General features: G+C 64.4%; 48 protein-coding genes and 4 tRNA genes. 20 read left to right on the top strand and 32 right to left on the bottom strand.

All coding sequences use genetic code 11. From position 1 onward, the window contains the following. From FAZ79_RS07620 to FAZ79_RS07590, 7 genes are all read right to left on the bottom strand, one after another. Positions 1-153 (bottom strand): GTP-binding protein (locus tag FAZ79_RS07620; protein ID WP_247709524.1); only part of this gene is annotated, 153 nt, incomplete at its 3' end. Positions 154-190: 37 nt separating this feature from the next. Then, positions 191-266 (bottom strand) — tRNA-Thr (locus FAZ79_RS07615). Positions 267-379: 113 nt separating this feature from the next. Then, positions 380-453, bottom strand: a tRNA-Gly gene (locus tag FAZ79_RS07610). A gap of 43 nt (positions 454-496) precedes the next feature. Beyond that, positions 497-581 (bottom strand) — tRNA-Tyr (locus FAZ79_RS07605). 134 nt (positions 582-715) lie between these two features. After that, a tRNA-Thr gene (locus FAZ79_RS07600) sits at positions 716-791 on the bottom strand. 74 nt (positions 792-865) lie between these two features. Beyond that, positions 866-1,708 carry a type III pantothenate kinase gene (locus tag FAZ79_RS07595; RefSeq protein WP_136867376.1) on the bottom strand — a complete coding sequence of 281 codons (843 nt, stop codon included), beginning with the start codon at positions 1,706-1,708 and terminating at the stop codon, positions 866-868. A gap of 41 nt (positions 1,709-1,749) precedes the next feature. Further along, entirely contained in the window at positions 1,750-2,559 is an 810-nt protein-coding gene (locus FAZ79_RS07590) for a biotin--[acetyl-CoA-carboxylase] ligase (RefSeq protein WP_169303643.1), read from the bottom strand. Between the two features lie 218 nt (positions 2,560-2,777). Between FAZ79_RS07590 and FAZ79_RS07585 the strand changes: the two genes are divergently transcribed. Continuing rightward, the gene (locus tag FAZ79_RS07585) at positions 2,778-3,533 is read left to right on the top strand and encodes a MotA/TolQ/ExbB proton channel family protein (protein ID WP_136867374.1); all 756 of its coding nucleotides are present in this window, start codon (positions 2,778-2,780) and stop codon (positions 3,531-3,533) included. 3 nt (positions 3,534-3,536) lie between these two features. Further along, positions 3,537-4,376, top strand: coding sequence for a flagellar motor protein MotB (locus tag FAZ79_RS07580; RefSeq protein WP_136867373.1), 840 nt, complete (start codon positions 3,537-3,539; stop codon positions 4,374-4,376). Positions 4,377-4,384: 8 nt separating this feature from the next. On the opposite strand, the gene FAZ79_RS07575 is transcribed toward FAZ79_RS07580, so the two are convergent. The 11 genes from FAZ79_RS07575 to msrP all read right to left on the bottom strand — a co-directional run bounded on the left by FAZ79_RS07575 (position 4,385) and on the right by msrP (position 14,587). Further along, a complete protein-coding gene (locus tag FAZ79_RS07575; protein WP_136867372.1) occupies positions 4,385-6,202 on the bottom strand; it encodes a PDZ domain-containing protein in 1,818 nt (605 codons plus the stop codon). Then, a complete protein-coding gene (locus FAZ79_RS07570; protein ID WP_136867371.1) occupies positions 6,202-6,762 on the bottom strand; it encodes a peptidylprolyl isomerase in 561 nt (186 codons plus the stop codon). Before FAZ79_RS07570 ends, FAZ79_RS07575 begins: the two co-directional genes overlap by 1 nt. Before the next feature lie 285 nt (positions 6,763-7,047). Beyond that, entirely contained in the window at positions 7,048-7,962 is a 915-nt protein-coding gene (locus tag FAZ79_RS07565; protein WP_136867370.1) for an AEC family transporter, read from the bottom strand. Positions 7,963-8,017: 55 nt separating this feature from the next. Then, the gene (trxA, locus tag FAZ79_RS07560; protein WP_136867369.1) at positions 8,018-8,395 is read right to left on the bottom strand and encodes a thioredoxin; all 378 of its coding nucleotides are present in this window, start codon (positions 8,393-8,395) and stop codon (positions 8,018-8,020) included. Positions 8,396-8,498: 103 nt separating this feature from the next. Then, complete coding sequence (locus FAZ79_RS07555) at positions 8,499-9,116, bottom strand: LON peptidase substrate-binding domain-containing protein (protein WP_169303642.1); 618 nt, start codon at positions 9,114-9,116, stop codon at positions 8,499-8,501. Beyond that, positions 9,106-9,735, bottom strand: a complete 630-nt coding sequence (locus tag FAZ79_RS07550; RefSeq protein WP_136867367.1) for a flavin prenyltransferase UbiX — start codon at positions 9,733-9,735, stop codon at positions 9,106-9,108. Before FAZ79_RS07550 ends, FAZ79_RS07555 begins: the two co-directional genes overlap by 11 nt. After that, positions 9,732-11,096, bottom strand: coding sequence for a UDP-N-acetylmuramate:L-alanyl-gamma-D-glutamyl-meso-diaminopimelate ligase (gene mpl, locus FAZ79_RS07545; RefSeq protein ID WP_282097232.1), 1,365 nt, complete (start codon positions 11,094-11,096; stop codon positions 9,732-9,734). The genes FAZ79_RS07550 and mpl overlap by 4 nt, the downstream gene beginning before the upstream one ends. Before the next feature lie 7 nt (positions 11,097-11,103). After that, complete coding sequence (locus FAZ79_RS07540) at positions 11,104-11,676, bottom strand: hypothetical protein (RefSeq protein WP_136867366.1); 573 nt, start codon at positions 11,674-11,676, stop codon at positions 11,104-11,106. Positions 11,677-11,822: 146 nt separating this feature from the next. Then, positions 11,823-12,950 (bottom strand): FAD-dependent oxidoreductase, encoded by a 1,128-nt coding sequence (locus tag FAZ79_RS07535; RefSeq protein WP_136867365.1) that lies wholly within the window; start codon positions 12,948-12,950, stop codon positions 11,823-11,825. Positions 12,951-13,028: 78 nt separating this feature from the next. Continuing rightward, entirely contained in the window at positions 13,029-13,646 is a 618-nt protein-coding gene (locus tag FAZ79_RS07530; RefSeq protein ID WP_136867364.1) for a protein-methionine-sulfoxide reductase heme-binding subunit MsrQ, read from the bottom strand. Then, the gene (gene msrP, locus FAZ79_RS07525; RefSeq protein WP_136867363.1) at positions 13,646-14,587 is read right to left on the bottom strand and encodes a protein-methionine-sulfoxide reductase catalytic subunit MsrP; all 942 of its coding nucleotides are present in this window, start codon (positions 14,585-14,587) and stop codon (positions 13,646-13,648) included. The genes FAZ79_RS07530 and msrP overlap by 1 nt, the downstream gene beginning before the upstream one ends. A 164-nt stretch (positions 14,588-14,751) precedes the next feature. On the opposite strand from msrP, the gene FAZ79_RS07520 reads away from it, so the two are divergent. Further along, positions 14,752-15,753 carry a phosphotransferase gene (locus FAZ79_RS07520; RefSeq protein ID WP_169303641.1) on the top strand — a complete coding sequence of 334 codons (1,002 nt, stop codon included), beginning with the start codon at positions 14,752-14,754 and terminating at the stop codon, positions 15,751-15,753. Between the two features lie 22 nt (positions 15,754-15,775). Continuing rightward, on the top strand, positions 15,776-16,462 hold the full coding sequence (gene murU / locus FAZ79_RS07515) for an N-acetylmuramate alpha-1-phosphate uridylyltransferase MurU (RefSeq protein WP_136867382.1): 687 nt from the start codon (positions 15,776-15,778) through the stop codon (positions 16,460-16,462). Between the two features lie 275 nt (positions 16,463-16,737). On the opposite strand, the gene FAZ79_RS07510 is transcribed toward murU, so the two are convergent. Both FAZ79_RS07510 and FAZ79_RS07505 read right to left on the bottom strand, forming a co-directional pair. Further along, positions 16,738-18,021: a TRAP transporter large permease gene (locus tag FAZ79_RS07510; RefSeq protein ID WP_136867361.1), complete on the bottom strand. Its 1,284-nt coding sequence runs from the start codon at positions 18,019-18,021 to the stop codon at positions 16,738-16,740. After that, positions 18,021-18,653, bottom strand: coding sequence for a TRAP transporter small permease (locus FAZ79_RS07505; protein WP_136867360.1), 633 nt, complete (start codon positions 18,651-18,653; stop codon positions 18,021-18,023). Before FAZ79_RS07505 ends, FAZ79_RS07510 begins: the two co-directional genes overlap by 1 nt. Before the next feature lie 230 nt (positions 18,654-18,883). Here FAZ79_RS07505 and dctP point away from each other — a divergent pair, with 230 nt between their 5' ends. From dctP to FAZ79_RS07490, 3 genes are all read left to right on the top strand, one after another. Beyond that, entirely contained in the window at positions 18,884-19,951 is a 1,068-nt protein-coding gene (gene dctP, locus FAZ79_RS07500) for a TRAP transporter substrate-binding protein DctP (protein WP_136867359.1), read from the top strand. A gap of 182 nt (positions 19,952-20,133) precedes the next feature. Then, positions 20,134-21,282, top strand: a complete 1,149-nt coding sequence (locus FAZ79_RS07495; RefSeq protein WP_169303640.1) for an acetate/propionate family kinase — start codon at positions 20,134-20,136, stop codon at positions 21,280-21,282. An 82-nt stretch (positions 21,283-21,364) separates the two neighbouring features. Then, a complete protein-coding gene (locus FAZ79_RS07490; protein WP_136867357.1) occupies positions 21,365-23,743 on the top strand; it encodes a phosphoketolase family protein in 2,379 nt (792 codons plus the stop codon). Positions 23,744-23,809: 66 nt separating this feature from the next. Here FAZ79_RS07490 and FAZ79_RS07485 read toward each other — a convergent pair whose 3' ends face one another. The 3 genes from FAZ79_RS07485 to ppx form a co-directional block, all read right to left on the bottom strand. Beyond that, on the bottom strand, positions 23,810-24,340 hold the full coding sequence (locus FAZ79_RS07485; RefSeq protein ID WP_211238819.1) for a DsrE family protein: 531 nt from the start codon (positions 24,338-24,340) through the stop codon (positions 23,810-23,812). Between the two features lie 91 nt (positions 24,341-24,431). Further along, positions 24,432-24,839: a hypothetical protein gene (locus FAZ79_RS07480; protein WP_136867356.1), complete on the bottom strand. Its 408-nt coding sequence runs from the start codon at positions 24,837-24,839 to the stop codon at positions 24,432-24,434. Positions 24,840-24,851: 12 nt separating this feature from the next. Then, entirely contained in the window at positions 24,852-26,363 is a 1,512-nt protein-coding gene (gene ppx, locus FAZ79_RS07475; protein WP_136867355.1) for an exopolyphosphatase, read from the bottom strand. Between the two features lie 247 nt (positions 26,364-26,610). Here ppx and FAZ79_RS07470 point away from each other — a divergent pair, with 247 nt between their 5' ends. The 12 genes from FAZ79_RS07470 to mtgA all read left to right on the top strand — a co-directional run bounded on the left by FAZ79_RS07470 (position 26,611) and on the right by mtgA (position 43,216). Continuing rightward, a complete protein-coding gene (locus FAZ79_RS07470; protein WP_169303639.1) occupies positions 26,611-28,284 on the top strand; it encodes a ShlB/FhaC/HecB family hemolysin secretion/activation protein in 1,674 nt (557 codons plus the stop codon). Positions 28,285-28,316: 32 nt separating this feature from the next. Next, positions 28,317-34,499, top strand: coding sequence for a hemagglutinin repeat-containing protein (locus tag FAZ79_RS07465; RefSeq protein WP_169303638.1), 6,183 nt, complete (start codon positions 28,317-28,319; stop codon positions 34,497-34,499). A gap of 922 nt (positions 34,500-35,421) precedes the next feature. After that, complete coding sequence (locus FAZ79_RS07460) at positions 35,422-35,739, top strand: hypothetical protein (protein WP_136867352.1); 318 nt, start codon at positions 35,422-35,424, stop codon at positions 35,737-35,739. A 41-nt stretch (positions 35,740-35,780) separates the two neighbouring features. Then, entirely contained in the window at positions 35,781-36,050 is a 270-nt protein-coding gene (locus FAZ79_RS07455) for a hypothetical protein (protein WP_136867351.1), read from the top strand. Positions 36,051-36,087: 37 nt separating this feature from the next. After that, a complete protein-coding gene (locus tag FAZ79_RS07450) occupies positions 36,088-36,534 on the top strand; it encodes a hypothetical protein (RefSeq protein ID WP_136867350.1) in 447 nt (148 codons plus the stop codon). Between the two features lie 136 nt (positions 36,535-36,670). Further along, positions 36,671-37,375 (top strand): outer membrane beta-barrel protein, encoded by a 705-nt coding sequence (locus FAZ79_RS07445; RefSeq protein WP_136867349.1) that lies wholly within the window; start codon positions 36,671-36,673, stop codon positions 37,373-37,375. 137 nt (positions 37,376-37,512) lie between these two features. Then, a complete protein-coding gene (locus FAZ79_RS07440) occupies positions 37,513-38,349 on the top strand; it encodes a hypothetical protein (protein ID WP_136867348.1) in 837 nt (278 codons plus the stop codon). Positions 38,350-38,410: 61 nt separating this feature from the next. Beyond that, positions 38,411-38,980: a hypothetical protein gene (locus FAZ79_RS07435; RefSeq protein WP_247709522.1), complete on the top strand. Its 570-nt coding sequence runs from the start codon at positions 38,411-38,413 to the stop codon at positions 38,978-38,980. Beyond that, a complete protein-coding gene (locus FAZ79_RS07430) occupies positions 38,977-40,212 on the top strand; it encodes an MFS transporter (protein WP_211238818.1) in 1,236 nt (411 codons plus the stop codon). Before FAZ79_RS07435 ends, FAZ79_RS07430 begins: the two co-directional genes overlap by 4 nt. An 88-nt stretch (positions 40,213-40,300) precedes the next feature. Beyond that, a complete protein-coding gene (locus FAZ79_RS07425) occupies positions 40,301-40,783 on the top strand; it encodes a hypothetical protein (RefSeq protein WP_136867347.1) in 483 nt (160 codons plus the stop codon). A 225-nt stretch (positions 40,784-41,008) separates the two neighbouring features. Then, entirely contained in the window at positions 41,009-41,908 is a 900-nt protein-coding gene (locus tag FAZ79_RS07420) for a ProQ/FinO family protein (RefSeq protein WP_136867346.1), read from the top strand. 594 nt (positions 41,909-42,502) lie between these two features. Further along, positions 42,503-43,216 (top strand): monofunctional biosynthetic peptidoglycan transglycosylase, encoded by a 714-nt coding sequence (gene mtgA / locus FAZ79_RS07415; RefSeq protein ID WP_136867345.1) that lies wholly within the window; start codon positions 42,503-42,505, stop codon positions 43,214-43,216. 28 nt (positions 43,217-43,244) lie between these two features. Here mtgA and FAZ79_RS07410 read toward each other — a convergent pair whose 3' ends face one another. Together FAZ79_RS07410 and FAZ79_RS07405 are read right to left on the bottom strand one after the other, a co-directional pair. Then, positions 43,245-44,579, bottom strand: coding sequence for a flippase (locus tag FAZ79_RS07410; protein ID WP_136867344.1), 1,335 nt, complete (start codon positions 44,577-44,579; stop codon positions 43,245-43,247). Positions 44,580-44,638: 59 nt separating this feature from the next. Further along, positions 44,639-45,796 carry a hypothetical protein gene (locus tag FAZ79_RS07405; RefSeq protein ID WP_169303637.1) on the bottom strand — a complete coding sequence of 386 codons (1,158 nt, stop codon included), beginning with the start codon at positions 45,794-45,796 and terminating at the stop codon, positions 44,639-44,641. Positions 45,797-46,160: 364 nt separating this feature from the next. On the opposite strand from FAZ79_RS07405, the gene FAZ79_RS07400 reads away from it, so the two are divergent. Beyond that, positions 46,161-46,550 carry an adenylyltransferase/cytidyltransferase family protein gene (locus tag FAZ79_RS07400; RefSeq protein ID WP_136867342.1) on the top strand — a complete coding sequence of 130 codons (390 nt, stop codon included), beginning with the start codon at positions 46,161-46,163 and terminating at the stop codon, positions 46,548-46,550. On the opposite strand, the gene FAZ79_RS07395 is transcribed toward FAZ79_RS07400, so the two are convergent. The 7 genes from FAZ79_RS07395 to FAZ79_RS07365 form a co-directional block, all read right to left on the bottom strand. Beyond that, complete coding sequence (locus FAZ79_RS07395) at positions 46,547-47,770, bottom strand: CDP-glycerol glycerophosphotransferase family protein (protein ID WP_247709521.1); 1,224 nt, start codon at positions 47,768-47,770, stop codon at positions 46,547-46,549. The genes FAZ79_RS07400 and FAZ79_RS07395 overlap by 4 nt on opposite strands. Beyond that, positions 47,694-48,518 (bottom strand): UDP-N-acetylglucosamine 2-epimerase, encoded by an 825-nt coding sequence (locus tag FAZ79_RS07390; protein WP_247709520.1) that lies wholly within the window; start codon positions 48,516-48,518, stop codon positions 47,694-47,696. Before FAZ79_RS07390 ends, FAZ79_RS07395 begins: the two co-directional genes overlap by 77 nt. A gap of 413 nt (positions 48,519-48,931) precedes the next feature. Beyond that, positions 48,932-49,810, bottom strand: coding sequence for a glycosyltransferase family 2 protein (locus tag FAZ79_RS07385; RefSeq protein WP_136867341.1), 879 nt, complete (start codon positions 49,808-49,810; stop codon positions 48,932-48,934). A gap of 173 nt (positions 49,811-49,983) precedes the next feature. Then, positions 49,984-51,993 carry a hypothetical protein gene (locus FAZ79_RS07380; RefSeq protein ID WP_136867340.1) on the bottom strand — a complete coding sequence of 670 codons (2,010 nt, stop codon included), beginning with the start codon at positions 51,991-51,993 and terminating at the stop codon, positions 49,984-49,986. Next, on the bottom strand, positions 51,993-53,909 hold the full coding sequence (locus tag FAZ79_RS07375) for a tetratricopeptide repeat protein (RefSeq protein WP_136867339.1): 1,917 nt from the start codon (positions 53,907-53,909) through the stop codon (positions 51,993-51,995). Before FAZ79_RS07375 ends, FAZ79_RS07380 begins: the two co-directional genes overlap by 1 nt. A gap of 65 nt (positions 53,910-53,974) precedes the next feature. After that, positions 53,975-54,418, bottom strand: a complete 444-nt coding sequence (locus FAZ79_RS07370; RefSeq protein ID WP_136867377.1) for a pilin — start codon at positions 54,416-54,418, stop codon at positions 53,975-53,977. A 227-nt stretch (positions 54,419-54,645) separates the two neighbouring features. Further along, positions 54,646-55,095: a pilin gene (locus FAZ79_RS07365; protein ID WP_136867338.1), complete on the bottom strand. Its 450-nt coding sequence runs from the start codon at positions 55,093-55,095 to the stop codon at positions 54,646-54,648. Positions 55,096-55,510 lie beyond the last annotated feature (415 nt).

Raw genomic sequence — 55,510 nt, 5'->3', positions numbered from 1 at the left:
GTCGATCTGGTCGAACGCCATGCCCTGGCCACCGTAGGTGGAGGACATCACGTGCGTGATCGCCGCGGTCAGCGTGGTCTTGCCGTGGTCTACGTGACCGATCGTGCCGACGTTTACGTGCGGCTTGCTACGTTCGAACTTTTCCTTAGACATCGCATCCTCCGCCAACCGGGACAAGCAAATGGGAATGTGGAGCTCATGACCGGATTTGAACCGGTGACCTCGTCCTTACCAAGGACGTGCTCTACCAACTGAGCTACATGAGCAAAGCATGAGTCGACGGCGTGCCGCCGACGCAATCTCTAACAACAGATGCGACCCGCGAACGGGTCGCGTCGGTCCGTTCCGGACCCCGGTCTGACGACCCGGGTCACAGGACTGGAGCGGGTGATGGGAATCGAACCCACGTCATCAGCTTGGAAGGCTGAGGTTCTACCATTGAACTACACCCGCAGACCGTTTGAATCCCGCAAGCGGTTGCGAGATTCGTCTTGTCTGGTGGTGGGGGCAGGATTCGAACCTGCGAAGGCTGAGCCGGCAGATTTACAGTCTGCTCCCGTTGACCGCTTGGGTACCCCACCCGGGAAGCGCGCCATTCTTCACAAAAAGGACCGGGCTGTCAACACCCGGCCCAGGACTTGGGCATCACGACTTGGGCGCGCATCGTGATGCCTGCCAACGCCCGCGAAACGGGGTTTCACGGGCGTCCTTCCTCTGGTGCCGGCTGTGGGACTCGAACTCACGACCTACCGCTTACAAGGCGGTTGCTCTACCAACTGAGCTAAGCCGGCAATGGGCGCGCATTTTACGCACAGCGGTGGTGCTTTGCCAAGCCGTGCATCGCACGCCCCGTCGCTTCGTCGCCTTAGCGACGCGCCCGCGCCAACCGCACCACGCCCGACAGCACCAGGTCGTCCTCGACCCGTCGCTCGATCGCCGGATCGATGAGATCGACCAGGCGTCCGGCATCGCCCCCCGACAGCACGGCCAACAGTTCGCCCTCGTCGGCAAGCCGTTCTTGCCACACCGCGAGCATCTGGTTGACCCCGGAGGCCAGCAGCCAGTGACGCCCCAGTTCGATGGCGGTGGCGGTATCGGCACCCAGACCGAGGCGCCGCGTTGCCTCGGGGATCTCTGCGGATACGGCACCCCCCTCGCCCGTCTCGAGCGACTCGACCGCCGCCCCCAGGGCGGGCGTGGTCACGCGCAGGGCCTCGAGCTGGGCGCGCCACCCCGGCAGGATCAGGCCGCCGAGGTGCTGGCCGTCGGCGCCGAGCACGTCCAGCGTGATGGCCGTGCCCGCGTTGATGACCGCCAGCGGCCGGTCGCCATGGCGGGCGTGGGCCTCGATCATTGCGCAGAAGCGATCGATGCCAAGCCCCTCGGGCGATTCGTAGGCCACGCGCACGTGGCAGCACTTGCGCGGCACGGTCAGCCAACGGCATTGCGCCTGGGGACAGATCTCGGCAATCGCGGTCTCCAGCCATTCCCGCCGTCGGTCCTCGACCACGGAGGCGAGCACGATCTGCTTCGGCGAGCGCCCCTTCTCGTCGACCAGCAAAGGCTCGAGCCGGGTGGCCAACGCGCCGACGGCGTCTGGCTCGGTCGCCGGTGGCCAGTCGATCATCGCCGGCTCGACGTCCTTCTGGCTCCGACGCGCGAGATGGGCCTTGATCCGGCTGTTGCCCGCATCGATATAACAGTTCACAGGGTCAAGCCTTCCTTACAGTCAATCGTGAATCTCTGCTCTCAGGCGCGCCCGGCAAGCAATCGCACCCGGTCGTGTGCGCCGGCGCGGATCACGCTGCCGTCGGCCCGCGTGACCGCCAGGTTGCCGTTCGAGCCGATGGCGCCGGCGGTACCGATCTCGCGCCCGCCGTCGGCTCGCTCCACCACCACCGTCTGGCCGAAGGCGTGGTGCGCTCGCGACAGGCGCGCCAGTTCGGCCGGCCAGTCGACAGGGCGCCGCATGAGGCCCACGGCCGCCTCGACCAGGGCGCTTGCCAGCGCGATCGAATCCCCACCCCAGCGATCGCCCAGGTCCGCAAGGGCCGCAGGGGGGTACGCCGCCTCGATCGCCCCGGGCGGTTGGCGCCAGTTGATTCCCACGCCCGCCAGCCAATAGAGCTCGCCGCCGAAGCGGCCGCGTTCGATCATCAGCCCACCGAGCTTGCCCTCGCCGAGATACAGGTCGTTGGGCCACTTGACCGTCGCCGGCACCTCGTGGCGAACCAGCACCCCCGCGAGACATCCGGCCAACGCGAGCCCCGGCGGGGCCGCGGATAACCTGGTCTCGGCCGGCACCGCCAGCGAGAACCACAGCCCGTCGCCCGGGGTGCTCAGCCAGCGCGCCCCGCGCCGGCCGACCCCGGCAGTCTGCTCGGCCGCGATGGCAACGACCGGCCGGCTCGCGCCGTCGTCCGACTCGAGCAGCGCGCGGACGCGCTGGTTGGTGGAATCGACCCGCGCCTCGGCCGCCAGGAGCCAGCCACGCCGCGCGGCCAAACGCTGGAGGCGCGGGACGAGCGAACCGAAATCGAGCACGACGTCGCAATGCATGACGGGCCCCGGGAAGGCGGGCGGAGGATGGATCGTGTCTGGACCGACGCACCCGGGCTGGACCCCGGGAACGCTCAAGTTTTGCGAATCGGGCCCGATTATACTGGCTCGGGCCGGGAGAACGAGGCCACCGCGCCAATCCGAAACACCCCGGAGCAACGGCCCGCCGGCGCGCATCCTATCCCGTTGATCTTCGGAACGAATCCCTGAGGAGCCCCTTGGACAAAGCAACCATCATCGGCATCGTCTCGGCACTGGGCGTCGTGATCATCGCGATCGCCCTGGGCCAGTACCCGCTGGGTTTCATCAGCATTCCCGGCGCGCTGATCGTGATCGGCGGGACCCTGTCGATCACGCTGGCGATGATCACCTTCCGCCAGTTCATCCATTCGTTCGGCGTGATCAAGCAGGCCTTCCTCGACCGGCAGCATAGCCTGACCGGGCTGATCGACGAGATCGAGGAGCTGTCCCAGATCGCGCGACATGACGGCGCCCTGGCACTCGAAGACCAGGAGATCAGCCATCCCTTCATGGAAAAGGGCGTGCGCATGATCGTCGACGGCCAGCCGATGGAGGTGATCGAGCGCACCCTCGACCGCGACATCGAGCTTTCCGAGGAACGCCACGACGGCGGGGTGCAGATGTTCAAGAGCATCTACGACGTCGCCCCGGCGATGGGGATGATCGGCACCCTGGTGGGCCTGGTGCAGATGCTGAGCTCGCTCGATGACCCGTCGACCATCGGCCCGGCCATGGCCACTGCCCTGCTGACCACCTTCTACGGCGCGGTGATTGCCCAGGCAATCGCCCTGCCGATCATGACCAAACTGCAGATGCGCGCCACGCAGGAGTCCCGCGAGCAGCGCCTGATCCTGGAAGGCATCCGCGGCATCCAGGACGGCGTCAACCCGCGCATCCTGCGCGGCCTGCTGGAGACCTTCCTGCCCAGCCGCGAACGCCAGGAGGACGACTGAGCCATGGCACGCGCCCGTCGACGCAAGGTGGGGAGTTCCGGCGGCTGGCTGACCACCTACGCCGACATGGTCACGCTGCTGCTGACCTTCTTCGTGCTGATGCTGTCGATCTCGGTGGTCGACGTCGAGCGTTACAAGGCGGTCGCCGAGACACTGCGCAACTCGTTTGGCAGCTTGCCCACCGAGCGCACCGCCGCCCCTGGCGAATCGGCGGTGGAACTCGCCCCCGGGGCCGCCGACCCCGACAGCACGATCGAGGGGCCGCCCCCCACCCAGCTGATCGAGCTCGACGCCCCGCCCACCGCGGATACCCACCAACAAAGCGCACGAGCACTCGAGGACCTGCGCCGCCAGCAGCTCGACGAGCGCGCCGCCGAGCTGCGCTCGACCATGAGCGATGCGATCGCCGCCGGCGACATCGAGATCGAGACCACCGACGACACGGTCATCATCCGCATCAAGGAAAATGCCTCGTTCCCATCAGGCAGCGCGGACATGCAACGGGCCTTCGAGCCGGTGGTCGACCGGATCGCCGACGACCTGGTCGACAGCGACGACCGCATCGTGGTCACCGGCTACACCGACGACGTGCCGATCCGCTCGGGTCGGTTCCGTTCCAACTGGGACCTGTCGGCCGCCCGGGCCGTGAGCGTGCTGATGTCGCTACGCGACCAGGGCATCGATGCCGATCGCCTCTCGGCGCGCGGCATGGGGGAGAACAACCCCATCGCGCCCAATGACAGCGACGCCAACCGCGCGCTCAACCGACGCGTCGAAATTGCCCTGATCCCGGCCTGGGCGGACGTGGACAAGCCGCAGCTCGACGGCCAGCCGATCGACTAGGGCCGATTTCAGGCCGTCGTGGCACGGGGCGCCAGCCAGTCGGCGAAACGCGCCTCGGTCTTTATGTCCCCCGCGGCGCGCTCGAGCCGGTGCTGATTGAGGCATTCCGGCGCCAGGGTCAGCGTCATCGTCAGCAGCCGCCCCTGGCGGAAGACGTGCAGGGCCAGTCGATCGCCGGCGCGATGACGCGCGATGCGCTCGGCCCAGTTGGCGCCGTTCACCGCAAAGCCGTCGATGGCGATGATGCGATCGTCGACCGCCAGACCCGCCGCCGCGCCCGGGCGATCCTCGAACACCAGCGCGACGCGCGCGGCCTGCGGGTCGCGCTGGTCGACCCGGACACCCGCGTCCGGCCCGGCCTGCTCGGCGCGCGGGACCATGGCCACGCCGACGCGCGCCAGCAGCCCGGCGACATCGAGCGTTTCCGTCGAGCGCAACGCCCGGTCGAAGAACGCAGCCATCGGCTCGCCCATGGCCTCCTCGATCAGCGCCTCGACCCGCTCGCCTTCGGCCAGCGGCTCCTCGCCGTGGTGCTCCCACAGGCGCCGCATCACGTCCATCAGGCTCGCGCCGCGCTCGCGCAGCATCAGATCCAGCATCAGCGCCACGATCGCCCCGCGCGTGTAATAGCTGACGATCGCGTTCACCGCGTTGGCGTCCTGCTGGTAGAAGCGCGTCCAGGCGTAGAAACTCGACTCCTCCAGCGTCTGACGCGACCAGCCCTTGCCGCGCATGGCGCGGTTGATCGTCTCCTCGAGCGCGGCGAGGTATTGGGTCTCGTCGATCAACCCGACGTGGCGCACCAGCCAGTCGTCGAAGTAGCTGGTGAAGCCCTCGAACACCCACAGCAGGCGCGTGTGTGCCGGACGATCAAGCGGCAGGCCGGCAAAGGCCGCCGGTCGAATCCGCTTGACGTTCCAGTTGTGGAAGTACTCGTGCGCGCAGAGGCTCAGGAAACGCTGATATTCCTTGCTCACCCCGCCGGCGGTCACCGACGGCAGGTGGCCGCGAGGGAAAATCAGGGCAGTCGAGTCGCGGTGCTCGAGCCCGCCAAACCCCGACTCGTCGAGCGCGACCAAGAACAGGTACTCGTCGAACGGCGCGCCGTCGAACAGCTCGATCTCGGTCTCGCAGATGCGCGCGACATCGCTGGCGATCCGGTCGAAGTCGGTTTCGGGTAAGGCGTTGGTGAACACCATCCGATGCAGCACGCCGCCGGCCGTGAACTGGCGCTCGACGAAGTCGGCGATCTCGACCGGGTGATCGATCAGGGCCTCGTAGCCGGCCGCGGCGAAATCGCCGAAGCCACGCTCGTCGACGGCGATCGCCGGCAGGGTGGTCGCCACGCACCAGTCCCCGGGCAGATCGCGGCCGTCGATCACCACCTCGTGGCGCGCCTGTTCGGCGCCGTGCACCCGCAGGAAGACGCTGGTGCCGTTGAAGAACACGTGACTCGAATCCACGTGCGCGCTGCGCACCGAGAAATCCGCGCAGTAGACCCGGTAGTGGACCGCGACCGCCGCGTCACTGGGCGCAAGATCCCAGGTCTGCTGGTCGACCGGGGTGATCGCCACGCGCCGACCGCGGGCGTCCTCGGCGTGCTTGCCGACCAGGTGGCGAGCGAAGTCACGCACCAGGTAGCTACCCGGGATCCATGCCGGCAGGCTCAGGCGATAGCCCTGGTCGCTGGCCGGCAGGCGCAGGGTCACATCGAGGTAGCGGCTTTGATAGCCGGAAAACTCGATCCGGTAGAACGGCTCGACCCCGGAGACGTTCCGGGGGGCGGCCTGGACGGTGGCTTGGGCGACGGCTGCGGACTGGCTCATCAGGACTCCTGGTTCGACTCGTGGCCCGGCAGATCGGGCACCGAGGAATCACTGGTCATCAGGTGGTGACCACCGGGATGGACCCGGCCGTGCTTGATCTCGTCCGCGTGCGCATCCCGGATGGCACCGACCCGGGCGGTGAAGTGCAGGCGAAAACCGGCCAGCGGGTGGTTGAGGTCGACCTTAACGGTCTGGTCGCCCACCTCGAGGATCAGCATCTCGATGCGCCCCTCGGGGCCATGGGCCTGGACCATGTTGCCCGGCGCGAGCTCGGCCTGCGCCTCGATGCGCTCGCGCGGCACCTCGACCACGCCCTCGGGGTCATGCAACCCGTAGGCCTGCTCCGGCTCGACGGTCACCTCGATCTCGTCGCCCTCGACGTGCCCCTCAAGCGCCGCCTCCAGCCCCGGGATCAGGTTGCCGTGACCGTGGATGTACTCGAAGCCGTCGACGCGGCTGTCGGCGAGGATGGCGCCATCGTCATCGCGCATGACGTGGTACACGCGCACCACCCGGTCCTTTTCCACCGCGGGGGTGGCCGCTTGCTGTTCGTCACTCATCTCGTCAGTCCTCCGTTAGGGAAACTCTGCACGAATGCCATGCCACTCTGGCTTGGCGAGTCGTTCGTGATCAAGGCGCGATGTCGCCGGCGTGCCGGTGGCCACGTCAAGGCATCGCAACGCGGAGCACGGGCGACTCGCCAAGCCCCGCCGGGCGCGCCTTGAGCCGGGCATATGCTGCGTTGTCGTCCTTGGAAAAGGAATCACCCTTCCGCGGCGGACGAGCGCCTTGCACCTGCCCGGCTCAAGGCGCGCAGAGCGGTATGGCATTCGTGCAGAGTTTCCTTAGATCGCCACGCCATGCCAGAAGGGAATGGTCAGCAGCGCCAGCAGGGTCGAGGCGCTTGCCGTGGTGGCGTAGAGGCCGGTATCCAGACCGAAGCGGTCACAGAGCACCAGCCCGAGCACCATCACCGGCATCGCGCCCTCCAGCACCACGGCGGTGAGCGTCTGCCCGCTGGTGCCGACCGCCAGCGCGAATCCCAGCGCGACCAGCGGCATCCACAGCAGCTGGATGGCCACCGCCGGGCTGACGGTCAGCAGTTGTCGGCCGGTCAGTGTCTCCAGCCGCAGGCTCATGCCGAGCGCGACCAGCATGATCGGCACCACGGCCGCACCGAGACGGTCGAGCCACTCGGCCGCCCAGTCGGGCTGCGGCACGCCGGCCAAGTTGAGCCCGGCACCGGCGACCGCCGCCCACAGCGGCGGCACCTTGAGCAGGGTCTTGACCGGGTGGACCTCCTCGTCGCTGTCGCCGAAGCGCGCGGCGAGCAGGATGCCCACCGACAGCAGCAGCGGCGTGCAGGCGAACAGGTCGTACTGGATCGCGACCGCCTGGCCGGCATCGCCGAACAGGCTGTCGAGCAACGGCAGCCCCATGTAGGTCGCGTTGGGAAAGCTCGCTGCCAGCAGCAGCGCGCCGAACTGCGGCCGGGTCAGCGGCATCACCCGCCCGACGGCATACATCAGCATCAGCGAGCCGATCACCGCCACGGCGGCCGTGCCGGCGATGCGCAGGGTGTCCACGCCCAGCGGCGCGCGCCACAGCACCGCGAACACCAGCGCCGGCAGGAACAGGTAGTAGACCGAGGAGGTCAGGGCCCCGCGGGCGCGGTCGGCGCTCCACCCGCCCAACGGCAGGTAGCGCCAGATGTGGCCCAGGGCGATGGTCCCGGCCATCTGCAGGATGACCGAGATCATCGCCGCCCGACCTCGCCGGGCCGGTCAGCGGACCGACGGATCGGCCGCGCGGGGATCACTCGCCCTTGGCCTCGGCTTCGGCCTTCTCCACCTCGGCGCGCACCTCGTTCATATCGAGGTCCTTGACCTTGGTGATCAGCTCGTCGAGCGCGTTGCGCGGCAAGGCACCGGCCTGGTTGAACAGCAGGACCTGCTCGCGAAACACCATCAGCGTCGGAATCGAGCGGATCTGGAAGTGACCGGCGATCGCCTGCTCTTCCTCGGTGTTCACCTTGGCAAAGCCGACCTCCGGGTTGGCCTCGGCCGCTTGCTCGAAGATCGGGCCGAACGACTGGCACGGACCGCACCAGGGCGCCCAGAAATCCAGCAGCAGGATGTCGTTGTCCTTGAGAAGGCCTTCGAGGTTGTCCGCGGTCGCGGTATGAACGGTCATAAAGACACCTTTGGATCATGCCAGCCCAAGGGCCGGCCGCATGTCGACCCGGTCGCACCGGGTCACGAAATCGTGTTGTTCGGGTTACCCGCCGGGCGACCCGTCAGCGCTCTTTGCCAAGCCAGGCCTCGACGCGCTCGAGCATCGCCCGGGGATTGTCGCATTCAAGCAGCGACTGGCGGGCGGCAAGGCCCACTGGCAGGCGTTCGGCCAGCCGATGACACAGCCAGGCGACACCCGGCACGCCTCGCTCACCCTCGAGCAACTCGGGGTCGAGACGCGCCAGGGCGTCGACCAGGACGTCAACCCGGACCTCGCGACGGTCGCCGAGGCTGGATTCACCCGGCATCGAGTCGCCCGAGTTGGGGGCGTCCTCAAGGAATTCAACCCGGGCGCGGACCACGCCGCGCGCATCCACCGCGTGCTCGAGGACGCGAAAGCGCCGCTCGCCCAGCACCCGCACCCCCAACAGGCCGCCGGGCAGCGCCGTGGTGTCCACGACCCGCGCGGTGGTGCCGACGGTGGCGATCGACGGCGGCCCGTCTTCCAGCCCCACCTCGCTGCCGGCGGTGATGCGCACCACGCCGAAGGGGCGATCCTCGCGCAGACACTCGCGCAGGAGATCGAGGTAGCGCGCCTCGAACAGGCGCAGCGGCAGGTGGCCGGCGGGGAACAGCACCGTCCGCAACGGGAACAGCGCGAGGCGTTGTTCAGCCGCCATCCCGCTCGCCCCAACGGGCATGCAGCTCGTGCGGCACGTCGATCTGGTCGAGGATGCGCGCGACGGTGAAATCGATCAGGTCCTGGATCGTCTGCGGGCGATGATAGAAGGCCGGCGACGGCGGCAGGATCACGGCGCCCAGCTCGGCCAGTCGCGTCATCTGCGCGAGCGCGATCGCCGTCAGCGGCGCCTCGCGCGGCACGATCACCAGATCGCGGCGCTCCTTCAGGCAGACGTCGGCGGTGCGCTCGATCAGCGAGTCCGACAGGCCGTTGGCGATCGCCCCGAGCGTGCCGGTGGTGCAGGGACAGACCACCATCGCGTCCGGCGGGTTGGAGCCCGAGGCGAACGGCGCGGTCCAGTCCTGGCGGGCGAAGCCGGTCACCTGCCCCTCGGCGGCGCCAAAGCGCCCGCCCAGCTCGGCGGCCAGCGCGTCATGTCGGGCCGGGAACGGCTCGTCGAGCTCGAGTGCCGCCACGGCGTGGGCGGCCTTCGAGGCGATCAGGCTCACCCGGCAATTCGCCGCGATCAGGCACTCGAGCAGGCGCAGCGCATAGGGCAGCCCCGAGGCCCCGGTCATCGCCAGCACCACGTGCTCGGTCTCCCCGCGACGCCTCATGCCGCCACCTCGCGCAGCGCGTCGACCAGCCGAGCCGGGAAGCCGCCGAAGCCACCGTTGCTCATCGAGATCACCCAGTCGCCGGGGCGGGCCTCGGTCATCACGGTCTCGAGCAGCGCCTCGACCGATTCGGCCACGGCCAGCCGGTCGCCCAGGTCGGCGAGGGCCTCGGCGGGGTCGAAGGCGAGATCATTCGGCGCGTGCACGTAGATCCGATCGGCCGCGGCCAGGGCGCCGGCCAGGCGTCCGGCGTGCACCCCGGCACGCATCGTGTTCGAGCGTGGGTCGAGCACCGCGATCAATCGGGCGCCGGCCGGCATCTGTTCGCGCACGGCGGCAAGCGTCGCCTCGATCGCGGTCGGGTGGTGGGCGAAATCGTCGATCACACGCACCCCGCCGGCCTCGCCCTTGAGCTCGAGGCGTCGGGCGACCCCGCCGAAGTCCGCCAGCGCCGCCAGCCCTTCGGCGGCCGGCACCCCGGCGAAACGCGCCAACGCCACGGCGGCCATGGCATTACGGCGGTTGTGCGCGCCCTGGATGGAATCGGGCAGCCGCCCGAGCGACGTGCCTTCGCAGAACAGCTCGCCGCCCTCCTGCCACCAGTCGGCGCCGGGAGCGGGCTGCTCGGCGAGCCGCTCGACCGGCGACCAGACACCCTGCCGGATTACCCGGTCGATGGCCGGCTCGCCCAGCGGGGCGATCACCTTGCCCTGCCCCGGCACCAGCCGCAGCAGGTGGGCAAACTGGCGCTCGATTGCGGCAAGATCATCGAAGATGTCGGCGTGATCGAACTCGAGGTTGTTGATCACCAGACCGCGCGGGCGGTAGTGGAGGAACTTCGAGCGCTTGTCGAAGAAGGCCGTGTCGTACTCGTCGGCCTCGATGACGAAGAACGGCGTCTCGCCCAGCCGGGCACTGACGCCGAACCCGCCCGGTACCCCGCCGATCAGGAACCCCGGCGCCATGCCGACCGCATCGAGGATGTGCGCGACCATCGAGCTGGTGGTGGTCTTGCCGTGGGTGCCGGAGACGGCCAGCACGAACCGCTGCGACAACACCTCCTCGCCGAGCCACTGCGGCCCGGAGCGAAAGCGGTAAAAGCCGTTCAGGAGCTGATCGATCACCGGCATGTCGCGGCGCATCACGTTGCCGACGATGATCTCGGCATCCTCGGGCAGCGGCGCCTCCATGTCGGTTTCCACCGCGATGGCCGCGCGGGCGAGCTGGTCGCTCATCGGCGGGTAGATGGCGTGGTCGCGCCCGGACACCTGGTAACCCATCTCGCGCGCCAGCAGGGCCAGCGACCCCATGAAGGTGCCGGCGATGCCGAGGATGTGCAGTCGTTTTTCAGTTAAGTCCACAAGCACCTCATGACGGCAACCCCGCCTCGCCGGGCAGCAACTGCACCGCGAGGGTCATGTAAACCAGCGAGCTGAGGATGAAATAGCCCAGCGCGGTGAGCACGCCGATCGCCGCGCCGAACTCCAGCGTGCGTCGGTAGATCTGCCCGAGCACCACCAGGTTCCAGGCGAACAGGGCGATCATCAGCACCGACCACAGACCCAGTTGCGTGTCGATGTCCGCGGCCTCGGCCCCGGTCGGCTGCATCACCACCAGCGGCCAGGCCACCAGGCCGAGCATGGCCGTGGCGCCGAACAGGGCGGTGAGCATCTGCGGGATGCGGGCGCGATGGTCGCGCAGCATCGCCAGCCCCGCCGAGTAGGCGACCAGCACCGCCGCGTCGGCGGCAAGCAGCAACAGGCCGCCGCCCAAGCCACCGCCCAGGCCGCTCTGCCCCTCGCCCGTGACCGCGATGTCGAGCAGCACACCCACGACGAGGTAGAACCCCACCGCGATCAGCAGGGGCTGATGGCCCGCGGGCATGTCCTCGGGGCCGGCACGCAGGAACAACAACTGGAAGAACAGGCGGATCAGTGACAAGGCGGCGCCCCCGTTGGAATCACTCCGACCGCCGCCGGGCGGTCGGGAAACGGCTGCAAGCCTAGCGCAAAACGGGCGGTCGCGTCTGCGCCCGCCCGCCACGCGCTCGCCAAGCCGGAGTGGCATCGGATTCGTGCAGACCTTCCTTAGCGACGCAGGTCGCGCAGGTACCACCACTCGAAGAATCGCTTCGCCCAGTGCAGCAAGCGGCACGGCGGGGTGACGAACTGACGCTTCTCGTTGCGGAACACCAGGGTCGCCCGATCGAGCATGTCCATCACGCAGACCAGTTCCCACTTGAAGGTGCGTTCGGCCGGCTGGCCGTCGAGCTCGGCCACCAGGTTCTCGGCGGCGGCCACCGCCTGGAGATCGGCCATGTGCGCCTGTTTGGGCGCCCAGTCGGGCGCCGGGTAGCTGCCGGAATCGCCGGCCACATAGACCTTGTCCGCGCCCTTGACCCGCGCGTGCTCGTCGGCCTCGATCATGCCGCCCGGCGAGGTCGGGAACGGCGCGTTCTCGAGCCACGCCGGCCCGGTCATGCCCGGCATGAACAGGATCAGGTCGGCGGCGAACTCGCCCTTCTCGGTGACCACGCGATCGGCCTCGAAGCGCTGCGGCTTGGCGCCGATGTGGGTCTCGATGTCGAATTTCTTCATCCGGTCGAGCAGGCGGTCGACCGCCGACTCGCCCAGGCGGTTGCCCGGCCGCGGCGACGGGTTGAAGAACACCAGCTTGAACTGGTCGCGACGCCCCTGCTGGCGCAGCAGGCGGTCGATGCCGAACAGCAGCTCGAACATGGGTCCGCCGCGCACGGCCGCCGGCTCCTTGGGGTTGCCACCAAAGCCGATGGCGATGGTGCCGCCGTCCATCTCGCCGAGCCGGTCGTGAATCGCCTCGGCGGCATCGATGCCCTCGCACAGCGTGATGGCGTGCTCGATGCCGGGCAGCTTCTTGATGAAACGACCGCCGCTGGCGACGATCAGGCCGTCGTTCTCGACCTCGCCCGCGTCGGTGATCACCCGTCGGCCATCATCGCTGACCCCGGTGACCCGCCCGGCGTGGAACCGCACGTCGAGGCGCTCGAGTAGCGGGCGGATGTCGAACAGGATGTCCTCGCGCCGACGAATCCCCGCGGGCACCCAGATCAGGCTGGGGTAGTACTGGAAGGTGGGCTCGGGGGCGACCAGGGTGATTTCCGCCTGCGGGCGCAGGCGCCGCAGGCGACGTACCGCCGTCAACGCCCCGAAGCCCGCACCGATGACCGTCAATTTCATGCCTTGTCCTCCCACGATTGCTCGATTCCTGGCGCACCAGTCACTGGGGCTTATCTTGGCATAAGGAGTTTCTAATACTCAATCCGGCCACCGACGCATCACCACCAGCCATCGGGTGACGGGACGGGCCAGGAACAGCAACAGCAACACGCCGGCCAGCACGAGCGGCGTGCGGGTGTCGAACTTCACCGAGAGGAAGTAATGCAGCACCACGAGCGCCGCGGCCGGATAGACCAGCCGATGCAGTTGCTTCCAGCGCCGGCCCAGACGCCGCATCCAGCCGCGCGTCGAGGTAATCGCCAATGGCACCAGCAGCAGGAAGGCGATCACCCCGAAGGTGATGTGCTCACGTTCGACCACGTCTTCCCAGATCGCGGCGAGATCGAGTTGCCGATCGACGACCAGCCAGAGCAGGACGTGCAGACTCGCGTAGACAAAGGCATACAACCCGACCATCCGTCGGTAGTCGATCAGGCCGAGGCGCGGCCACAGGCGCTGAATCGGCGTGACCGCCAGCCCGATCAACAGCAGGTAGAGCGCGGTGTCGCCCAGAAAGCGCAGGCTGTCGACCACCGGCTCGTAGCCGAGTTGATGCGTCGGGATCGCCCAGGCGAGATACCCCAACGGCGCCAGCTGGGCGAGAAAGAGCAGCCACCACGCCGGACGATTCGCCAGCCAGGGACGACGCGCGGCCATCAGTAGTGTTTCTTGAGGTCCATGCCCTGGTAGAGGTGGGCCACCTCCTCGGCATAGCCGTTGAACATCAACGTGTCGCGCCGTCCCCAGTCCCCGATGCGCCGCTCGGTCGCCTGGGACCAGCGCGGGTGGTCGACGTTCGGATTCACGTTGGCGTAGAAGCCGTACTCGCGCGGGGCCGCCGCCGTCCAGCTCGAGGTGGGCTGCTCGTGCACGAGGCTGATGCGCACCAGCGACTTGCCGCCCTTGAAACCGTACTTCCAGGGCACGACCAGTCGCACCGGCGCGCCGTTCTGCGGCGTCAGTGGTTCGCCGTAGATGCCGGTCGCGAGCAAGGTCAACGGGTGCATCGCCTCGTCGAGGCGCAGGCCCTCGACGTAGGGCCAGTCGAGCACCGCGCGCGTCTGACCGGGCAGCGGGCTTTCCGGGCGATAGACCGTCTCGAAGCGGACGAAACGGGCATCGGCCATCGGCTCCACCCGATCGAGCAGCGCCTTCAAGGGGACACCCTCCCAGGGAATCACCATCGACCAGCCCTCGACGCAGCGCATGCGGTAGATGCGCTCCTCCGGGGCCTGCAGGCCGACCAGGTCGTCCATGCTGAATCGCCCGGGGCGGGCGACCAGCCCGTCGACCTCGAACTCCCAGGGCGAAAGCCGGTCGATCAGGGCGGCCAGCGCGTCGGCGTTGCGTCTCGGGTCGGTCTTGCCGGTGCCCAGCTCGTAGTAGTTGTTGTAGCCGGTGATGGCCTCCTTCTCGGTCAGCTGCTCGGCCAATGGCTTGCCCTCGTCGGCACGACCGCAGCCGGGCAGGGCCAGTGCCGCGCCGGCACCGACCATCGAACGCAGGAACGTCCGCCGCGCTCGGCGGTCCATGGCCAGGCGCGGGTCGGTGACCTCCCATTCACGGGGTTGGTGCGGGGATCGAATACGGTGTCGCATAACGGACCTCTCGGGTGGCAGATGCGGATGGACGACCCGGGCAGGTAGAATCTCGGGCGTTGTCAGCATGGGTAGGGTCACAGTATTGACGCAACGAGGGCGTCTTGCAGGGACGATCCGACCACGTGCCCGACCATTCACGAATGACACAGGAAACGCCACCGATGCCCGACATCGCCGCCGACCCCAGACGCGATCTCGCCCGCCGCTTTCTCGACCGGTCGGTGACGGGCTTCGGCGATCTGCACGCCGCATCCAGCGATGCCAGCAATCGTCGTTACTGGCGCGCGAGCGGGCCCGACGGCCAGAGTCTGATCGTGATGGACTCGCCGCCGGACAAGGAGCCGCTGGATGCGTTTCTCGACGTGCAGGCACGCCTGGAAGAAGCGGGCCTGCCGGTGCCGCGCATTCACGCCCGCGATCTCGAGGGCGGTTTCCTGCTGCTCGACGACCTCGGCCACCAAACGCTGTTCTCCTGGCAAGCCGACGCCCGCAGCGTCGATCGCGCGCAGGCCCTGACCAACTGCCGGGCCCAGCTGATCCCGCTGGCGAGCGTCGCACGCGACGGCCTGCCCGCCTTCGACACCGGGCGGCTGACCACCGAGATGCAATTGTTCGACGAGTGGTACCGCGCCGGGCACCTGGCCGCCGACTGGTCGCCCGCCCAGCACGCCCAGTGGCAGGGGCTGCGCGACACGATCGCCGAGCGGCTTGCCGCCATGCCGCCGGTGTTCGTCCACCGGGATTACCACAGCCGCAACCTGATGTGTCGCGACGGGGCGTGGGCGATCATCGATTTCCAGGACGCGGTCGCCGGCCCCCTGGCCTACGACCTGGTCTCGCTGCTGCGCGATTCGTACATCGACTGGCCGGGCGACTGGGTGGAGACCGAGATCGACGCCTTCTGGGCGCAGGCGCGCCAGGCCGGCCTGACGGACATCGACCGGGCGGCGTTTGTCGAGGATTTCGCCTGGGTGGCCGTGCAGCGCCACCTCAAGGTATTGGGCATCTTCGCCCGCCTGAGCCGCCGCGACGGCAAGCATGGCTACCTCGACGACCTGCCGCTCACCTGGCGCCACCTGCAGTGGGCGCTCGATCGGGCCCCGGGGCTCGAGCCGCTGCGCGAGCTGATCGCCGGACTGGAGCCGGAGAATATCCGTGAGTAATCCCACGACCACCGCGACGGCCATGATCCTCGCCGCCGGGCGCGGCGAGCGGCTGCGTCCGCTGACCGACCACACGCCCAAGCCGTTGATCGAGGTGGGCGGCAAGCCGCTGATCGAGCATCACCTCGAGCGCCTGGCCGCCGCCGGCATCGACCGGGTGGTGATCAACCTCGCTCATCTCGGCCACCGCATCCGCGAGCACCTGGGCTCGGGCGAGCGCTGGGGGTTGAGCATCGAGTACTCGGTGGAAGGCGAACGGGCCGATCAGGCGCTGGAGACCGCCGGCGGCATCCGCGCCGCACTCGACCGGCTGGGTGAACGCTTCGTGCTGATCAACGGCGACGTGCTCTCGGATATCGACTATGCCGCGCTCGCCGCACTCGCGCTGCCGGACGATTGCCGTTTTCACCTGGTGCTGGTCGACAACCCGGAGCACAACCCGGCAGGCGACTTCGGCATCGACCCGACCGGTCGGCTGGTGGAGGCCTCGGGCCAGGCGCTGACCTATGCCGGCGTTGGCCTGTTCGACAGCGCGCTGTTCACCCACCTGGCACCTGGGCGACGGGCACTGGGCCCGCTGCTGCGCGAGGCGATCGCGCAGGGACAGGGCTGTGCGCAGCATCATCGCGGCGACTGGCTCGACGTGGGCACCCCCGAGCGGCTGGCCGAGGCCGACCGGCGGTTAGGGAATCTCTGCACGAATCGATAGTGTCTCTGCGGGACCGCCAAGGGTCTAGATGCAAGGCGCGGTGCGCCGTGAATGGCCGTCGCCATTCGCAAGCGCCGCAACGCCGCAGATGGGCCCTTGGCGGCCCGCCCGTGCGGGGCTCGCGGGTTTGCCCGCACTCGTCGTTGCCGGCCCTCGACGGGCAATGAGCCCGCCTTCGGCCCGGCGCCTCGATTGCGAACAAACCCGCGAGCCAGAGGCACTATCGATTCGTGCAGAGATTCCTTAGGCCGCCAGCCGCGGCACCTTTCCGGCGATCAGTAGAAGGCGAGATCGCGCAGGAACAGCGCGATCTGCGGGAAGGAGATCAGGAGCACCGTCATCGTGATCAGCATGATGATGAACGGCGGGGTGCCCCGGACGATGTCCATGTACGGTCGTCGGAACACCGCCATGGCGGTAAAGATGTCGTAGCCGAACGGCGGGGTGGCCGAGCCGATCGCCGACTGCAACACCACCAGCGTGCCCACCAGCACCGGGTCAACGCCCGAGGCCTGGATCGCCGGCATGAAGATCGGCGTGAGCACGAAGATCGCCACGATCGGGTCGACGAACATGCAGGCGACGAAGTAGGACACCGCGATCAGGATCAGGAGGTAGGTCGGGTTGGCAGCGACCTGGTCGAGGATCGGGCCGAGGATTTCCGAGGGAATCTGCGCCAGCGAGATGACCCAGGAGAATGCCTGGCCCGCGCCGACCAGGATGAACACCACCGCGGTGATCAGACCGGTCGAGAGCGCAATGCCCGGCAGGTCGGAGAGTTTGATCGAGCGGTAGATGATCATCTCCAGGATCACCGCGTAGAGCACCGACATCGCCGCGGCCTCGGTGGGACTGAACAGCCCCGAGTAGATGCCGCCGAGCACGACCACCGGAAAGCCCATCGGCAGGATCGCCCCGCGCATCGCCTTGAACCGCCCGGCCCAGCCGACCCGCTCCTCCGGCGGGATACCCCACCGCCGCGCGACGTACCAGCTGTAGAGCGAGAACATCAGCATGATCGCCACGCCGGGGCCGATGCCGGCGATGAACAGCTCGCCCACCGACACGTTCGCCGCCACCCCGTAGATGATCGCCGCGATCGACGGCGGGATCAGCAGGGCGATGTCCGAGGAATTGACCAGCAACGCCAGCGTGAAACTGTCCTTGTACCCCGCCTTGAGCATCTTCGGGCGCAGTGCGCTACCGATCGCCACCACGGTGGCCTGCGTGGAGCCGGAGACTGCCCCGAACAGCGTGCAGGTCACGGCGGTGGTGATCGGCAGGCCGCCGCGACGGTGGCCGATGAACGCCCGGACCAGGTCGAGCAGGCGATTGGCCGTGTGTCCCTTGGTCATGATGTCGGCGGCGAGGATGAACATCGGCACGGCCACCAGCACCGACGGGCGCACCCCGCCGATCATCTGCTGGACGATCTGGTTCGGCCCCACGTCCGGGAACGAGACCAGCAGCAGCGCCAGGGCGCCCACGACCAGCGGCACCATCATGGGAAACCCCATCAGGAGCAGCAGGAACATCAGGATGAACATGAGGGTGAGCATCAGCGGGCCTCCTTGCTCGGATCGATGCTCGAGTCATCGCGATGCTCGGCGCCCTCGGCGGCATTGAGATCGGCCTCCTCGTAGACCTCGCGCTCCATGAACGAGCGGTACAGCTCCTTCGAGGTCAGGTTGCGCACCGTGGTCAGCAGGTACTGCAGGCCGGCGAGAAACAGCCCGATCGGCACCAGCAGGTAGAGAATCCAGATGGGGATGCCCAGCGACGGGGTGGCCTGCCCGATCGATCGCACCTGCGCCTCGTAGATCACCGCGTAGTAGGCGAGATAGAACATCACCGCCGCCGAGCCGGTGGTGATGATCAGGTTGGCGCCCTTGCGCCAGCGTCCGCGGAGCTGGTCGTAGATCGCCGACATGCGGATGTTGCGCCCGTGGCGCGCGGCCTTTGCCACCCCGACGAAGGTGATGATCACCAGCAGGGCCTGGTTGATCTCGCCGGCGAACGGCAGACCCTGTTTCAGCAGGTTGTCGCCCAGGACGTTGGCGATGTTGATGCTGGCCATCAGCAGGATGGCGCCGGAAAGGATGATGTTCTCGATCCAGCCGATCAGCCAGTCGAGGCGGATCAGCGCCCGCCCCGGCCACGACCGGGACAGCTTTCCCTGCACTTCGGGCATTGGTGTTCCCCTGGTCAAGCGAGACGCGCGCGCCCCGGGATGTCGTCGATTGACGCGGTCCGGACGACCGCTCGATGCCGCCCGGCCTCAGCGTTTCAGTGTAGTCGCGCCCGTCTTTGCCTGTCCAACGGGCAGGCCGGCGGACGTGCTAAGGTCTTGGGGACTGATTTGCCGGCGCCCGGTCGGCTGTACCGTGAACGACAAGCAAAACCCCAGGGAGAGAGAACGGTATGCAAAGCACACGATTCCTTCACAAGGGCACGCTCTGGATGGGTGCACTGGCGATTGCCGCCGGCATGGCACTGTCCGGCTGCGGCCAGTCCGAGGACGGCGCGGAGAGCGCCGAGGGCGAGCAGGTCTGGCGCTTCGCGCTGGAAGAGACCAAGGGCGGCGTGCAGTGGCAATACGCCGAGAAGTTCAAGGAGGAGATCGAGGCCGCGCACGACAACGTCGAGGTCAAGATCTACCCCTACGGCACGCTGGGCAGCTCGCAGGACATCACCCAGCAGATCCAGAACAACACCATGCAGTTCGCGTTCGCCTCGGCGGGGCACGTCGGCTCAACCATCCCCGAGGCGCAGGCATTCACCCTGCACTTCCTGTTCTCGCAGGACGACGCGGTCAACGAGGAGATCTTCGCCTCCAACCCGGTCGTCTACGAGGAGCTGGGCGCGGCCTACAACGAGAAGGGCCTCGAGCTGTTGTCGATCGTCCCCGAGGGCTGGATGGTCTGGAGTGCCAACAAGGCCATCACCAAGCCCGAGGACTTCGAGGGCGTGAAGATCCGCGTCAAGCCCTCCGACCTGCTGCTGGCCACCTACGAGGACGGCTACGGTGCCAACCCGAAGCCGATGGCCTACTCGGAAATCTACGGCGGCCTGCAGCGCGGCCAGATCGATGCGCAGACTCAGCCGATGTTCGCCATCCGCGACATGAGCTTCTACGAGGTCCAGGACTACCTGATCCAGGCGCGTAACGCCCAGTTCGTCTCCACCGTGATCACGAGCCCGGGCTTCCTCGAGAGCCTGCCGGAAGAGATGCAGGCCAGCGTCAAGGAAACCGTCAAGGAACTCGACCCGTTCATCTGGGACGTGCAGAAGACGCTCAACCGCGAGGCGGCCGAGGAGATCAAGTCCAAGAGCGACATCGAGTTCATCGAGCTGACCCCCGAGCAGGTCGAGGCCTTCCGCGAGAACGTCGAGCCGGTCTTCGACCAGTACGTCGAGATGGCCGGTCCGCGCGGCGAGAAGATCCTCAAGGCGATCCAGGACGCGGTGGCCGAAGGCAACGCGGAGTAACCGCAGCCTCACCATTCCGCTTGGAATCGACACGCAAGGCGCGCCACACGGCGCGCCTTTTTCGTGCCCGGCCAGCAGGATTGACACAAGTGGCTGACAAGCCGGGACTTTTCCGACTAGGATAAGTACCGGCACTTGCCGACAGCGGCGAATGCCGCATGCTCACGGAGAGGGCTGGATCGATGACGACAGACGGGCCGGACAACGCGCGCTGGCTGGCAATCAATGCCGGCTCGTCCTCGCTCAAGCTGGCGATCTTCGATGCGAGCGGCAACCGGACCCACGCGGTCACGGCCGAAGACCTCGGTGATGGCGGTGGACCGCTCGGCGTGGCGCATTCACGCGCACTCGACGAGTTGCTCACCGCCCTGCCTCCCGGCGAGACCGGGCCGTTTCGCGGCATCGCCCACCGCGTGGTGCACGGCGGCGACCGCTTCGTTGCCCCGACGCGGATCGACCCGTCGGTGATCGACGCGCTCCACGAGATCGAACCGCTCGCCCCGCTGCACAACCCCATCGCCGCCGCCTGCATCGAGCACACCGGGCAACGCTTCCCGGACACGCCCCAGTACGCCCTGTTCGACACCGCCTTTCATCGCGACATGCCGCCCGAGGCACGCGACTACGCCCTGCCCGCCTGGTGCCGGGACGAACTCGGCATCCGCCGCTACGGGTTTCACGGCCTGTCCGTTGCGCACGCCCTGCGCCGCCTGGCCGAGGCGACCGGTCACCCGCCGGCGCGACTCAACCTGATCGTGCTGCACCTGGGCAACGGCGCAAGCGTCACCGCCATCCGCGGCGGGCGGAGCGTCGCAACCTCGATGGGCATGACCCCGCTGGAAGGGCTGGTGATGGGCACGCGGGCCGGCGACATCGACCCGGCCATCCCCGGCGTGCTCGAACGCCGGGGCGGCCTGTCGAGCGACGAGGTCGACCACCTGCTCAACCACGAATCCGGCCTGCTCGGGATGTGTGGCTCGCGCGACATGCGCGAGATCCACGAGGCCATCGACCGAGGCAGCGACGAGGCCAGCATCGCGCTGGCCATGTACATCCATCGCATCCGTCACTACCTCGGCGGCTACCTGGTCAACCTCGGTCGACTCGATGCCCTGGTATTCACCGGCGGGGTCGGCGAGCACGACGTCGTGGTACGCGAATCGGTCTGCGAGGGCCTGGGGGTGATGGGGCTGGCGCTGGACGTGAACGCCAACCGTCGCGACGACACCGGGGTACGTGCCCTGCACCAACCGCACAGCCCGGCCGGCATCTGGGTGGTCCCCGCCGACGAAGAGCGCGAGATGATCCGGCAGATACAAGAGATCGACTGACACACGCTGGATATATCCGGCTGCTCTGATGTCGAGCCGGGGAGGCCCTTCCCTCGAACCCGATTCCCGGAGAGGCACGGTCATGCAGCAAAACGACATCAAGGCGATCGACGGTTTCTGGCGCGCGGCCAACTACCTGTCCGTGGGCCAGATCTATCTGCTCGACAATCCACTCCTGCGCGAGCCCCTGGCGCCCGCGCACATCAAGCCGCGCCTGCTGGGCCACTGGGGCACCACTCCAGGGCTCAACTTCATCTACGCGCACATGAACCACCAGATCGCGGCACGGGATCTCGACGCGATCTTTCTCACCGGCCCCGGCCACGGCGGGCCGGGCCTGGTGGCCAGCGCCTGGCTCGACGGCACCTACTCCGAGGTCTACCCCCACGTCAGCCGCGACGAGCCGGGCATGCAGCGCCTGTTCCGGCAGTTTTCCTTCCCCGGTGGCATTCCCTCCCACGTCGCGCCGGAGACGCCCGGCTCGATCCACGAGGGCGGCGAGCTGGGCTACGTGCTCTCGCATGCCTTCGGTGCGGCGTTCGACAACCCGGACCTGGTCGTCTGCGCGGTGGTGGGCGACGGCGAGGCCGAGACCGGCCCGCTGGCCACCTCCTGGCACTCGAACAAGTTTCTCGACCCGGTGCATGACGGCGCCGTGTTGCCGATCCTGCACCTCAACGGCTACAAGATCGCCAACCCGACGGTGCTCGCCCGCATCCCGGAAGAGGAGCTCGAGGCGCTGCTGCGCGGCTACGGCTACCAGCCGTATTTCGTCAGCGGCGAGGACCCCGGGCACATGCACCCGGCGATGATCGAAACGCTCGATCGGGCCCTGGACCAGATCCACGCCATCCAGCGACGCGCCCGCGAGGAGGGCGACACCACCCGCCCACGCTGGCCGATGATCGTGCTGCGCACGCCCAAGGGCTGGACCGGCCCCGAGGCGGTCGACGGCAAGCCGGTGGAGAATACCTGGCGCTCCCACCAGGTCCCGATGAAGGATGTTCGCGAACACGCGTCCTACCGCGAGCTCCTCGAATCCTGGATGAAGAGCTACCGCCCGGAGGAACTGTTCGACGAAAACGGCCAGCCGTTCGACTGGCTGACCGCCCGCACCCCGACCGGGGCCCGGCGCCTGTCGGCCAACCCGCACGCCAACGGCGGGCTCCTGTGCCGGCCGCTCGACCTGCCCGACTTCCGCGACTACGCGATCGCCGTCGAGTCACCGGGCCAGACCCAGGCCGAATCGACCCGCGCCATGGGCCGCTTCCTGCGCGACGTGATCGAACGCAGCCAGGATTCGCGCAACTTCCGCCTGTTCGGCCCGGACGAAACGTCATCCAACCGGCTCGACGACGTTTTCTCCGTCACCGACCGGGCCTGGAACGCCGAGACCCTGCCCACCGACGAGCATCTCGACCGCGGCGGGCGCGTCATGGAGATCCTCTCGGAACACACCTGCCAGGGGTGGCTGGAGGGCTACCTGCTGACCGGCCGCCATGGCCTGTTCGCCTGCTACGAGGCCTTCATCCACATCGTCGACTCGATGTTCAACCAGCACGCCAAGTGGCTGGATACCAGCCGCGACATCCCGTGGCGAGCGCCGGTGCCGTCACTCAACTACCTCCTGACCAGCCACGTCTGGCGCCAGGACCACAACGGCTTCTCGCACCAGGACCCAGGCTTCATCGATCTGGTGGTCAACAAGAAGGCGAGCGTGGTCCGCGTCTACTTCCCACCCGATGCGAACTGCCTGCTGTCGGTAACCGACCATTGCCTGAAAAGCCGCGATTACGTCAACGTGATCGTCGCCGGCAAACAGCCCCAACCCCAGTATCTCGACATGGACGCGGCGATCAAGCACTGCACGGCCGGGGTGTCCATCTGGGAATGGGCCAGCAGCGACGACGGCCTGGAGCCCGACGTCGTGATGGCCTGCGCCGGCGACGTGCCCACCGAGGAAATCCTCGCCGCCACCGACCTGCTGCGTCGCCACCTGCCCGAACTGCGCGTGCGGGTGGTCAACGTGGTCGACCTGATGAAACTCCAGCCCGAGAGCGAGCACCCGCACGGTCTGTCGGACAGCGCCTTCGATTCGCTCTTCACCCTCGATCGGCCGGTGGTCTTCGCCTATCACGGCTACCCGTGGCTGATTCACCGCCTGACCTACCGGCGCACCAACCACCACAACCTGCACGTGCGCGGCTACAAGGAAGAAGGCACGACCACCACGCCGTTCGACATGGCGGTGAAGAACGAGATCGATCGCTTTCATCTCGTCATCGACGCGATCGAGCGCGTGCCCGGCCTCAAGGTCCGCGGCGCCCACCTGCGCCAGCAGATGGAACAGCGCCTGATCGAGCACGAGCAATACATCCGCGAACACGGCGAGGACATGCCCGAGATCCGCGATTGGCGCTGGCCGTCTCTACCGGGAAACCGCACCAACAACGGCGCCTGATCCGAAAACAAAGAAGCCCCGGCCATGCCGGGGCTTCTGACGTCAGCAGGGCACAGCCTGTCCGCCTTACTGGATCTTCAGGTAGGCGTATCCCTCTCGCTGCAGGTCGGCGATCTTGGCTACCCCCGAGCCCACCAGCTCGATGCCCTCGTAGAGCTTGTCCTCGGACAGACCGATCTCGTTGCGGGTCACGTCGCAGAGGTGCACGTTGACCTCGCGCACGTCGATCAGCGTCTGCAGACGCCCCTTGAGCTCGGCGCGGCGTTCGTTGAGGTCCTCGTCGGCGGCGTACGGGGTGCCCTCGAGCGGGTCATCGGTGGCAAACCGGATGCCGTACCCGACCAGCACCAGGTGGACGTCCCAGGGCAGCAGTTTCTGCTCGGCGTCGTTGATCAGGTTGTTGATCGAGGTGAGCGTCGCCGAGTAGCGGGTCGGGTCGGCGAAGTCGACGTGGTAGACGACGCGCTGGGTATCGTCCTGCGCGACGGCCGGCATCGACACGGCGAGCGCCAGGGCGACGATCGGCATGGCGATCAGGCGGGTGGCCCGGCGGGCCATGATGGCGGCATGTTGCAGAAAAGAGGCGATTGCGGTCATTCCCTTGCTCCCTGTTGCGAGGTGGAGAGGGAGCATAGTCGATCAGCGCGGCTCGGCCTGAATTGACCGCGCGTGGGCCTGACTTGGGGAATCAGCGCGGCACGCTGTGCCGGTCCGGGTATTGCCGCTGCGTGTGCACCGCCAGCGCGTTGGCGAGATTGACCCCCGGGTGCTCGGCGCAGAATTCGAGCACCGCCGTCCGGGCGGACGAGGCCGACTCACCGGCCTGGATGTCGTAGGTGTTTTTCAGGATCACATTACTCGCGGTGAGATAGCCGGCGATGAAGCCGTCGAGCTTCCCCTGGCTACCCGGGTGGTTGCCCTCGGCGACCGCCACGGCATCCGCGCAGGACCAGTTGCCCGGGCCGAAGGCGACGAAGCGCCCCTCGACACTCTTGGCGGTCGCCGGCGATGGCATCAGCGCCACCGCCACCGCGGCCACCCAGGCCGTGATCAGCAGGAAGTGAACCCCGGCTTGCGTTCGATCCGTCTGCGCCATGTCTCGCCCCGCCTACCCGAATTGCAGCTGAAAGCCGCAGTTGGCGATATAGGCCTGCTCGCGCTCGAGGTCGGCCGCCGTCAGCGGGTGATCGTCGAGCCAGCCGGCGGCGAACGTCAGCGCGAGTTGATCGCCGTCGGCCCTGGCGCTCACCTGGGCGGGGGCAATGCCCTCGCCCCGGTCGCGGTGGAACAGCACGGCCAGGCGCAGGATGACCGCCAGGCGCATCCCCAGTGGGCGCATATCCTCGTCGAGCGACTCGAAGCGCGACGGCTTGAACTTGCGTCGGTGGGCATGCACCAGGGCCGCGACCGCCGCCTGGGCCGTGCGGGTCAGGCCGGGCATGTCGGCATGCTGGAGCACGTAGGCACCATGGTGGTGGTAGCCGGAATGGGAAATCGCCAGGCCGACCTCGTGGACACGCGCGGCGACGTCCAACCAGGTCGACAGCGGCAAGGCCTCGCTGGTCTCGTCGCTGGTCGCGCCCCAGTTTCCCTCGACCTGGCGCCACAAGGCCGCGGTGGTCGACGCCACGCGCTCCGCATGAGCCGCGTCGACGTTGAACATGCGTTGCAACCGCCCGACGGTCAGGTCGCGCACGTCGTCGAAGTCCTCGCGCTCGACCCAGTCGTAGATCAGCCCCTCGCGCAGCGCGCCATCGGAGATCGCCATGCGCTCGATGCCAAGTGCCTCGAACACCGCGCGCATCGCCACCAAGCCGCCGACGAACACCGGCTTGCGATCGTCGGAGAGACCATTCAATGAAAGCTTGTCGAGACTACCGGCCTTGAGCACGGCCTTGCGGATCTCGTCCAGCCCCGCGAGCGTGAGACTGCCATCGCCCCAACCGTTCGCCTCGGCCACCGTGGCCAGCGAGCGCGCCGTGCCGCTGCTGCCCACGGCCCGTGCCCAGCCCATCTCGCGATAGGCACGCTGGTAGCTCATCAGCTCCAGCTCGGCCCGGCGTTCGGCCTTGAGCATGCGGGTCTTGTCGTACTTGCTGTCGCTGAAGTGATCGTTGGTCAGCCGCACGCAACCCAGCGGCACGCTCTCCATGCGCACCGGCTCGAATCCCTCGCCAATGATCAGTTCGGTCGAGCCGCCGCCGATGTCGATCACCAGCCGTCGGCCGTCGGCCGGCACGTCGCTGTGGGCCACGCCGAGGTAGACCAGCCGCGCCTCCTCGCGCCCGCCGATGATCTCGATCGGGTGGCCGATGGCGTGCTGGGCGCGGCGAATGAAGGTCGAGCCATTCTTCGCCGCGCGCAGGGTGTTCGTGCCGACGATGCGCACCCGCCCGCGGCGCATGCCCGCCAGCCGCTGGCCGAATCGCCGCAGGCAGTCCAGGCCGCGCTCGATCGCCGCCTGCGACAGATACCCGTGCTCGTCGAGCCCGCCGGCCAGCCGCACCATCTCCTTCATCCGGTCGATGACCTGCAACTGTCCCGCCTCGACCCGGGCGACCAGCATGTGAAAACTGTTGGACCCCAGGTCCACCGAGGCGATGACTTCTCCGTCCTGCATAGGATTTCTGCTTCCGGTTGCCGAATTGGCGGGCATGAGTGGGCTGGCACGACAACGTCGCTATCAACGGCTCATCGCATTATGTCCATTTTGCCGGTGGCCAGAAACCCCGCTCGATGGACCGACGGCCTTGCGGGGATCCCGCCGATCCTTTAGCGTAAAAAACACAACCCGATACCCACCCATCATCTCAAGGACGAGAGACGTGGTACTCACCCGATGCCGTCGCGGCGGCCTCGGTCGGCGCATGGCATGGATCGCCGTGTCGCTGGCCGGGATCGTTGCGACGCCTGCCGCCGCGCAGGCAACCAACCCAAGCGACGAGTCGCTCCGCCAGCTCGAGCGCCAGCAAGAACTGCGCGAGCGACTCGAATCGTCACCCGACGTGCGCCTGCCGCGCCCGTCGCGTCCCGCGCCGGCCATCCCCGCCAACGAAACACCCTGCGTCAACATCGACCGCATCCGCCTGGTCGGTGAGCCCCGTCCGCGGTTCGAGCGCGCCCTTCGGCGGGCGCTCGGGGCACTTGGTTGGCAGGCCGGACGGTGCCTCGGCAAGGACGGCATTCGCGCCATCCTGCGCGAGACCCAGCAGCAACTCATCGAGCTCGGCCTGATCACCACCCGCGTGAGCGCCCCGCCCCAGGATCTCGACACCCGCGAGCTACAACTCTCGATCCTGACGGGACGGGTCGGCGTGCTGCGAGCGAGCGATGCCTCTGGCAGCCGTGCCCGCCTCGACACCGCCTTTCCGGCCGATTCCGGCGACCTGCTCGATCTGCGCGACCTAGAGCAGGGGCTGGAAAACCTCGAACGCCTGCCCAGCGTCACCGCCGAGATCGACATCCAGCCCGGCACGACACCCGGCGAAAGCGACGTGGTGGTCGACTGGCAGCAGGGCTTCCCGTTGCGGGTATCGCTCTCCATCGACGACTCGGGCAGCCGCGAGACGGGGCGTTTTCTCGGCACGGCCACCGTATTCGGCGATCACCTTGTCGGCCTCAACGGCCTGTTGTACGCCAGCCTCACCCGCAATCTCGGACTGGATGAAAGCACGCACCCCGGGCGCACTCGGTCGTACACGCTGCACTACTCCGCGCCGTTCGGTTACTGGCGATTCGGCGCCACGGCAAGCCGTTTCGAGTACGACCAGACGATCGCAGGCCTCAACCGCGACTACCGCTACAGCGGCAAGGGCGAGCGACGCGAAGCCGAAATATCCCGGGTGGTCCACCGCTCCGATGTCGGCCGCACCCGGCTCAAGGCGACCGCGTGGCTGCAGACCTATTCCAACGCCATCGACGAAACACGCATTGCCGTGCAGGACCGTCGCATGGCCGGGTACACAGCGGGCATCGAGCACCGGCATTTCCTCGGTCGGGCGACACTCGACCTCGCGCTCAGCCACCGCTGGGGCACCGGCATGCTGGGCGCAACGACGGCCCCCGAGGAGGCATTCGGCGAAGGCACCGCCCGACCGCACATCACCTCGTTCCACGCCCGGCTCGACGCACCGTTCGTCCTCGCCGAGCAGCCCCTGCGCTATCGCGGCCAGATCCGCGGCCAGTTCAACCACACCCGTCTGATCCCGCAGGACCGCTTCGCGATCGGCAGCCGTCATTCCGTACGTGGCTTTGGTGGCAACCTCCTGCTCAGCGGGGAACGTGGCGTCTACTGGCGCAACGAAGTGCACCTGGAACTCCCCGGCCCGCTGCACCCCTACCTCGCCCTGGACACCGGGCGCGTCGACGGCCCGTCGACCGACGACCTGCCGGGGCGCCACCTGGTCGGTGCGGCCGTCGGCCTGCAATGGCGCTGGAAAAACACCTGGATCGACGCCTGGGCGGCACGGGCCATGGACCGGCCCGCCGCCTATCCCGACCCCGGGCTGCAGGCCGGCTTTCAGGCCGGCATCCATTTCTGAATTCGACGACACGCGCAGGACAGGGACACGTCATGACGCACTCACGATCCATCCCCACCCGTCGATCACTGGCGGTATGGGTTACCGCCGCACTCGCCACCCCGTCGGTTGGCGCGAGCGAGATCCACTCGCACCCGGATGCGCGCGGCGAACACCGCCCCAGCATCCACGAATCCGGCAATGGCACGCCGGTGGTCGACATCACCACGCCCGGCGCCGACGGCGTCTCGCATAATGTCTACCGGCAGCTCGACGTCGACAAAAAGGGCGTGGTATTCAACAACGGTCGGACGACCAGTGCGACCGCACTGGCCGGGCAGATCGGTGCCAATCCGGCGCTCGCCAGCGGCACGGCCGATCTGATTCTCAACGAGGTGCGCAGCGCCACGCCCAGTCAGCTCGCCGGCTACCTGGAGATCGGCGGCGACCCGGCCGACCTGGTGGTTGCCAACCCCGCCGGCATCACCTGCGACGGCTGCGGGTTTATCAATGCCGAACGGGCCATGCTGACCACCGGCCGCCCGTTGTTCGACGGTGACCGCTGGACCGGACTGGACGTGCGCGGTGGGCGCATCCGCATCGAGGGCGAGGGCATGGATGCCAGCCGCACCGCCGAGGCCGACCTGTTGGCCCGCGCGGTCGAGATCAACGCCGGGCTATGGGCCGACCGGCTCGAGATCACGACCGGCACCGGTCGTTTCGACCGCAGCGGCACGCTCACCGAATCGCTCGCTGCCAACACGCCATCTCCCGAATGGGGCATCGATACTGCTCGCCTGGGCGGCATGTACGCCAACAAGATCCGCCTGGTCGCCAACGAGCACGGCGTGGGCGTTCGAAATGCCGGCACCATCGCCGCCGGCGAGGCGGGTCTTGCCGTCACGGTCGACGGCAAGCTGGTCAATCACGGCACCGCGACCACGGCGGGCAACGCCCGTCTGCAGGCCGACAGGATCACGAACACCGGGGAAATCCACGCGCAGGCCGATCTCGAACTGGATGTCGCGGGCACCTTGGACAACCGGGCCGGACGCATCACTGGCCAGGCGGACGTCACGGCCAACGCCGCCGCGCTCGATAACCGAGACGGGGCGATCCTGACCGGAGAGGCACTGACCCTGACGCTCGCCACGGGCCTCGAGAACGAGGCGGGGCTTGTCTTCGGCCAAGACGAGCTGCAACTCGCCACATCGACAATGAGCGGTGATGGCCAATGGCTGTCGGATGGCGATATCGGCATCACGATCGGCAGTGACCACGAACAGCAGGGCGAGGTGGTCGCAGGCAGGGACCTCTCCCTGCAGGTCGACGGCGAGCTGACGAATCACGGCCGGTTGGCGGCAACGGGGGCGGCGGACGTGGGGGCCGAAGCAATCGCCAACCTGGACAATGCCGAGATGGTGGCCGGCGCGTTAACGATCACCGCCGACGACCACCTGCACAACCGCGGGCTGATCGACGGTGGCGAGGTCGATCTCGCGGCCACCACCATCGACAACACCCCCGGCGCGCGGATTTACGGCGACCTTCTCTCGGTCACCGCTCACGCGTTGCGCAATCTGGGAGACGACGCATCAGCGGCCACGCTGGGCGCACGCGATCGGCTCGAGCTGGGTGTCGACCACACCGAAAACCGAAACGGCGCCCTGATCCTGAGTGCGGGCGACATGCAGCTCGCAGGGCGCGACGAGGCAACGGCCGACCATCTCCTCAACGAGAACGCGAGCATCGAGGCATTCGGCGACCTCTCGATCACCGCCGATCGGATCGACAACCTCAATGCCGGGGTAGTCACGACTCAGGTCGACGAGCCACCGGTCCAGGAGTCCTGGATCCAGTTGCGCGGCAGCCAGCGCACCTTCGATGCCGCCGACTGCTCGAACCTCTACCACGAGAACGTCTGGTGCCAGGGCTATCCGCACGAGATTTCCGATTTCACCTGGTTCCAGGCTACCGCCGTCACGTCGCACACCGAGGTCGTCGAAAGCCGGCCGGCGACCTTGCAGGCAGGCGGGAACATGAGTCTCGAGGGCGGCACGTTACGCAACGTCGACAGCCAGATCATCGCCGGCGACAGGCTGCAGGCCGATCTCGACCATCTCGACAACCACGCCACCCAGGGGCAGGACATCACCCGCCGCGAGGGCACGGCACGCTTTACCACGGTGGAGTCCTGCGGCTTCGCGGGCTCGGACCACTGCCGCGAATGGCACGGCACCAGTCCCTATCGCCCGGCGCCGGAATACGGCACGCCCTACGACCTGCCAACCGTCACCTTTACCGGACAGGCCGATCCCGCCCCCTCTGCGCCAACCATCCCGGGCATCGCCGAGGCTGACCCATCGACATCCCCGGCCCTCCCCTCGGCCAGCCTGTTCCGCCTGACGGCAGACAACCCCAACGCCTCGCTGATCGAGACCGACCCACGTTTCACCGCCTACCGACAGTGGTACGGCTCCGAGGCCATGCTCGAGGCCCTGGCCCGCGACCCCGCCCACACCCAGAAACGACTCGGTGACGGTTTTTACGAACAAGCGCTCGTCCGCCAGCAGGTGATCGAGCAGACCGGGCAACGCCGCCTCGACGGGTTTGCCGATGACGACGCGCAATTCCGGGCCCTGATCGATGCCGGTATCGCGTTCGGTCGTGATCTCGATCTGGCGCCCGGCGTGCGCCTGACCGCCGAGCAACTCGCGCGATTGACCACCGATATCGTCTGGCTCGAGAGCGAGACCGTGACAACCGGTGGAGAACCAACTCGGGTGCTCGTGCCACGCCTGCATCTGACCGACGGCGCGACCCGACAAGCGGGAACATCCGGGCGAATCGCGGCCACGGACCTCGACCTCTCGGTTGCCGGCACCGCCGTCAACCGCGGCACGCTGGCGGCAAGCGAGCAACTCACGCTGTCCGCCAATCGCATTGAAAACCTCGGCGGATCGTTCGACGCGGCACGCGCCCACCTGAGTGCCGATACCGACATCCACCAACGCGGTGGCCAGCTGCACGCCGACCACGCGCTGTCGCTAACCGCCGACCGGGACATCCTGATCGAGGCTGAACCCCAACACGGCGAAATACAGGCCGGCTCCAGTCATTTCTCAAGGGATCAGATCGTCGACCGCGGCCGACTCTCGGTAGCAGGCGCCGGCAAACTCGATGTCATTGCCGGACGCGACCTCAAACTACAAGCGGCCGACGTCACACACGACGGCAGTGGAGCCACCACCCTGTTCGCCAGGCATGACCTAGAAATGACCACCGCGACCGAAGGCGAGAGCGAACGACTGGTCTGGGACGCCGGCAACCGCCTCGTCCAGGGAAAAACGCACGAACGCGGCACTCGCATCGACACCCGCGGCAACCTCGAATTGATTGCGGGGCGCGATCTCGCTGCGCGCGCCGCTATCATCGATAGTTTGGCCGGCAAGATCGAGCTATCAGCCGGGGATGACCTCCAGCTGGATGCCGGCCGTTCTTCACGCCATTGGGAAGAGGCTCACAAGATCACCGACAGCGGCTTCATGTCGGGCTCGGTCACATCCACCCTCGATGCGTCCCAATCCGATCGGGCCAACGGCACGCAAGTAGGCGGCCAACAAGTGACGCTCACGGCCGGCCAAGACATCTCCATTCATGGTAGCCAGGCAATCTCCGACCATGGCACGAGGGCACAGGCTGGTAGGAACCTCACACTCTCGGCAGTGCGCGAGGAAAACTCCCGACAGCATTTCCAGGAGACAACCCGCTCCGGGCTGTTCTCCAACGGCGGGCTGTCGATCACCTACGGCAGCCATCGTCTTGCCAGCAGCAATGACGTGGTCCGTCAGACCCGCGTCCCCGCGCAACTGGCCAGCATCGAGGGTGACGTGAGTATCGACGCCGGGGATATTTATCATCAGAAGGGCAGCGCCCTTCTCGCTCCCATGGGGGACGTCGACATCCAAGCCGGGCGGGTAGAAATCGTCGAATCCCGACAGACCGGCAGTACCAGTCAGATGCACGAAATGGAGCAAAGCGGACTGACGCTCGCATTGACCAGCCCAGTCATCGACGCGGCGAAGAGCATTCAGCGCCTCGCTCAGGCAGCCGACGACACGGACAGCGACCGCATGAAACGTCTCGCAGCCGCCAGCGCCGGTCTGGCCGCCGTGGACGCCTATAGCCACATCAAGACCGGCGGCGCCACGGAGGATGCCAACCTGGCGGACAAGGCCGGCGGCGTCAGCATCAACATCAGCGTGGGCGCCAGTGAGAGCCACTATCAGGCCAAAAGCCACTCGGACGCGGCCCGCGGCTCGTACATCACTGCGGGTGGTGACGTTCGTGTCAAAGCAGCGGGTCAAGATGAACGAAGCGACATCCTGGTTCGCGGTAGCGACGTCCGCGCCGAGGGAAATGCCAGTCTCTCTGCCGATGACGAGATCGCCCTGTTCGCCGCCGAATCCCGTCGCGAAGAGCGAAGCGAGAACGACAGCCAATCCGCCAGCGTGGGTATCGGCATCGACCTGGGCGGCAACGGCGTGGGCTTTTCCATCACCGCATCGGCCGCCCGCGGTGAAGGCGAGTCGGAAGCCAGTGAGCTCACCCACCGGCTCAGCCATGTCTCGGCCGGCGAGACCGCCAGCCTGCAGTCGGGGGGTGACACGGCACTGGTGGGGGCCGTCGTGACTGGACAGCGGGTCCAAGCCGACGTGGGCGGCGACCTGCGTATCGAAAGCGTTCAGGATCGAACCGAATACCGTGCCGAACAGCACAACGAGAGTGTTGGGGTGAGCATCCCGCTAGGCGGGTTCAGTGTTGCCGCTTCTTATTCCAAAGAAGACAGCGAAGCCCAGGGAAGCTACCGGTCGGTCACCGAACAAAGCGCCATCCGCGCCGGTGAAGGCGGATTCGACCTCACCGTGGCCGGCAATACCGATCTGGTTGGCGGCGCCATTTCAAGCGACGCTGATCCCACAGACAATCGGCTGGTCACGGGCACCCTTACCTCACGTGACCTGACGAACTCCGCGTCCGCCAGCGCCGAGGCCAGCGGCCTTTCTCTTTCCAGCGACATGGTGACGCAAGGAAGATACGGCGCAGCTAAAGGCCTTATCGCCAATACATCACTGGACGCCGATCGTTCCGGTGAGTCACAAGGCCGTACACGGTCCGCCATTGGCGAAGGACTTTTGATCATCACCGATCAGCAGCGCCACGAGTCTCGCACCGACATGACCGTCGGCGACGCCATCGCCTCCCTCTCGCGACAAACAAATGAGACTCATACGGCGGCGACATTCCAAGATGCGAAAGCGATGCATACGTCAGTGGAGGCGGATAGCAAACTCAAGACGCTTGCCTACGAGCAAACCAGGAGTGCCATCGGCGATTGGGTATACGCATCGGACGACGCCGAAAAAAAGGCCGCTCTCCAGCAAGCATGCGATGACGGCGCCAGCAGTTGTGAACCAGAAATTGTCACGGACTTCAGTGATCACGACTTCGCTCATGACGAAGATGGCACCGTCTACCTTTTCAATCACGGCATATTCAACAGTGAAGAAGAAGCACTAAACAATGCGGTTGAGCAGCACGGCTCAAAGGCTCTGGAGACTGGGATATACACGGTCATAAACCCAGAAACCCCGAATGTTCTTTCCGAGTCCGTCTACGCATCACTCGACAAGATCCGAGAGTTCACTGGCTTGACCTGGCTATTCGGTGCGAGCAATTCGTCACATGCGAACGTCGACATTCGGGAAGCCATCCAGAAACACAACGAAAGGGCGGCTCAAAACGGAGGACAATTGCTCTACATCGAAGAAATCGATCACAGTCGCGGCAGCATGACGGCCAGTAACGCGACTCGATTGCAAGAAGTCAAAGGTGAGACAAGCACACCGGTCCGCAGCGTTTTGTTCAACGGAGCCGCCGCGAACGCACAGCGCATGGCAGATAGGATCGATACCGTCACTCGTGGCCTGGGAGAGGTCCACCAAAACACCCATCAAAGTGACCTCATAGGAATCATCTTTGGCGCCAACGCATCATCAGGCGGAAAGCCCGCCACGCTAGGCGATGCACATGGGTCCTACTTCAAGGACCTCCCTCCCAAATTTTTGACCGATGGCAGCGAAAACCCCATGAGAAGACAAGCAGACAGAGTATGGGGGCCTGGTAAAACCGGACAACCAATCCTCGTCAACCCAAGCTCGAACCGAGACCATTAGCATGCCAAACCTCATAATGTTTATTATTACCGCAAGCATTACGGCCGGGCTTTCCGGTTGCGTAATCACCTACATGGACAAACCGCTCCCATCAAGAACCGAGCTTTGGGAAAAACCGGGTTCAACGGATGCAAAGACAAGGTCAGACATCATCCTCTGCTCCAAAAAAGGGCAATCTCTCTACCCTGACGCAGACTTCTCTATGTACTTTAGCTACACAGACTACTGCATGCTCAGAAAAGGATATGAGTTCAATAACAACCCATCCGGCCGACCCTGGTGCATAAATGGCGGGGCATTCTGGGGAACCATTGCCTGCCACTACCATCGCGGCGATATAACCCGACAGAAGAGTGGAGAGCTGATCTGGAGGAACAACCAAACGGTCGCTCCAGAAGAATTCATGCAAATTAGGTCAGCCCCCTCTCCTTAGGAACGCAGGATTTATCTTAAACGCCATAAAAAGCCAAAGAAGATAAATAAAATATTGAACATACTCACTGAAGCGACGAACAAATTAGTAATCTTTGTCTTGACATCCGCCGGTACGGGGTGCAGCTGGCATCACATTGACGACCCAGCACCCGCGGGACATGAGCGGTGGCTCAGACCAGAGGCAACGATTTACTCAACCCAAAATGACCTGCGCGAATGCACGCCAGGGGAAATCACCTCATTCGAACATTTGCGCATAGTAGATGAGTGCATGCTTGGCAAAGGGCACCAATTCATCGCCCCCATCCGAGGACGGCGCAAATGTGACACACCGAGAATGATCAAACTCCCGTCATGCCAATCACTAAATGAATGACACCGGAGGGCGGGACAGCTTGCCCTAACAACCTTTGTCTCACCCTCCTCTTCCGCGTTTCCTTACCCATCTAGGATTGCGGTCACAGCCCCGTTCAAGGAGCGAACCAGCATGCAGTCAGCCGGAACAACACTCACATGCACAGTTGCATTGGCAATTAGCGCCGGGTGCGGCCTGCAAAATATCGACAAACCATCACCGAGCGAGTACGAGCGTTGGAGCAAATCAGGCACGCCCACCCCACAGACAAAACAGGACCTGAAGGTGTGCGGCTACAGAGATGCCACGTGGACCATCGAGCAGCAGATATCCGTAGACAAATGCATGCTGGGAAAAGGATATTCATTTATCGACCCGGTTCGAGGCATGAGCCAGTGCGATTACAAGCCTTATCAGATACTCCCGTCTTGCCAATCATTGGACAAGTGAAGTCCCGCCTGGCAACAACATTGTTCAAGGAGCGAACGACCATGCCAAAACGATTACTGACCTTTGCCCTCCTGATGAGCGGCGGGGCACTGCTTTCCGGCTGCCTGACCATGTCGGGCAACTACGAAATCCAGGCCTATGACCAGAGGGGCAAACGACTGGATCCGAACATCGTCTGGTACGCGGAAGGCCGTCACGTCTACACCGTCCGCAACGCCCTGTGCATGTCACATCCGGACGCCACGCTGATCACCATCGATCTCGAGACGGGGGAACAGCATCCCTCGGAAAGCCCGCACCGCTGTCGTTGACTGACAGCACAATCCATCGTTCAAAGGAGTGAACCTGATGAAGAAGCCACTTGCTTACTTCGCACTCGTCGCGCTCGCCAGCGGGTGCTCCACGGCCGGCACCACCCAACCTGGCCATTCGATGACAGACGACCTGTCGGCCTGCCTGGACCAGGTAAATAGCAAGAAAGACCTATTGCTGGTCGAGGCTCCGGTGGCAAACAATCCGCTATCCAACGCGATCGTCAACAGCCTCGCCGGCCAGTCCCCAGCGGCGGAAAAACTGACCGCGGCGTTAAGCAATCGGCAGGGCCGCCCTGTGCTGGTCTTCGGCAGGAATGAAGCCAACAACGCGGCCCTGTTGCGAGCGGCACTAAGGCCCCTTCCCGAAACGACGGCTGGGCGCGAGGTCTGCCTCGCCGCGAGTGGCGCGAAGGCGGACGAGCTTCGCACCCTGGCCGCATCGCGCGGATTCGAGCTTTTCCCCACGCGCCCTGGCAGCTGACATCGCCCCGTACCGCGTCCGACAGGCGACGCGCCTCCCTTTCCCCACGGACACGAACCCGGCGCCAAGACATGCCTTCGGCAACTAGGCGGCAGGCGCGCGTGTTCTCCTTAAGCAGTCGATCAAGGAGTGATTGATGAACAAGCAACTGCCACTGGCCGTACTGACGACAATCGGAATCGCGGCCACCAATCCCGCCTTCGCCGCGAGCGACATCTACCTCAAAGGCGGCATCGGCTGGGCACACAGCGAGGAGGAATCGGCCACCATCGGCGACCTCGCCGATCCACCCGACCGAGTGGAAGCCGAATCGGACGACTCGCTCGCCTACCAGCTCGGTGTCGGTTATCGACTGACCAAGTGGCTGGATGCAGAGCTTTCCCTGAGCCATATCGATGGATACGAATTGAGCGGTCCCTATGAGAATGACGGCAGTCCCACCGGCGAGGTTGGGCGCACCGAGGTGGACACGACCTCGATCATGGTTCTCGGACTCGTGGACCTGGCCGCCGTGCTGGATGCTTCCTGGCCACTCAAGCCGTACGTTGGCGTCGGTGCGGGGTATGCGAGGCACGACATGGGAAGATTCACCATCACCAATTTCAGCTCGAGAATCGACAGCCACACCAGCAGCGGATTTGCCTGGAAGGCGGTTTTGGGAGCCACCTACCCAGTGGGAGAAAACGTCTCTTTGGATGCCTCTTATGCCTACGCCGACTATGGCGAAGCGGAATCCAGCCTTGATGCATACGAGGGCGGCGGCAATCTCCAGTTGAACTCGCCTCTGACGCTCGACATTCACTCTCACGAACTCTCGCTTTCGCTGCGATACCGGCTCTAGCCCGGACATTTCATGAATCCGCGTGATGATCGCGCAGAATGTTGATTGCACACGGTTTTTTCTGATGGAGCGCCGTATCGGGGAATACGGTCAAGAGAAGAAAAAGCCGTGTGCGGTCAACAGGCCAGCGAGGGCGCGTGGATTTCATGAAATATCCGGGCACCCCCCGACGCCACGGAACGACACACAGCAAGGGGTCTCGCTCGCGTATCGACCGGGTGGCTCCTTGCCGATGGCAACACAACTTCCTCAACCTGGACGAGGACAGCATGAACACACGGAAAGTCTTACCCATCCCCCTGGCCGCGGTGTGCCTGACTGCCTGCTCAACGATCCCGGAGCAACAACAAGCCACCACCGACGAGGTCCGATCGGCCTTGCTTGCTCACCCCGTTGCCGTACGACCTGTTGGGCAGCCGGCCGTACTCGCCGAACGCACCAAAGGACGAGCGGTGGCCAACACGGTCATCGCCAGCATGGCGGCGACCGCTGCCGCCAACATGGGCGGCGCCGGCACGACGCGGGGCATGCAGGCCAATCACACCATCGCATCCGAATTCGGTACGCAGATGGCACGCACCCTGCCCGAGGCCGAGCTGATTCAGGCGGGCACCGGCCTCGATCGGGCCCTGGCCCACCGGCTGGCGCGGCACTTCCAACGGGATGAGTCCTCGCCCGAGGGCAATGGCATCCTGATCGAGGTAAACGCCGCGAAATGGGAGCTGGGCTACGAGTCGTTCCTCACCAGCAGCGACTATCGTCTGGACTACGACATCGACATTCACGTGACCGAATCGGCAAAAGCGGACCAGCAAGACCACCTCCTGAAGAGGATCGATTGCTCCGGCACGTTCGACCGCAAGATGCCGATCGACCGGTGGCGCGCGGACGATTACGAACAGGTCGACCAGGCCGCTCATGACATCGTCGATCGCTGCTACGAGCTGGCACTGACAGAGGTGGGGCTAAGTTGACGACGGGACGAGGCCCATAACGCCAAAGTCCACGGCGGCACTCATGGCACAATGCCCGCCCATGTCCGCCAGCCAACCCATCAAGCCCGGTTTCACACCGCCGCCCGACGATGTCGTCATCGACGAGGCGGCGGTGTTGCGTCTGTCGCAGTTGCCGCGCGGGGCGCTGGATGGCCTGGTCGTGCGCTACGGGCTCTCGCTGGAATGGGTCTCACCGGGCGAGGCCATCCCGGGCAGCTTCTGGGGCGACGACGAGGCCGGCATCATCGGCTCGACGTTGTATGTGCGCCCGGACACGGCGGTGCATTCGGCACTGCACGAGTTCGCGCACATCGTCTGCATGGACGAGACGCGGCGGGCGGCGGCGCACACGGATGCCGGCAGCGATGACGTCGAGGAAGAGGCGGTCTGCTACCTGCAGATCCTGCTGGCCGAGCACGTGGAAGGCTTCGGTCGCGAGCGGGCGCTCGCGGACATGCAGGCCTGGGGCTACACCTTCCGGGTGGGCTCGCCGGCGGATTGGTTCGCGGGCGACGCCGACCGGGCGATCGATTGGCTGTTGAACCTTGGGCTCATCGAACGGACCAACGGGGCCATTGAACCCACCTTCCGCCCACGAGGCACCGCATGACCCGTCTCGAGCGCATGCGCGCGGTCGCCACCTCGCCCAAGCAGATGGCCGTCCTGTTCCTGGGCTTTGCCTCCGGCCTGCCCCTGCTGCTCACCTCGGGCACGCTGCAGGCCTGGCTGACGATGGAGGACATCGACCTCAAGACCATCGGTCTGTTCGCGCTGGTCGGCCTGCCCTACACGCTCAAGTTCCTCTGGGCACCCATTCTCGACCGCTTCGCCGTGGGCCAGTTCGCCCGCCGCCGCGGCTGGATGCTGTTGACCCAGTCGCTAATCGCGCTCGGGCTGCTGGGCCTGGCGCTCAGCGATGCCCAGACACAGATCTGGCAAATCGCGATCTTCGCCCTGATGGTGGCCTTCCTCTCGGCCACGCAGGACATCGCCATCGATGCCTGGCGCACCGATACGCTCGACGCCCCCGAGCGGGGCCTGGGGGCGGCGGTGTTCGTCATGGCCTACCGCATCGGCATGCTGGTCGCCGGCTCGGCCGCGCTGGTGATGGGCGACCACATCGGCTGGCCGCTGACCTACGCCATCATGGCGGCACTAATGGGCGTGGGCATGGTCACGGCCTGGTTCGCCCCGGAGAAGGACACGCGCGACCTGGCCCCGAAGACCATGCGCGAGGCGGTCGTCGGGCCGATGAAGGCGTTCTTCTCGCGCCCAGAGGCCTGGACGCTGATCCTGCTGGTCATCCTCTACAAGTTCGGCGATGCCTTTGCCGGCACGCTGACCACCGCCTTCCTCATCCGCGGCGCGGGCTTCACCGCCACCGACGTCGGGCTGATCAACAACGGCGCCGGGCTGATCGTGACCATCATCGGTGGTTTGTTTGGCGGGCTGTGGATGGTCAAGCTGGGCCTGTATCGCGCGCTGATGCTGTTCGGCGTGCTCCAGGCGATCACCAACCTCGGCTATGCCTGGCTGTACGAATGGAACAGCTACGGGCTGATGGTGGCGGTGGTCTCGCTGGAGAACTTCGCCGGCGGGCTGGGGACGGCGGCCTTCGTCGCGCTCCTGATGTCGCTGTGCGACAAGGAATACTCCGCCACCCAATACGCCCTGCTCTCGGCGATCGCCGCGCTCGGGCGCATCTATCTGGGGCCGACCGCCGGCTTCATCGTCGAGGCGGTCGACTGGACGATCTTCTTCATCCTCACCTTCCTCGCCGCCCTGCCGGGCCTGTGGCTGCTGTGGCGCGCGCGACACACCATTCATCGTCTGGATCAATAGTGATCAGGGTCGCTGGGAACCCGGCAAGAGACGGATTGTCTCGCCATCTATACTGGAATCGACGCCGGCAACCACGGGAGGTAACGGCATGAAGGCACAAATCGGACGGATTCTGCTCGCGACGAGCGCGGCGCTCGTGATCGGCCAGGCCAACGCCATGGCCCAGCCACCGGAGCATGCCGGCAAACCGCAACAGTCCCAGGGACAGGGCGCGGCGGAACGACACAGCATGGCCAATCCGCCGGAGCGCCACGCCGAGCGCGAGCGCAACACCTCGCGCTACCACATCTCCACGCGCGAGCGGATGTACATCCAGGACTGGTACAGCCGCAACCTGCCGCCGGGCCTGGCCAAGCAAGGCAAGGTCCCGCCGGGGCACGCCAAGCGCCTGCAACGCGGCTCACCGTGGCCGCCACGTGACGTGGAATACGAACGCCTGCCGCGCGAGCTGGCCCGTCAGCTCTCCCCGCTGCCGGATCACATGCGCTACTACCGGGTGGGTCCCGACGTGGTGATCGCCGATACCGCCGGCAACGTGGTCAGCGACATCGTCTACGACATCCTCAATTGAAGGCGGCATGGCCTGCCCCCGCGGCCGATCGAACACCGCCGCCTGACGGCCGAGTCGACGCGTGGCCGGCAAGGTGGTCAGTGATGTGGTTTACGGCGTGCTAAACCGTTAACATTTCGACTTTCGGGGTGTTCCTCTCGCCAAGGCGAGCGGGTCGACGCCCTGCCCCGACCGGCGAGGAACCCTGCGCCGGTCTTGTTTTATTTGAGCCAGACCGATCGAGACATGAGCGCAGACGACCAGAACGCGAACCGGGCCGACAAGGCGACCGTGGAAGACAAGGCCACCGACGGGGCCCCGCGGGCCGACGAGGCGGCAACCGAGTCCACGCAAACGACCGGCGCCACATCGGTCAAGGGCGATGACGAGACCAGCGCGACACCGGCGGCCAGCGGCAACGACGACGCGGGCGAAGCCGCCCAGGAGGGTGCCGCGGAGGCCGACGAGAAATCGGCAACGGAGTCGACCGGCGAGCCGAGCCCGGAAACGGCTACCGAGGCAGCGCCCGCCCAAGCTAACCAGCCGAAGAAGCCGCGCGTCCACCCGCGCGAGGCAATCAAGCAGTTCGAGGCTGCCTGGCCGGAGGCCTTTTCCTCCGACCCGAAGCAGGTCAAGCCGCTGGCCATCGGCATCCTGCAGCAGATCCTCGCTGACCGACCCGCCGAACTCGACGGTCTGAACTCCAAGGCCATCCGCGCGGCGATGAAGTTCTACACCTCGCGGCTGTCGTACCACATCGCCATGAAGAACGCGGAGCATCGCGTCGATCTCAAGGGCGAGCCGGCCGAACCGGTCGACGACAAGGCCCGCGGCCACGCCGAGGAACAGATCAAGGCCATCCACGCCGCCCGCGACGCCAAGCGCGCCGAGCAAGGCGAAACGCAAGACGGCGGCGAGAAGAAGCCGCGCCGCCCGCGCAAGGCCGCCGGCAAGCCGAGCGGGCCTCGCAAGGGCGCCAAATCGTCCCCACGCGGTGACGGCGGCAAACGTCGCAGCGAAGGCCGCCCCAGCAAGGGCGACAAGCCGCGCAAGGAAAACCAGCCGGACCCGGCATTGAAGAACATGAGCATGGAAGAAAAGCTCGACCGCCTCGCCCAACGCTTCGGCCAGGATGGCGTGAAGTAAACCCAAGCGTGGCAGCGGGCGGCCGCCCGCGAAAGCCTCCGTGGCGGCTGCCCTGCTCTCAGCCCTTTAAGCGGCTGATTTCCACCACACCGTCCAAAGTCGGCACCCCGGGGCCCCTGCGCCTTGCCTCGGCACCGCTGGGATGCAGGGTCTGGGCGGCATGGACGCCGCCCAGAGGTTCGCCGCGACACGACGTCGCGTCGAACCGACCCGGCCGCAACCCGGTGGTGACGAGGGAAGCCCGAAGGGCCAAGGCGCCGGGGTGTCCTTGTCTTTGGGTACTTTCTATTGGACAAGCAATAGAAAGTGCCTCGGGCGTTGTCACCGCCGCGGAAACGGAGCTGGGCAGCGTCACAAACGCCCGAAAACGAGACCGCCGTCACCCCAAGGTGCTCTACTCCGCTCGATAACCACAGAACTACCAGGACTCGCACCCCCGGCGCGATTCGTCTGCAAAACAAACTCCCACATTCTGCCGCCTGCCCCGATACGGGCAACCCTCGGCCACGAAAACGGCTGTTTCCGAACGATAGCGGTGCCGCGTACCCCTCCGCTCGCGCTATCATCCGACACCATGCCTAGCAACACACCCCCATGAGCCGATCCAAACGCCATCGCCCCATCCGCCGATGGACACGGCGCTTGATCCTGCTGGCCCTGCTCGCCTTCCTGCTGATTCAGCTTTGGTTCTTCGTGCAGGTCTGGCACTTGCGGGACAACAACCCCGAGACCACCGCCTTCATGCGCGAGCGCCTCGAACTCCTGCGCGGCATCCGCCCGGACATTCGCGCCCAGCAGATCTACGTGTCCTACAAAGCCATCAGCCCAGCCGCCCGCCGCGCCGTGGTCGCCTCCGAGGACGACCGCTTCATGGACCATTGGGGCATCGACCTGGTGGGATTACGTCACGCCATGGAGCGCAACCTCGAGGCCGGCGAGATCGTCGCCGGTGGCTCGACGATCACCCAGCAACTGGCCAAGAACCTCTTCCTCTCGGCGGAGCAATCCCTGTGGCGCAAGGGCCAGGAAGCCCTTATCGCCCTGATGCTGGAAGCCGTCCTCGGCAAACGACGCATTCTAGAGCTCTACCTGAACTACGCCGAATGGGGCAACCTGCTCTACGGCATCGAGGCGGCCGCCCGCCACTACCACGGCAAGTCCGCCAGCCAGCTCACCCGAAACGAGGCCGCGCAGCTGGCCGCCATGCTGCCCAACCCGCGCTTCTACCAAGACAACCGCAATGCGCGGGGCCTGCAGGTTCGAACCAACGCGGTGCTGGAGCGGATGGGATACTCGCAAGTGCCATAGCAACGACAACCGGGCAAGCGCCTGCAGATCAAATTGCTGAGCAACGGATACCCAACCGCCGATGCACCGCCCTCCACATCCAGATATTCCAAAAAACGATGCTTGCAGTGGTCGCAACTGCCGCCCCCGTGACACCGTACGGGGGGATGAGCATCAAGTTGAGACCAATATTCCCCACTGCCGCAACAGCCACGGCACGGGTCACATCCCTTTCATATCCCGTCATGTTCAGAAGCATGCCGGCCGCGCCGAACCAAGCACTGATCAGTTGTCCGAAAGCCAACAAGAGCAGCGGCCAATACGCGGGGGCAAACTCCGAACCAAAGAACGTGACCAGCATCCATTCGCCGAAAAACACGAACAACAAGGTCGCTGGAATCGCGAAGGCAAGCGCCGCCTGAGACGTGCGGCGGGCCAGCTTTTGAAGCTTTTCAACTTCCTGCCCCGCATGCAGGCGCGTAATAAACGGGGCGACTACCATATTCAAGGCTGATAGCCCTAAAGAGACCAGCAGCGCCCCCTGGGCTGCTACCCGGTACACCCCCACATCAACCACCGCCGCCAACACTCCCAGCAACAAGATATCCGCATAGCGGTTGATCTGCTGGAAGCCCTGCGTGAGAGCCATAGGCCAGGCTGCGCCCAGCCAAGCGCGGGTGGCAAAACGAGGCGCCACATCGCGAAGCTCACGGGGACGGTACCGGCGGAGTAACCATACCCCCACGACGAACGAAACCAGGGTCGCCACAACCGTCAACGCCATAGCATCCGATGCCGTGATGGCCGCCCCAGGGGCCAACAGCACCGCCAAAAGAAACACAGCCAGCAATCCCGGCCGCAGAACCTGCTCAGGCCACACCCCCGCGAGCACATGCCTCAGCCCCCGCAGGCTAGCGGAGCGAACCGAAACTAGGGCCAAAAACGGCACCAGGACCAACCCCCAGATCAAGGTTTCACGCACCAGCTCTGTTTCGACCCACCCAAGCCACAGAACCAAACCGCCGCCGGAAATAATTGCCAGAGACAAGATGAGCACCACGCCGTTTGCCCAACGCCATATCCCACGGACCGCATCCCAGTTTTGTAACTGCTGCGCGCGGGCCGTCTCTCGAACCACTAGAGGAGGCACACCCATGCGCACGGGGACAGCCGCTAGAGAGACCAAAGCGAGCACAAACGCATATATGCCATAGCCATATGCACCAAGGACTCGTGCGAGCAGCACAACCACCACAAGGGTGATCAAGACCTCAAGGATACGAAACAGAAAGCCCCACGCGCTCCCACGAACCAACTGCGCGCCCACACTCGCTCCACCAACGACTTTCTTGGCAAGAAAAAAAAGTGACGGAACGCGCGCCATCAATAGAAAAGACCAATATCAATTAAATACAACACCCAACACCTCACGACAAAAACCTATTAACCACCAATACAAGCAACTGAACGCTTCAACGCCTTAACCCCTCGAAGCAAGAACGAGTCATCAATATCCTTACCCAAGATTTTCCCCTTACCGTAAGATTCAGCCTCGTAAAATTTATAATCTATGCCGAAGGTGGTCATGTAAGCACCGTAAAGAAGGGCACCTTTTCTATCGAAAACTTCGGGATTTAGGAGAAAACCAACCATCTCACTCAGGCTTTGGGGCTGCCCGCACACTCCAAGACGGTCATAGAATGACCGACCCAATAGAAGAGAAGGCTTGCCCCAATAGGTCGCTTCAACCCCAACAGTAGAGCCAAAACTCGCGACTACATGAGCCTCTTCAAGCAAGGCATAGGTATCAACTTCTTCATTTGGACCCACAAAAAGCACGTCAGGCCACTGCTCCGCTAAGCTCGCCCACTTCCTTCTGTCATTTTTGCTCTTTTTTGACACATGAGGATGCACCCTCACACACAACCTAAGCCCATCAATTTCCGAGATGGCTTTTTTCAAACACTTTAGCGCAAACTCCTGATCATAAAACACCGGATGCTGGGCGTCCCCACCAATAGCAACCATCTCATCATCTGACGACGAAAAATACACGACCCATTTGTAGTCAGACGAAAGGTCTTCCGGCAGGACCCCTTTCTCCTGCTTCTTGATAAACACATTTTCCTTTGACCTGGAGAGCCCCCGACGCGCCAGGAAGAACTCTTCCCCCCACACGTCAGCGCCCCTTCCTGAGTATTTCTTCACGTCTTCCTGAACCCGGTCACGATCATGAGGAAGGTAATCATGAAACCTATACTTACGAACGGACGCCCCCACCTCGTAAACTTTCCACCGCAACCCCATATAATCGGCCGCTCTTATAACAGCCCTAGTTGTGGCAAACCGTCCGTTGTACGCCACAACCTCGGAAGGCGACTCCCGAGACATAATATCTTTTGCTTTAAGGTATGCCCTTATAGCAATTTCCACCCACCCAGTAATATAACGGGAATCAGTTTCATACCTGATTGTCGAATCCTTTTTGTAGGAGACAGCAGAACTGAGAGCCGCCCAGCCAAGGTCATGGAAGCCTTCATAGCCTATGGATAGAAACTGTTCATGAGTCTTTATTGTCTTCAGTATGTCTTTAGCAATCATCCCAGCTCTTTTTTCTAAACTGGGGTCAACCCCCTCGACCAAGGAGCGAACACATTGCGACCTAAGTATACGTAAGGCGTTATTGCTTCTTATGAAAGGGACATCTATTAATTTATGAATAGGATAGTAACTCTCATCCCCACGCAAAAACTTGGTCAAGTCAACGTAACATACGTCCTCACCGTTCTCACGCGCACGCAGAGCCACCTCAACCCCTGTCTCCACGTGCGGTCTCCACGCTATTGAAGAAAAGACCATCAACATCCCATCGACCTCAATAAATCAGTTAATCCACAAAGTGAAATACGATAAGCTATTTCTCACAACCTAAGAAACAAACCAAACAACAAGAGCCCCGAGCGGAATGAAAACAATTGTCACCTTCGGCACCTTCGACGTGTTCCACATCGGCCACCTGAACATCCTCGAACGCGCCCGATCGCTGGGTGATCGGCTGGTGGTCGGCCTTTCCAGCGACGAATTCAGCTGGCGGAAGAAGGGGCGTTATCCGGTTTTCTCCGAAGGGGAGCGCATCCGGCTGCTCGAGGCGCTGCGATGCGTGGACGTGGTATTCCTTGAACATTCCCTGGAGGAAAAGCGGCGGTACCTCCTGGAGCAAGAAGCCGATGTACTCGTGATGGGCGACGACTGGCAAGGGAAGTTCGACGAGTTCCAGGACATCTGCGATGTCGTCTATCTGCCCCGCACTCCGTCCATCTCCACGACCGCGGTCATCGAAAAGATTCGTCTCTAGCGGGGCGCCTTTACCAACCTGTCGAGACAACGCCTCGCCGACTGACCATCGGCATAGGGACCGTAAAGCATCTTCTTGATCTCATCCCGCTGGAGAGCCTGCTCGCTTAACGCCTCGACGGGGTTGACGACCGCTTGCTCCAACGCCGCCTCCAGTTCGTCCGCTCCCCGTACGACCCGGTCGAAGCGGAACTCGGGGCCAAGCGAGAAGCCCTTGCGAAACGGCGGCCCCACGTCGAGAAAGAGGGTCGGCCGATCCAACAGCAGAAAATCGAAGGCGATCGAGGACCAGTCGCACACCAGCACGTCGGACGCCAGCAGTATCTCCTCAGCATCGGGATAAGTTCTCGATGACAGAACGTGGACATGCGGGTACTCGGCCGACGGATCCAAGGGCGTATTGAGGTGGGGCCTGAGCAGGATGCTACACCCTTCGCGTTCTGCAAAACTGGACAGGCGCCCCATGAACGCCGCCTCGTCCATCCCGAATGGGAACACGCTCCGTCCCTCCGCATCCTGCTTCCAGGTGGGCGCGAACAGGATCAGCTTTCGATCGGGGGGCAAACCAAGCTCTTCCCGCACCTCTGCCGGGGACTGAGTGGCATTGACCAACCGGTCGGTCCGCGCATAGCCGGTGACCACCACCTGATCTTCGCGGAAACCGAACTTCTCGACGTACAGGCGTTTGATGAAAGGGCTCGTCACCCAGGTCTCGCGGTACCGATGCTGGGTGCGAAAGTCGTCGGCATCGAAGCCCTTGAAGGGGATGCCGTGCCAAACATCATAAAAGCGAATCTTGGTGAACCTTGGAAGGGGGGCCATGACGTGCAGCCCGTGATCCGTGACTATGGCGTCAGCCCGGCCTAGGCGCCATGCTGCTCGCGGGCTGCCCGCCCATAACACCCGGATACCTTCACGCCGAAGGCTTCGGTGGTAGGCCAGATCCATTGTCAGGAACTCGAGCTCGACTCCGACATCGCTTTTCTCGGCCTCAAGATAGAGCGCGAGCAGGTTGCCGTTCAATTTGTGGCCGTACAGAAGTACCCGACGAGGATCCCGCCGTAAGAATGGCCGCAGCAGAAGAGCCAGGGCCACGTTGGCCCCGAAGACACCCAGCATCACCCAGTGCCACGGATTGCGCCGATTAATTTTCATGGTGAGCGGTAGGTGATTGACGGATTTTCGCTTCTCTTGAATATCTGAGCCGTCGTTGCAAATCATCCACTATCACATTAACTGGCGAATCTGCCGGCAATTCGCTCGTGGAGCTGATCTTTGCCGGACGGTCGACCATGGCTAGACTTTCTCGAATCCGCTCAGAATCGAATCGACTCAACACCACGTTGCTACCCAGCCCTTCTTGCCGTTCGGTCGCCATGCGCATGAGCAGCGTGGGAACACCCAGATAAGACAGCTCTTCCTGATTGCTTCCACCATCGGTAATTACCAGCCGGGCACCGCTCACCAATTGCATGAAAGGCACATAGGTCATGCGAGGTTTCATCTCGATACTGGTAACGCTAGCGAGACGTTCCATCTCGCCCGTTTCCTCGAGACGCTTGCGCGTCGTCGGGTGCAACACCAGCACCACGCATACCCGTTTGGATAGCTGCTCGATGGTGTCGATGATGATGCCCATCCGTTCGTTCGACTGGAGGTTCTCGAAACGATGAACCGAGACAACGGCATACGACTTGTCCATTCGAATACGCGGTGGCGCAGGCTTGGTTACTGCATAGCGCAGGGCGTCAAGTATGGTATTGGCGTTCGTGTTCACCACACCGACCCTGCCGGGTTTGAGATTGCCACAGGCCCAAGCGCCGGGACAGTAGGCGATACCGGCCAGTCGACTGACGACAATACGGGTGAGCTCTTCAGGAAACGGATGACGCCAGTCGAACGAACGCAAACCGGCCTCCACATGCGCGATCTGGCAGCCAACCAGGCGCCCCACTGTCGCGGCAAGCAAGGTCGTGAAGGTGTCTCCGTGAGCCAGGACGATGTTGCCCCCCCCGTGGTCTTGGCGCCCACTTACTACGCTCAAGCCATAGCCGCCAAGCGGTGCGCAACATCCAGATACCGGCCTGGGTAATTCCCTTCACTTCAGGGCCGGCATAGACCCGCTCCCGTCGAGTGGTTACGCCGAACTCATCCAGAAGTGAATCGATCGTTTCGTGGTGCTGTCCAGTCAGCAACAACCGATATGGCTCGTCCCGTCGTTCGAGCTCGACTAGCAGCGGCGCCATCTTGATGGTCTGGGCTCGAGTCCCGATGATCGCGATGAGTCGAGGTGGATTCGGCAAGTTTTGCAGCATTCCGGCTACCGACGAGCGTCACGAGAAAAACCGACGGGTGCACAGACACCCAACTTCGTCCAGCAATTCATTTCTTATACATCAGCTGTGTGATCTGCTCCGAGACCAACCCGATCAAGAAAATGGTCACGGATGCCGACCATAGAAAGATGGTGATGCTGGACAGGCGATGGTCCACGGTGAACGTGTAGAGGTAGTAGCCGAACCCCAGGAGGAAGTGGGCGAACGCAATCGGCAAGAATAGCTTCAAGGGAGAATACAACGTGCCGATCTTGAAGATGATCAACAGAAAACGGATGCCATCCCGGAAAAGACGAATATGGCTCTTCCCGATCCGCTTGGCTGCGACAATTGGCTCGTAAGCCACGGGATAGCCCGCGCGGAAGAATGCCATGGTCGTAGTGGTCGGATAGGAAAAGCCGTTTGGTAGCAGATGCAGGAACTCGCGGAACTTGTCGGCCTTCACGGCACGGAATCCGGAGGTGAGATCCTGTATGCGTTGCCCGACCATCCACGAAGCCAACCGATTGTAGAAACGGTTCGCTACGCCGCGCCCGACACTGGCCTGCGAATCATTGCCGCGCGCGCCGACGACCATGTCGAAGCCCTGCTCCAGCCGTTCTAGCAAGCGTGGGATATCTGCTGGGTCGTGCTGCCCATCGGCGTCCATGAACACGATCACCTTGCCGGTCGCATCACGCGCCCCAGCCTTGATGGCCGCGCCATTGCCCATGCTATAGGGCTGCCAGATCACGGTCGCGCCGGCGGCCTCCGAAACGGAGCCGGTATCGTCGGTCGAGCCGTCGTTCACGACCAGAATTTCCGCGTCCGGATAAAGTGCTCGGAGCTTTTCGACCGTGCCGCCAACGGCCTGTGATTCGTTCTTGGCCGGCAGCACAATCGACAGCGTGATGTCGTCGGTAGCGTTTGTCAGGGGCTGTGTCATGTCATCCTTGTGATCTGATTCCCGAACCGGAAGCATACCGGAGGAACCCCCGAAAAACCTGTCGTGCGACCAGCTCGCAGAACGCAAAGCGGGCGCCAGCGAACAGCCTTCCTTGACTTGGGGCGACGGTTTTCCAAGGCCCGACGTCGGATTGCCGGACAGAGCCCGGTCGGCTAAGGAAGAGCTGGAAGACGCGGGACTCGGTCTCGTTCATTCGTCTCATCCTCACGTATCAGGGCCTCGAGGTGCTCGCGTTCCTGCTGGTAGTAGCCTGTGCGCTCGATGTACCAGTGCCGGACCCGATCGATCGAAAGGCGGCCACCGGCACGTCCTTCCGGCCAGTCATCCTCCAACAGGTCCAGCGCCAGGCGGTAGTGTCCGTGACTCGCGAGCATGGCCGCCGAGCGCAGCGCGACGCCCCGGTCGTCTGTCGCTGCGACTAGGTGGCGCAAGTTTTCGGCGGCTTGCCGCGGCTCGTTCCGACGCAGGTGCAAAAGCGCGCCTCGCTGCCAGAGCAGTCGCTCCAGTCGACCACCGTCCATGTCACGCTCTGCCGTCAGTCGGTCCATCAGGGCCAGAATAGCTTCGGGCCGGCTCCATTCCCCGCAATCGCCGCTCATCAGGTAATCGAGCAACGTCTCCGTCTGTTGTGCCGCCACGGCGCCGACGCGCGGGGCATGGCCAAGGGCCTGCACGACCGCGTCGATCGCTCGCTCCGGCGAACCGGCGAGCGACTCGTCCCGGCAGGCATACATCACTCGAGTCATGCGCCAGGGCAGACCGTCAGGATCAAGTGCAATCGCGCGGTCGTTCAGGCGCACCGCCTCGGCGACGTTGCCCGTCTCCCACCAGAAATTTGCCAAGTGGTGCTGTGCTCGGGGCGACTCGAGGTTCACCTTCGCCCACTTGAGTGCCTGCAGGTAGGGGCTCGACCACAGATCGGCACGCATGAAGGTCATCGCGGCCAGCAACAGCAGCACGCCCACCGGGACGGCGATACGAATGTCTTTCGGAACCGGGGCGCGGGTCAACCACCACAGAGCCAGCGGCAGACCGAGCAGCATCGCCGGCAGGTAGCTGCGATGCTCGAAGTAGAGTTCCAGCTGGATGAAGGTGGATTCCAGGAGATGCCCGGCGAGAAAGAAGAGCACTGCCGCCGCCACGAAGGGGTGTCCCCGACGCACCCGGATTGCCCAGGCGACCAACGCGATCCACGCCACCCAGGCCAGGGCCGTTATCCACGGGGTAAAGGGGTCGGTCGACAGGCGGATGTCGTCGTTGAACAGCCCGCCCGGGTAGGGGCGCGGCAACAGAATATGGAACACGTAATCCCAGAGGATGCGTCCCTGGGTGAGCAGGCGCTCGAAGGGCGTGAAGTCGCGGTTGCCCGACTCGCCAACCAGCAGGGCCGGCACCGACCGGGCGACATACAGCGCCAGGAGCGCGAGCGGCAGCCCCAGCACGATCCACCGAAGCCAACGGAAGCCACGCCCGGGCTGTTGACCGAGCCTCCGATCCATGGCGGCCAGAATGGTGACTTCCAGCACCAGCACCAGGGCCGGCAGCAACGCGCCATTCTCCTTGGAAAGCACGGCCAGCAGGCCGAAGCCCCACACCGCCACGATCGCGACCGTCCATGCCCGCCAATTCGCCTGAGGCGGACACCGACGGCGCCATTCGACCCAGAGCCACAGGCCGGCCACGGAAAACAAGGCGGCCAGCTGGGCCATCCGCTGAACCACGTAGAGTGTGGTTGACACCCAAAAGGGATGGAGCAACCACAGCCCCATGGCAACGACAGCTACCCAGCCGGCACGCGCCGCCGACTGCCCCAAGGCGAGCAGGAGCGATCGCATCAGGCCAAACAGCAGCACACCCGTTGCCAGATGGATCAGCACGTTGGTGCGCTTGAACGGCCACGGGTCGGCCGGCCAGTGGTTGGCATCGATCAGGAACGACAGGTGGGAAACCGGGCGTCCCGTCGGTCCGGAGAAGCCCGAGAACAGATACAGCCAAAACGTTTGCCAGTCATCGACCACGCCATACATGCCCAATAAGGCGAGGTTACTGTGATCGTCGAACAGGAACCCTCCAACCAGGCCCGGCCAGTAGACGCACCAGGCCGCTGCCAGTAGGAACAATACCGCCGTGATCGGGTGGGCCAGCCAGGACTTCGAGCGCATCACCCCCTCTCCTCAGCAGCCGCCCGGCGCTGGGCCAGTTCGGCGCGGAACCGCGCGATGGTCTCACTTTCCAGCCCGAGACGGTTTATCGCCTCAAGCCGGTCAATGCTCGCAGCCGCACGGTCGAGTTGGCCGACGGCCAGCTGGAAGGTGATGAGGTTCCGCCACACGGCCGGGTCCTCTGGTTTTCGCGCCACCGCCTCGTAAAGCAGCGGCTCTGCGGCGCGAGCTTCACCGACCACATTCAACAGGAAATTGGCGTGCAGGGTCATCAACAGCGCGTGATTCGGATTGGCCTCACGCGCGGCCTCGATGACCTCGCGTAATGGCTCGATCGGAATCAGAATGTCGCGGTTCGTCCGCGCATCGATCAAGGTGTAGAGAGCAGTTCGATCCTGCGCCGACAGTGGCCTCGTCCTCACATACTCTCGCACACCCTCCCACCATGCCGAATCGATGGGCAAACCATGACGCGCATGTTCATAGATCAGCCCGTGCCAGGGCAGCAATGTCGTGTTTGGCAAAACCGCCGCCTCGCGCCAGGTATTCATGGCAATGGAAAAGGTTGGCGAATCGGGTGGCGGAGACAAGCGTGTCAGCTCCAAACCCAGACCGTATTGCGCACGCGGCGAGTCCACCTGCCGCGTGGCCTCGAAATAGGCAAGCTGCACTGGATCGCTCCATTCGCTCGCGCGTAGGAAGCTAAGAAAGCCATAAAGAGCAATCAGTGCTGCAACCGCGAAACGGCGCGCGAGTACCAGCTCCGTCACCCGACCATCGAGCAGCAACGCAAAAGCCGCCAATAGGATGCCCATCGACCCAAGGTAGTTGCGATGCTCATAGACCAATTCCAAATTGAGCACCGTCGAAACCAGCAGGTGCATCACAAAGAACAACAACACGCCGAAGGCTGCGAGACGGAACCGGTGCCGCATGCGCACGGCTCCGATAGTTAGCACCATTAAGCCCAGCACGGCGGGCAAGGTGGTCCACGGCGTCAGCGCCCCCCGGGATATGGGAAACGCATCGTGATAGAGACTCAACGCCCCCGAGTTTGGCGCGATGATCCACGCTAGGTAGTGCCACAGCACACGCGCTTCCGTCCAGAGTCGATCGAAAACATCGAATGGACGGTTGGCGAACTCCGGATCCGCAAAGACCCTCGGCAGCAACCACGCCAATCCGATAAGACCCGGAACTACGAGAAGAATGACGAATAATCGAACGACTGCGCCTCGCGCAGAACTGCCCGGCTTGCCGAAACCAAAAAAGAGCCACTCGATCAATAGGGCGTAGACCGGGAGCATGACAGCGCTTTCCTTGGAAAGCACTCCCAGCATGCCGCCAAGAATCAGCCCACCCCACATCAGGGGCAATGCACCACCCCGGCCAGCCTCCAAACGGACCCGCCCCGACAGGTAAGCTAGCAACCCAGCAAGCATAAAGAACGTTGACAGACTTTCCATGCGCTGTATCACGTACAGCACACCCGTGAGATTGATAGGCGCAACCAGCCAGGCTAAAGCGACCAGTAACGCGAGCGTTCCTGGGGCGACTAGAACCGGACGGACGGACGGCAAAGCAACCAAACGCGAAAGCAACAGGAAAATCAGTAGGCCATTGCCAAGGTGGATGACAAGGTTAGTTACCTTCATTGGGAAGGGGTCGAGCCCAAAAAAATAACGTTCTATCGACAGAGTAAGCATCGCAACCGGCCTCTTAAGGGGACCGGCATTCCCCGCTAAGGAAGCACGAAACAACTCTGAAAACGTCAACGAATTAATATCTGAACCCTGGTTATCGACCAGATTGGGGAAATCATCGAGAACAAAGCCACCACTTAGCCCCGGCATGTATATGAGAACAACAATACTGAAACATGCCAACAGAAAAAGACTGCCACGAATCTTGGACATGAAAATAACCATCAAAAAAACACCCCGCCTAGCGGGGTGTTTTTGAACGTTAACTGACCGAAAAATTATCGGCAGCTGGCCGGAATGTACTTATCTGCCAGAGTGGTGGACTTGCAGGTCCACGAAATCGAACCACCTTGATCAATCGCGGAGATCAGAAGGATATCTCCGGTGATGTTGGTGTTTTCATTACCGGTGTTAAAGGTTGCACCGATGAGCCCGGCTGTACCACCTTGAGCAACGTTAACTTGGCTTACATATTCCCCGGAGATGCTCGCTGCGGTAGAAAGCCCCGCAGAGGCATTACTCGTGGGGAACGAACCGCGCTGATTATAGAATTCAGCGACAGCCGTCTTTGCTCCCGAACTCAAGCTCATCCCTTCCGAAACTTGAGCACGGATCGTGTAATCCTGGTAAGCCGGAATGGCAATTGCGGCGAGGATGCCGATGATCGCGACCACGATCATCAGTTCAATCAGGGTGAAACCCTTCTGAACCTGCTTGTTCATTTGCTTCATCATCAGTCAGTTCTCCTTTGGAGAGGTTGATCAACCGGGCCTCCTGGCCCATGGCGATAGTAACAGAGCAAGGCGCATGCCAGTAGTTGCTCATTGTGACAAGCTGCATACCAAAACTGTGACAGCACTGGGCCGCACGCCACACCGTGTATATCCAACCCTCACTCCCCGTCATTACTTGCCCACAGTCGACAAGGCAGAGCGTCAGATATTGACAATCAATCCCGATAGGATTGCGGCAGGTATTTCTCTGGGAATCCACATGATGCATCCCAGCGAATGCTGCCAGGCGCGGAGGTCACCGGCGAGAAGGTGCATTCGTTGGCCTGACCGGCAATCACGGTATTGGCGTTATTCCCGTAGCGCACAACGATGTCCCCACTATTCTGCACCTCGACACGCTCAACGTAACTACCGACAATGGAGGTGCTCTGCGCCAGCCCCGCCGATGCGTTACTGGAAGGCAGCCGAGCACGCTCGGCATAGAACTCCGCCAACGCACGCTGGGCACTGGTTGCCAACGTGATGCCTTCGGACACCTGGCTGCGCACCAAGTAGTCACGGTAGGCAAACGTGGCGATGGACGCGAGGATGCCGATGATCGCGACCACGATCATCAGCTCGATCAACGTGAACCCGCGGGTTCGTCGGGGAAGAGAAGGGTGCATGACTGGCTCCAATGGCGTTCGTGTTTCTTCACCACCCTGGAACCCAGCGACTCGAGAAAAGCCATCATGCGCCCAACCACAAGGCGGGTAGCCGCGTGCTGACCAGTCGATCAACACCAGGAACGCGCGTGGACGCGCCCTCCTTCAACGTTGATGGCTTTCAGTCGCCCGAGGTTCGCGGGCGTCTGACTCGATATTGGAATTTACCGCTCGTGGCGGACGGCCTGTCGCGTAACCGAGCCCGAACGAAGTCGGACAACTTCCCCAAAGCATTTTTTGTTCCACACACATCTATGGCCTGCTCCCCGATCGCAAGCCCCCGGTGGGGTGGTGGATAATCAGGTTGCGTCAATCTATTCGGCCTCCTCGTGGAGCGGTTCAGTGCTCCGGGCCTCGATGGAGAAATCCGCGCCTG

The organism is Guyparkeria sp. SB14A, assembly GCF_005096345.1.
In the GTDB taxonomy this organism is placed as follows: Bacteria; Pseudomonadota; Gammaproteobacteria; order Halothiobacillales; family Halothiobacillaceae; genus Guyparkeria; species Guyparkeria hydrothermalis.
This window is presented reverse-complemented; position numbering and strand designations above follow the sequence as displayed.

Coding starts and splice junctions, on each gene's coding strand:
- FAZ79_RS07590 (WP_169303643.1), bottom strand. CDS start 2,559: ATGCATTGCGACGTCGTGCTCGATTTCGGTTCGCTCGTCCCGCGCCTC.
- FAZ79_RS07580 (WP_136867373.1), top strand. CDS start 3,537: ATGGCACGCGCCCGTCGACGCAAGGTGGGGAGTTCCGGCGGCTGGCTG.
- FAZ79_RS07575 (WP_136867372.1), bottom strand. CDS start 6,202: ATGAGCCAGTCCGCAGCCGTCGCCCAAGCCACCGTCCAGGCCGCCCCC.
- FAZ79_RS07570 (WP_136867371.1), bottom strand. CDS start 6,762: ATGAGTGACGAACAGCAAGCGGCCACCCCCGCGGTGGAAAAGGACCGG.
- FAZ79_RS07565 (WP_136867370.1), bottom strand. CDS start 7,962: ATGATCTCGGTCATCCTGCAGATGGCCGGGACCATCGCCCTGGGCCAC.
- trxA (WP_136867369.1), bottom strand. CDS start 8,395: ATGACCGTTCATACCGCGACCGCGGACAACCTCGAAGGCCTTCTCAAG.
- FAZ79_RS07555 (WP_169303642.1), bottom strand. CDS start 9,116: ATGGCGGCTGAACAACGCCTCGCGCTGTTCCCGTTGCGGACGGTGCTG.
- FAZ79_RS07550 (WP_136867367.1), bottom strand. CDS start 9,735: ATGAGGCGTCGCGGGGAGACCGAGCACGTGGTGCTGGCGATGACCGGG.
- FAZ79_RS07535 (WP_136867365.1), bottom strand. CDS start 12,950: ATGAAATTGACGGTCATCGGTGCGGGCTTCGGGGCGTTGACGGCGGTA.
- FAZ79_RS07530 (WP_136867364.1), bottom strand. CDS start 13,646: ATGGCCGCGCGTCGTCCCTGGCTGGCGAATCGTCCGGCGTGGTGGCTG.
- msrP (WP_136867363.1), bottom strand. CDS start 14,587: ATGCGACACCGTATTCGATCCCCGCACCAACCCCGTGAATGGGAGGTC.
- FAZ79_RS07520 (WP_169303641.1), top strand. CDS start 14,752: ATGCCCGACATCGCCGCCGACCCCAGACGCGATCTCGCCCGCCGCTTT.
- murU (WP_136867382.1), top strand. CDS start 15,776: ATGATCCTCGCCGCCGGGCGCGGCGAGCGGCTGCGTCCGCTGACCGAC.
- FAZ79_RS07510 (WP_136867361.1), bottom strand. CDS start 18,021: ATGCTCACCCTCATGTTCATCCTGATGTTCCTGCTGCTCCTGATGGGG.
- FAZ79_RS07505 (WP_136867360.1), bottom strand. CDS start 18,653: ATGCCCGAAGTGCAGGGAAAGCTGTCCCGGTCGTGGCCGGGGCGGGCG.
- dctP (WP_136867359.1), top strand. CDS start 18,884: ATGCAAAGCACACGATTCCTTCACAAGGGCACGCTCTGGATGGGTGCA.
- FAZ79_RS07495 (WP_169303640.1), top strand. CDS start 20,134: ATGACGACAGACGGGCCGGACAACGCGCGCTGGCTGGCAATCAATGCC.
- FAZ79_RS07490 (WP_136867357.1), top strand. CDS start 21,365: ATGCAGCAAAACGACATCAAGGCGATCGACGGTTTCTGGCGCGCGGCC.
- FAZ79_RS07485 (WP_211238819.1), bottom strand. CDS start 24,340: ATGACCGCAATCGCCTCTTTTCTGCAACATGCCGCCATCATGGCCCGC.
- FAZ79_RS07480 (WP_136867356.1), bottom strand. CDS start 24,839: ATGGCGCAGACGGATCGAACGCAAGCCGGGGTTCACTTCCTGCTGATC.
- ppx (WP_136867355.1), bottom strand. CDS start 26,363: ATGCAGGACGGAGAAGTCATCGCCTCGGTGGACCTGGGGTCCAACAGT.
- FAZ79_RS07470 (WP_169303639.1), top strand. CDS start 26,611: ATGGCATGGATCGCCGTGTCGCTGGCCGGGATCGTTGCGACGCCTGCC.
- FAZ79_RS07465 (WP_169303638.1), top strand. CDS start 28,317: ATGACGCACTCACGATCCATCCCCACCCGTCGATCACTGGCGGTATGG.
- FAZ79_RS07460 (WP_136867352.1), top strand. CDS start 35,422: ATGCAGTCAGCCGGAACAACACTCACATGCACAGTTGCATTGGCAATT.
- FAZ79_RS07455 (WP_136867351.1), top strand. CDS start 35,781: ATGCCAAAACGATTACTGACCTTTGCCCTCCTGATGAGCGGCGGGGCA.
- FAZ79_RS07450 (WP_136867350.1), top strand. CDS start 36,088: ATGAAGAAGCCACTTGCTTACTTCGCACTCGTCGCGCTCGCCAGCGGG.
- FAZ79_RS07445 (WP_136867349.1), top strand. CDS start 36,671: ATGAACAAGCAACTGCCACTGGCCGTACTGACGACAATCGGAATCGCG.
- FAZ79_RS07435 (WP_247709522.1), top strand. CDS start 38,411: ATGTCCGCCAGCCAACCCATCAAGCCCGGTTTCACACCGCCGCCCGAC.
- FAZ79_RS07430 (WP_211238818.1), top strand. CDS start 38,977: ATGACCCGTCTCGAGCGCATGCGCGCGGTCGCCACCTCGCCCAAGCAG.
- FAZ79_RS07425 (WP_136867347.1), top strand. CDS start 40,301: ATGAAGGCACAAATCGGACGGATTCTGCTCGCGACGAGCGCGGCGCTC.
- FAZ79_RS07420 (WP_136867346.1), top strand. CDS start 41,009: ATGAGCGCAGACGACCAGAACGCGAACCGGGCCGACAAGGCGACCGTG.
- mtgA (WP_136867345.1), top strand. CDS start 42,503: ATGAGCCGATCCAAACGCCATCGCCCCATCCGCCGATGGACACGGCGC.
- FAZ79_RS07410 (WP_136867344.1), bottom strand. CDS start 44,579: ATGGCGCGCGTTCCGTCACTTTTTTTTCTTGCCAAGAAAGTCGTTGGT.
- FAZ79_RS07405 (WP_169303637.1), bottom strand. CDS start 45,796: ATGATTGCTAAAGACATACTGAAGACAATAAAGACTCATGAACAGTTT.
- FAZ79_RS07400 (WP_136867342.1), top strand. CDS start 46,161: ATGAAAACAATTGTCACCTTCGGCACCTTCGACGTGTTCCACATCGGC.
- FAZ79_RS07395 (WP_247709521.1), bottom strand. CDS start 47,770: ATGATTTGCAACGACGGCTCAGATATTCAAGAGAAGCGAAAATCCGTC.
- FAZ79_RS07385 (WP_136867341.1), bottom strand. CDS start 49,810: ATGACACAGCCCCTGACAAACGCTACCGACGACATCACGCTGTCGATT.
- FAZ79_RS07380 (WP_136867340.1), bottom strand. CDS start 51,993: ATGCGCTCGAAGTCCTGGCTGGCCCACCCGATCACGGCGGTATTGTTC.
- FAZ79_RS07375 (WP_136867339.1), bottom strand. CDS start 53,909: ATGTCCAAGATTCGTGGCAGTCTTTTTCTGTTGGCATGTTTCAGTATT.
- FAZ79_RS07370 (WP_136867377.1), bottom strand. CDS start 54,418: ATGAACAAGCAGGTTCAGAAGGGTTTCACCCTGATTGAACTGATGATC.
- FAZ79_RS07365 (WP_136867338.1), bottom strand. CDS start 55,095: ATGCACCCTTCTCTTCCCCGACGAACCCGCGGGTTCACGTTGATCGAG.